The organism is Pseudomonas sp. GW822-FHT02E03 (assembly GCF_058802325.1).
The window spans coordinates 65842-111875 of record NZ_JBXAOA010000021.1 but is presented as its reverse complement, the minus strand read 5'-3'; the positions used below and the strand labels follow the sequence as shown (position 1 = coordinate 111875).

Genomic DNA, 46034 nt, shown 5'->3' with positions numbered 1-46034 from the left:
CCCCCCCCCCCCCCCCCCCCCCCCCCCCCCCCCCCCCCCCCCCCCCCCCCCCCCCCCCCCCCCCCCCCGCTCCTACAAAAAACATGACACATCTATACAATCCCCTCTTTGTTAGCTGCCTAAGCAAGGATTCTCATGCAAGCCGCCAACCCGCGTCGCGGGTACATCCTGGGCCTGAGTGCCTACATCATCTGGGGCCTGTTCCCGCTCTACTTCAAAGCCATTGCCAGCGTACCCGCCGTGGAGATCATCATCCACCGAGTGCTTTGGTCCGCGCTGTTTGGTGCTTTGCTGCTGCTCGTCTGGAAGCATCCCGGCTGGTGGCGCGAGCTGCGTGAGAACCCGCGACGGCTGGCAATCCTGGCCCTGAGCGGCACGTTGATCGCCGCCAACTGGCTGACCTACGTCTGGTCGGTGAACAACGGGCGCATGCTCGAAGCCAGCCTCGGTTACTACATCAACCCGCTGGTCAACGTGTTGTTGGGGATGCTGATCCTCGGCGAACGACTGCGACGCATGCAATGGCTGGCGGTTGGCCTGGCAGCGATCGGTGTCGCGCAGCAGGTATGGCAAGTCGGCAGTTTGCCCTGGGTGTCGCTGGTGCTGGCATTGACCTTCGGCTTCTACGGACTGATCCGCAAGCAGGCACCGGTCAAGGCGCTGCCGGGGCTGGTGGTGGAAACCTGGATGCTGGTGCCGATTGCTGTCGCCTGGCTACTGTTCAATCCGACGGCGAGCAGCGCGCAAGCCGAATTCTGGACCACCTCTGAAGCCTGGTGGTTGGTGGCTGCAGGTCCAGTGACGCTAGTGCCGTTGGTGTGTTTCAACGCCGCCGCCCGGCATTTGCCCTACACCACCCTCGGATTTCTCCAGTACCTGGCGCCGACGCTGGTGTTGTTGCAAGCCGTTCTGCTGTTTGGCGAGCACTTGTCGTCCAGCACGCTGGTGGCGTTCATCTTTATCTGGGCGGGTCTGGCGGTTTACAGCATCGACGCGTGGATAAGTCTGCGCCGTCGCAGCTGATCAGAAAACGTACAAACCTCTACAGGCCACGTCTCCCGTGGCCTGCATCCATCCTTCCCAAGGTTATCCACAGCGTGATCCCCGGCGTTTGTGCGCAAGTCACTGAAACTGATGGTTTTTTGATCAGATCCTGAAGAGTCACGGCCGACGTGGCCTGGCGAGGTGTCTCTACAGGTTATCCACAGGCAGGTGCACGTATAACTTGGATAACCTTTCAGGGTTCGCTACGCAGCACCAATTCGACCATCAGATCGTCCGCCAGGGTTTCCAGGCGCGATTGCAGCACCTCCAGCGACAAGGTCAGTGGCACCGCGAGAATCGCTTCAGCGTGGAACAAAGGCTCGCTGCTCATCGGCGCCGGGCGTACTTCGGTCACCAGACTTTCCAGGTTCACGCCCTGTTCGCTCAGCAGGCGCGTAATGTCTCGCACGATGCCCGGACGATCATTGCCCACCAGTTCCATGGCAATCGGCTTCCAAGTGCAGGATTGTTCGATGCCGCTTTCGGCGATCATCACGCGAATCCCCTGGGCCGACAGTCCCTTTAGGGCGTCTACCAGTTCATCGTAAGCCTCGGCCGGTACACCCACCCGAAGGATCCCGGCGAACTGCCCGGCCATCCGCGACATGCGGCTCTCCAGCCAGTTGCCACCATGCTCGGCAATGCATTGGGCAATGCGCTCGACCTGCCCGGGCTTGTCCAGAGCGAATACCGTGAGTACGAGGTGGTTCATGGCGCAGCCCTCTTGTCATGACTTTTGTTATAGAAAAACAAGTATAGGCAAGGGGCTGGATTCGGCGCAGTACTGCTTTGGCTCTTGTGGCGAGGGAGCTTGCTCCCGTTCGGCTGCGAAGCAGTCGCAAGAAACAGCGAATGCGGTCTGTCTGAATAAATGCAGGGGGCCGCTTCGCGCCCCAGCGGGAGCAAGCTCCCTCGCCACAAAAGCAACGCCCCATAGCAGGGCTATCGAAGATTATGTGTACAAGTTTTTATATTTAACTGGAACAATCCAATAGTTTTTTGAGAACATCCCGTTCCTCGCCATGACCGCAATGCGTCATGGGGTCGCAGAACGACGTATTTAGTCTAATTTTCACAACCGCAATTCATCATGTAGTATGCCGCAGCGCGCACTACATAACGCTGGATCGATGTCTGCCGCAGGTGCCGTCGCAACCCCTGAAAGCCCTGTCAGCAAGGCCGCAAAGCCGTTGATCGGATCGAACCCAGCCGCCAGCAATGGCATGTACTGGTAGATGGGTTTGTGGTTTAAATGGCCAGAGGCTTCATTGTTAAATTGAAGAGCTGAAAAGCGAAATAGCTGAGCAGAGTGAGGCAAGCAATGACTGAACACGTTCAAGTCGGTGGCCTGCAGGTCGCCAAAGTCCTGTTCGACTTCGTGAACAACGAAGCCATTCCCGGTACCGGCCTCACCGCCGACACGTTCTGGGCCGGTGCCGACAAGGTCATCCATGACCTGGCGCCGAAGAACAAAGCCCTACTCGCCAAACGCGATGATTTCCAGGCACGTATCGATGCCTGGCACCAGGCTCGTGCAGGTGTTGCGCACGATGCGGTGGCCTACAAAGCCTTCCTGCAAGACATCGGTTATCTGCTGCCAGAAGCGGCTGATTTCCAGGCAACGACACAAAACGTCGATGACGAAATCGCCCGCATGGCCGGTCCACAGTTGGTGGTGCCGGTGATGAACGCGCGCTTCGCGCTCAACGCCTCGAATGCCCGCTGGGGTTCGCTGTATGACGCGCTCTATGGCACCGACGCCATCAGCGAAGCGGACGGCGCGGAAAAAGGCAAAGGCTACAACAAGGTTCGCGGCGACAAGGTCATCGCCTTCGCCCGCGCCTTCCTCGACGAAGCCGCGCCATTGGCTGCCGGCTCCCACGTCGATTCCACAGGCTACAAGATCATTGACGGCAAACTGGTGGTCGCCCTCAAAGGCGGCAGCAACACCGGCCTGCGCGACGATGCGCAACTGATCGGTTTCCACGGCGATACTGCGGCTCCAACTGCGATCCTGCTGAAAAACAACGGCCTGCACTTCGAAATCCAGATCGACGCCAGCACCCCCGTCGGCCAGACCGACGCGGCCGGCGTCAAAGACATCCTGATGGAAGCCGCGCTGACCACCATCATGGACTGCGAAGACTCGGTCGCCGCGGTCGATGCCGATGACAAAGTGGTGATCTACCGCAACTGGCTCGGCTTGATGAAGGGCGATCTGTCGGAAGAAGTCTCCAAGGGCGGTCAGACCTTTACCCGCACCATGAACGCCGATCGCACCTATACCGCCCTCGATGGCAGCGAACTGAGCCTGCACGGTCGCTCGCTGTTGTTCGTGCGCAACGTCGGTCACCTGATGACCATCGACGCGATCCTCGATAAAGACGGCAACGAAGTACCGGAAGGTATTCTCGACGGTCTGGTGACTTGCCTCGCGGCGATTCATAGCCTCAACGGCAACAGCTCGCGCAAGAACAGCCGTACCGGTTCGGTTTATATCGTGAAGCCGAAGATGCACGGCCCGGAAGAAGCGGCGTTCACCAACGAGCTGTTCGGTCGCATCGAAGACGTGCTGGGCTTGCCACGCAATACCCTCAAAGTCGGGATCATGGACGAGGAACGCCGTACCACGGTCAACCTCAAGGCCTGCATCAAGGCTGCCGCCGAGCGCGTGGTGTTCATCAACACGGGCTTCCTCGACCGCACGGGTGATGAAATCCATACCTCCATGGAAGCCGGCCCGATGGTGCGCAAGGCCGACATGAAGGCTGAGAAGTGGATCAGCGCCTACGAGAACTGGAACGTCGACATCGGCCTGAGCACCGGCCTGCAAGGTCGCGCCCAGATCGGTAAAGGCATGTGGGCCATGCCGGACCTGATGGCAGCGATGCTCGAACAGAAAATCGCTCACCCTATGGCCGGTGCCAACACCGCCTGGGTTCCATCACCGACTGCCGCCGCGTTGCACGCGCTGCATTACCACAAGGTCGACGTGTTCGCCCGTCAGGCCGAACTGGCCAAACGCGCACGCGCTTCGGTGGACGACATCCTGACCATCCCGCTGGCCGTCAACCCAGACTGGACCGCGGAGCAGATCAAGAACGAACTGGACAACAACGCCCAGGGCATTCTTGGTTACGTGGTGCGCTGGATCGACCAGGGCGTGGGCTGCTCGAAAGTGCCGGATATCAATGACATCGGCTTGATGGAAGACCGTGCGACGCTGCGTATTTCCAGCCAGCACATCGCCAACTGGCTGCGTCACGGCATTGTCACTGAAGATCAGGTGATGGAAAGCCTCAAGCGCATGGCGCCGGTGGTTGACCGTCAGAACGCCAGCGACCCGCTGTACCGTCCGCTGGCACCGAACTTCGACAGCAACATCGCCTTCCAGGCGGCGGTCGAACTGGTGGTCGAAGGCACCAAACAGCCGAACGGCTACACCGAGCCGGTTCTGCACCGTCGTCGTCGCGAGTTCAAGGCTGCCAATGGCCTTTGAGTAAACGCTGATGTCGGACGTGAAAAAGCCCTGATCGAGAGATCAGGGCTTTTTTGTTTGAAGCAAAATTGATCGTTCCCACGCTCCGCGTGGGAATGCAGCCCGGGACGCTCCGCGTCCAAAACGGACGCAGAGCGTCCATGGAGGCATTCCCACGCGGAGCATGGGAACGATCACGGCACAGACTCAATCCCCAGCTCTTGCTTGACCAATTCAAGCAGTTCGCCGCTGTCGATGGGCTTGAGCAGAAAGTCCACTACGTGCAAGTGCATGGCTTCGATCGCATCCTTCACATCGGCATCGCCGGAAACGATGATGATCGGCAATGCCGCACGCGCCGACTCCCGCACCTGACGGATCAAATCGAGACCATCGACGTGCCCCATCCGCAGGTCGGTAATCACCAGCCCGATCGATGACTTCGTCTCCAGTAACTTGAGCGCCGCTTCGCCACTGGCCGCCGTCATGCAGTGAATGCCGTCCAGTCTCAGAATTTCCGACAGCAACTCCCTGGAGTCTTTATCGTCATCGACGATCAGCACCCGTTGCGGCGGCAAGTCTGGTTCCAACATGACGGCACTGAGCGCTTCGCGCTCGGCATCACTCAAAATATCGTGGTCGGACATGGCTTTCTCAACGTTTTCGATTCAATCCCTGACACAGTGTGTCTGACACCGCTCAGCAGAGCTTCAATGTGCACTTCGTCGGAAATTATTCCAATAGACAATGTAGGGGGTTTTTCCCACATTCGTGTCAGATCTTTCCCATATTCAGGCCGCTGCACTGCCTACCTAGACTTACGTCCAATGGGCACCCTGCCCGTAGGGGCCGACCATGCCTGTAACGATCTGACACAACGATCCGACACAACAATCAGAAAAAGACTGCGGTAATGGTTATGAGTAAAGCGGACGCCTTCACCCAGGCAGGGAAAACCGCGGTGTTGCAGAACATCCAGGGCACTTTGCAATTCCTACAGCGCTTCCCGCCGTTCAATCAGATGGAAAACGCCCACCTGGCCTATCTGGTCGAGCAATGTCAGCTGCGTTTTTATGCCCCCGGCGAAAGCATCATCAAACCTGCCGATGGCCCGGTTGAGCATTTCTACATCGTCAAACAGGGCCGGGTCGTGGGCGAACGTCCGCACACGGCCAAGGGGGGGACCGAAACCACCTTCGAAATCACCACCGGCGAGTGTTTTCCCCTCGCCGCGCTGCTGGGGGAACGGGCGACTCGCACCGAACATCTGGCGGCCGAAGATACCTTTTGCCTACAGCTGAATAAGCTGGCGTTCATCAAACTGTTCGCACTTTCCAGCCCGTTTCGCGACTTTGCCCTACGCGGGGTCAGCAGTTTGCTGGATCAGGTCAACCAGCAAGTCCAGCAAAAAGCCGTGGAAACCCTCGGCACCCAGTACTCGCTCAATACCCGACTGGGTGAACTGGCCATGCGTCACCCGGTGACCTGCAGTCCGAGCACTGCGCTACGTGAAGCCGTAACGCTGATGCACAATCAACAAGTCGGCAGCATTGTGGTGGTTGATGAGCAAAAGGCGCCGCTGGGCATTTTCACCCTGCGCGACTTACGACATGTGGTGGCCAGCGGCACCAATGATTTCAATGAAGCCATCGAAGGACACATGACCCGGGCGCCGTTTTACCTGACGCCGGACCACAGCGCCTTCGATGCCGCGATTGCAATGACCGAACGGCACATCGCCCACGTCTGCCTGGTCAAGGATCAGCGCCTGTGCGGCGTGGTCTCGGAACGCGACCTGTTTTCCCTGCAACGGGTCGATCTGGTGCATCTGGCGCGGACTATTCGCAGCGCCCAGAAGCTGGAAAACCTGGTGGCGATGCGCGGCGAGATCGGCCAATTGGTGGAGCGGATGCTCGCGCACGGAGCATCCTCGACCCAGATCACCCACATCATTACCCTGCTCAACGACCACACCGTGTGCCGGGTGATCGAACTGGTGCTCGCCGAGAAAGGTGACCCCGGCGTGCCGTTCAGTTGGCTGTGCTTCGGCAGCGAAGGCCGCCGCGAGCAGACGCTGCACACCGATCAGGACAACGGCATTCTGTTCGAAGCCAGCGACGCGGCCCACGCCGCCGAGATTCGCGGCAAGTTGCTGCCCATCGCCCAGCAGATCAATCAGAACCTGGCGCTGTGCGGCTTCACCCTGTGCAAAGGCAACATCATGGCCGGCAACCCCGAACTGTGTTTGTCTCGGGCCGAATGGGCGCGACGTTTTGCGGCGTTTATCCGCGAGGCGACTCCGGAAAACCTGCTGGGGTCGAGCATCTATTTCGACCTGCGCGTAGTCTGGGGCGACGAGCGAGGCTGCGAGCAACTGCGCCAGGGTATTCTCGATCAGGTCGGCGACAACCGCTTGTTCCAACGGATGATGGCCGAAAACGCCCTGCGTAACCGTCCACCCGTAGGACGTTTCCGCGAATTCGTGCTGGCTCGCAAAAATGGCGAGAAAGCCACCCTCGACCTGAAACTCCAGGGCTTGACCCCTTTCGTCGATGGCGCTCGAGTGCTGGCCCTGGCCCACGGCATCGACGCCAACAATACCCTGGAGCGCTTTCGCCAATTGGTGGACAAAGAAGTCATCGAACGGCTGGACGGCGCGGCGTATGAAGAGGCGTATCACTTCATCCAGCAAACCCGCATGCAGCAACATCAGCTACAGACCCGGGAGAATTTCCCCTACTCCAACCGCGTCGATCCTGACAGCCTCAATCATCTGGACCGCCGCATCCTGCGTGAATCCCTGCGCCAGGCCCAACGCCTGCAAAGCAGCCTGACCCTGCGGTATCAGTTATGAGCCTGTTTTCATGGCTGCGGCCGGTAAGCCCCATTTTGCCCGGCGAACTGCAACAACGTCTGGAGCGCTTGCCTGCCGTGGCCGAGCTGGGCGATTGCAGCCTGCGCGAACAACGCTGGGTGGTACTCGACCTGGAAACCACCGGGCTGAACCTGAATAAGGATCGGCTGTTGTCCATCGGCGCGGTGGTGATCGAGGACGGGGCGATCGATTTCAGCCAGCAATTTGAACGCACGCTGCAATGCACCGAACTCAAACTCGGCCCCAGCGTGTTGATTCACGGTCTGGGCCCGAGCGCCATTGCCGCCGGCAGCGACCCCGCGCAAGCCTTGCTCGAATTCATGGAGTTCGTCGGCGACAGTCCGGTGTTGGCGTTTCACGCGCCGTTCGACCAGCACATGCTGGGGCGCGCGCTGAAAGAACATCTGGGCTACAAGTTGCAGCATCCGTTTCTGGACGTGGCCGACATCGCGCCGCTGCTTTGTCCACAGGCACACATTCGCGAGGCCGGGCTGGACGAGTGGATCGACTGGTTCAAGCTGGAGGTTTTCGAGCGGCATAACGCCAGTGCCGATGCCTTGGCGACGGCGGAGCTGGTGCTGATTCTGTTCAGCCGGGCGCGACAGCAGCAGATTCATAGCCCGTTGAATTTGCAGCAGCGACTGAGTCAGTGGAAGCGGCGGCGCCAGGCTCCGTCTTTCTAGATCTTCGGTGACTGTTCGGGCCCCATCGCGGGCAAGCCACGCTCCCACAGGTTTTTCGTCGTCCGCCGATTTCGCAAACGGCACAAAACCTGTGGGAGCGTGGCTTGCCCGCGATGAACGATAACTCGGTCCGACTGGAATTCCTCCCCGCCAAAACCACCCGACCAGCGCCAATTGCTTACCTCCCCCGCCTCTGCCACAATCGCGAACAATTCTCGTTACTTAACACTTCCCCTTCGGTGATGTTGCGTGTCGTCAGTCCAAAGCCCCCAGAGTGAGCTCGTTGGTGCGTTGTATCGCGACCATCGCGGTTGGCTATTAGCCTGGCTACGGCGCAACGTGGCCTGCCCGCAACGGGCCGAAGACCTGAGCCAGGACACCTTCGTGCGCTTGCTGGGCCGTGACGAACTGAAGGCACCTCGCGAACCTCGGGCATTTCTGGTGGCGATCGCCAAGGGTCTGCTGTTCGACTATTTCCGCCGTGCCGCACTGGAACAGGCCTACCTCACCGAATTGATGCTGGTTCCCGAAGGCGAACAACCCTCGGTGGAAGAACAGCAACTGATCCTCGAAGACCTCAAAGCCATCGATCGCCTGCTGGGCAAGCTCTCGAGCAAGGCCCGGGCAGCGTTTCTCTATAACCGTCTCGATGGCCTCGGCCACGCCGAAATCGCTCAGCGTCTGGGGGTGTCGGTGCCGCGAGTTCGTCAGTACCTCGCCCAAGGCATTCGCCAGTGCTACATCGCGTTGTATGGTGAGCCGGTATGATTCCGGTCAATTCCAAGCCCGTGTCGGCGCAGGTGCTGGATGCCGCGATTGCCTGGCAACTGTCGCTGGATTCCGGCAACGCAGTCGAGCGCGAAGAGTTTGCCAAATGGCACGCCGCCCACGAAGAACATGCTCGGGCGTGGCGTCAGTTGGGCATGCTCGACCAGCGTTTCAGCGTTGCCAGCGGCCCGGCCCGCACTGCCCTGCTGCAATCGCGCGAAAGCATCCGGCGCCGGGTGCGCAAGCTCGGCAGTGGTCTGGCCAGCGTCGTCGCGGTGATCGGCCTGGCACTGTTCGCCGGTGATCGTTATCTGCCCATCGACTATTGGCTGGCCGACCAGCGCACTGCCACCGGCGAGCAACGCACCCTGCGCCTGACCGATGGCACGCTGATCAACCTCAACACCCACAGTGCCGTGGATGTGCGTTTCGATGAGAAGCAGCGGCTGATCGTCCTTCAGGAAGGAGAAATCCTCGTCGAAACCGGCCATGGCGATGCCCGGCCGTTTATCGTCGAAACTCGCGAAGGCAGCATGCGAGCACTGGGGACACGGTTCCTGGTCAAGCGTGAAGAAGAAGGCACGCGCCTGAGCGTGTTGCAATCAGCGGTAGCCGCCCATCCCGAATCGAGCCCCGAGGAACAGATCCTGCGCGAAGGCCAGCAAGTGCTGATGCGCAGCAATGGCCTGGGCCCGATCATCGCCCTCAACCTCGGCGCCGATGCCTGGACCCGCGGCATGCTGGTGGTGGACAACGCGCGGCTAGAGGATCTGGTCCAGGAACTCGCTCGCTATCGTCGCGGGCATCTTGGCGTCACACCGGAAGTCGCCGACCTGCGCATCACCGGCAGCTTCCCGCTGAACGATACCGACAAGGCGTTGAGTGCGCTTTTACCGACCCTGCCGGTGCAGATAGAGCAGCACACGCCGTGGTGGGTGACGGTGGCGGCGAAGACTGAGGCCAAGCCCTAAAAGACGCTGCGCCTGATCCGCCGTCTTCGCGGGCAAGCCCGCTCCCACAGGTCTTGTGTCGTTCACAGAATTCCCGCTCGACACAAAACCTGTGGGAGCGTGGCTTGCCCGCGAAGAGGCCGTCAGCGTCACTGCGATTGATGAATAGAAATTATTTTCATCCACCCCTATCACTTTTGAATTCTCGTCCGGCACCTAGGCAATTGAGAAATATTTCCATTCAGGAGCCGCTGTATGTCCCGTTCGCTAGACACCGTGTTGCGCCCCCATTTGCTGGCGGTCGCCATTGCCCTTTGCGCCCCTTTGGCCAGCGGTCCACTGATTGCCGCCGAACAGGCGTCCAGCGTTCGCGCCTACAACCTGCCGGCTGCGCCATTGGCCAGCACCCTGAACCAGATCGCCAGCCAGGCCGGCCTGGCGCTGTCGTTGAATCCATCGCTGGCGGCGGGCAAGACCTCGGCCCCGGTGAAGGGCCAGTTCGACGCCACCGGCGCCCTGCGTGAAGCCCTGCGCGGCACCGGCCTGCAACTGGAACAGAGCAGCGCCGGCACCTACAGCCTGGTGGCCGTGCCCGAGGGCGTGATGGCCTTGCCGGAAACCGCGATCATCGGCGCGGGAAACACTGAAAACGCCTGGGGCCCGACCGAAGGTTACCTGGCCACCCGCACCGCGGCAGGCACCAAGACCGACACCGCGATTGCCGAACTCCCTCGCTCAGTCTCGGTGGTCACCCGCGAGCAAATGGATGATCGCTCCGTGCTCAGCCTCAACGATGCCCTGCGCTATACCGCCGGCGTACAGAGCAGCGGTTATGGCTCGGATTCACGCAGTGACTGGCTGCTGGTGCGCGGTTTTATACCCACTCAGTTCCTCGATGGTTTGCCGCTGCCAAAAGGCACCTACGCCACGCCGAAAATCGAACCGTGGAACCTTGAGCGCATCGCCGTCCTGCGTGGCCCGGCGTCCTCGGTCTACGGCCAGACGCCGCCTGGCGGTCTGCTGGACATGGTCAGCCGTCGACCCGAGGCACAAAGCAGCCACGAAGTGGAACTGCAGGCCGGGAGCAACGAACACAAGCAGATCAACTTCGACAGCACCGGCAAGATCGACGACGAAGGCCAGTTTCTCTATCGCGTCAGCGGTGTGGTTCGGGACAGCAATGCGCCGGTCGATCATATTCCTGACAAACGCTACAACCTGGCACCCAGCCTGACCTGGAACATCAACGACGACACCCGACTGACCTTGCTGTCCCAATACACCCGCGACGACACCGGTATCACCGGACAGTTTCTGCCCCTGCAAGGCACAAAACTGAGTACCCCCGCCGGCAAGATTTCCCATCACAAGAACCTTGGCGATCCGGACTGGGAATTCTACGACCGCACCTATTACGCCCTGGGTTATGCCTTCGAACACCGCTTCAACGACACCTGGCAGTTCCGCCAGAACTTGCGCTACACCAAGAATGACCTGGAATTTCAGGGCATCACCGCCGGCGGGCAGATCTGGCCGGCCGGCCCGGATGAAGCGGTCAGCGACGACGGCACCATCCAGCGCACCGCCGGCAAGGTCGATGAGGACATCAGCCAGTTCGCCGTGGATAACAACTTCCAGGCCGACTTCCAGACCGGGGCCCTGAGCCACACTTTGCTGCTGGGCCTGGACCACCAGCGTTCCAACAGCAATTCCCGCTGGTTGTGGGGTTCGGCGGGCGTGCCGTCCAGCAACATCAACCGGCCGGTGTACGGACAGGACTTTTCCAACGTCACTTACTTCACGATGTACGACTACAACCAAAAGACCCAGCAGACGGGCCTCTACGCTCAGGACCAGATCGCTCTGGACAACTGGCGCCTGACCCTCGGCGGGCGTGAAGACTGGGTCCATACCGGCACGGTGTTCCACAATCAGAACGATGCGACCAACACTCAGCGCGACAAGAAATTCAGCGGCAACGCAGCGCTCAGCTACGTCTTCGACAATGGCGTAACGCCCTACCTGTCGTATGCGGAGTCTTTCCAGCCAGCATCCGGTGCCACGGTCAACAGCACCGATTCGTTCAAGCCGACTGAAGGCAAGCAATACGAAGCCGGGATCAAGTACCAGCCACCCGGTACCAAAACGCTGCTCACCGCTGCCGTGTTCGACCTGACTCAGGAAAACCTCTCGGTCACCGAAAACAACATCACCCGTCAGGTGGGTGAAGTCCGGGTACGCGGTCTGGAATTGGAGGCCAGCGGCGACGTTACCGACAATCTCAAACTGGTCGGTTCGTACACCTACAACGACAGCGAAATCACCAAAGGCGCCAGCGCCGAAAAAGGCAAGCGCATGGCGCAGGTTCCGCGCCAGCAGGCCACTGCATGGGCCGACTACACCTGGCACAACGGCCTGCTCGATGGCTTCGGCGTGGGCGCCGGTGTGCGTTATGTCGGCGACACCTACGGCAATACCACCAACACCGATTGGGGCCACGTCGGCTCCTACACCGTGTATGACGCCTCGGCGCATTACGATCTCGGTCGCCTGAACAGTTCGCTCAAGGGTGTATCGGTTGCAGTGGACGCCAAGAACCTGTTCAACAAGGACTACCTGTCCACCTGCGACGGTTTCTACTGCTACTACGGCGACGAACGCAACGTGGTCGCCAGCGTGAATTACAAGTGGTAACGGGTTGACCCCATCGCGATAAAACAAGGGTCACGGCACAGCCGTGGCCCTTTTGCATCTGGATGAATCATGAAAAGCAAAACCATCCGCCGCTGGTCATTCGTTCACACCTGGACCAGCCTGATCTGCACGGTATTCCTGCTGATGCTGGCCCTCACCGGCCTGCCGTTGATCTTCCACCACGAGATCGACCATCTGCTGGGCGATGCCGCCGAGTTGAAATCCATGCCGGCCGATACCCCGCAGCTGAATTTGCAGCAGTTGGTGCATGCAGCTGAAAAGCACCGTCCCGGCGAGGTCATGCAGTATTTCGGCTACGACGACGAAGACCCTAACGGCGTGATCGCCATCATGGCGCCCACCGCCGGCACCGAGCCGAACTCGTCCCACACCTTCATGCTCGACGCTCGCACCGGCGAAGCATTGGAAATGCCCTCGGCCAATGGCGGGCTGATGATGGTCATGCTGCGCCTGCACGTGGACATGTTCGCCGGTCTGCCGGGCAAGTTGCTGCTGGCGTTCATGGGAATTCTGTTTGTGCTGGCGATCGTCTCTGGAACGGTGCTGTACCTGCCGTTCATGCGGCGCTTGAAGTTCGCCACCGTGCGCCACGACAAATCCACCCGCTTGCGCTGGCTCGACCTGCATAACCTGATCGGCGTGGTGACGCTGACCTGGGCGTTGGTGGTCGGCGTGACTGGTGTGATCAGTGCCTGCGCCGACTTACTGATCGCCGCGTGGCGCAATGACAGCCTGAGCGCGATGATCGCGCCTTACCGCGATGCGCCGCCGCTGACTCAATTGGCGCCTGCGACTCGCTTACTCGACATCGCCAAAGACGTCGCGCCGGGCATGCAGCCCGATTTCATCGCCTTCCCCGGCACGCGGTTTTCCAGCGAACACCATTACGCCGTGTTCATGAAAGGCAGCACTCACCTGACCTCGCACCTGCTGACACCGGTGTTGATCGACGCCAGCACCCTGCAAGTCACCGCCGTGGCTGAACGCCCTTGGTACATGGACGCCATGGGCATGTCGCAGCCGCTGCACTTCGGGGATTACGGCGGCATTCCAATGAAAATCCTCTGGGCGACCCTCGATGTGCTGACCATCATTGTGCTCGGCAGTGGGGTTTATTTGTGGGTGGTGCGGCGCAAGGTGGCGAAGCCTGTACTTGAAAACGTGGAGAGCCCGGCATGAGACCGAGACAGTCGAACTTCTGGAAGGTCTTCGCCACGCCCACCGTCATTGCCCTGCTCAGCGCCGCCGGGCTGTTTGCCGCGTTGCTGGGCGATGGCGTGTGGGATGCATTGAGCTGGCTCGGCCTGGGCATCCCCGCCGTCCTCGCCTTGCGCGGGCTGTTGCAACACCATTGAACAGCACAAAACCTGTGGGAGCGGGCTTGCTCGCGAAAACGGAGTGTCAGGCGAAATAAATGCCAACTGATACACCGCCTTCGCGAGCAAGCCCGCTCCCACATTTCGTTCCGTGCTCAGCCGTGAGCTCGTGCTTGAGCTCAAGCACTAAAGCGCTATGCTGCCGACACTGCCCATGATCGAGATCGTTGCCATGTCCGCTCCCAGCATGACCTTATTCCACAACCCTGCCTCGCCTTTCGTTCGCAAAGTCATGGTGCTGCTGCACGAAACCGGTCAAATGAACCGTGTGGCGCTGCAAGCCAGCCAGCTCACGCCTGTCAGCCCGGATCTGGCCCTCAACGAAGACAACCCGTTGGGCAAGATTCCGGCGCTGCGCCTGGCCGACGGCAATGTGTTGTACGACAGCCGGGTGATCCTCGATTACCTCGACTATCAGCACGTCGGCAATCCGCTGATTCCTCGTGAAGGCTCGGCGCGCTGGCGGCGCATGACACTGGCTTCTCTGGCAGACGGGATCATGGATGCCGCGGTGATGATTCGCTATGAAGTAGCCCTGCGCGCGCCGGAAAAACACTGGGACGAATGGCTTGACGGTCAGCGCGACAAGATTCGTCGCGCCTTGGCCCTGCTGGAAGCCGACGCGATTGCCGAGCTGACCAGCCATTTCGATGTGGCGGCGATCAGTGTGGCCTGTGCCTTGGGTTACCTGGATCTGCGCCATCCAGATCTGGAATGGCGCAAAGAGAATCCGAAGCTGGCAGAGTGGTATTTTGAGGTGAGTCAGCGGCCTTCGATGATTGCGACGATGCCCAAGGTCTGAAACTTTCGGTGACTGGTCTGCCGTCTTCGCGGGCAAGCCTCGCTCCTACAGGGGATTTGTGTTGTTCATTCCATATTTGTAACAACACAGAGCCAATGTGGGAGCGGGCTTGCTCGCGAATGCACCACACCGGATCTAACGGAAACAACCCGGCAATCCGCGTCGCCAACACCTCGCCCACCCGCTGATCTTCGCGCAACCCCAACGACCGGCTCATTCCACGGCTCCAATATCAAACGCCAGCGGCTTGGCCGGTTTCTGCCCGATCCCGTACCAGTCCAGCTTGCGGGTCAGCACCATGAACACACCCAGCAGCCCGAACAACAGCAACGAGCCCATCAACAGCGCGTAATCCTCGGCACTCAGCAAGCCATAGAGCAAGCCATACAACGCCGCCAACCCCGCCGAAAAGCTCATGCCGTGACGCACGCTGCGCAGCACATGGCAGACATAGAAACCGATCAACGCCACACAGCCACTCGCCGACAGCAGATACGCCAGGGCAAAGCCGATGTGTTCGGACAGCGACAGCAGCAACAGGTAGAAGAACGCCAGCGCCACGCCCACCAGCGCGTATTGCACCGGGTGTACCGCCAGGCTTTTCAGCACTTCAAAAAGGAAGAAACCGGCGAAGGTCAGGACGATGAACAGCAGCGCGTATTTGATTGCCCGGTCGCTTTTCAGGTACTGGTCCACAGGGTCGATGAAACTCACGCCGAAGCTGCGACCGCTGAACGCCTCGCACTGGCCGCCAGACACACAACTGTTCAACGCCTCTTGCAGGTTGGTGGAGAAAAATGAGGTTTGCCAATTGGCGGTGAAACCCTGATCGGTGATTTCACGCTGGGCCGGCAGGTAGTTGCCGATGAAGCTGGGATGAGGCCAGTTGGCGGCCAGTGAAACCTTGCTGGTCTTGCCCACAGGAAGAACCTCCAACTGGCCGGTGCCTTGCAGGCGCAAGTCGAAACCGAACGCCAATTGCGTAGCCTGTTGGGTGTCCAGCGCTGGTAGCGTCACGTGCACGCCCTCGCCCAACCAACCCACCTGGCTACCCGGTACAAAGTCCAGGTTCTGGCCATTGAGTTCGAGCTTCAGCGCATTCTCGATGCCGCGAATGTCGCTGATGCCGACGGCCAGGAACGGTTGATCGAAGCGGTAATCGGCGAAGTCCTCTTTGATGCCCAATTGTGCCGGGACCGAGAAATGCCCGCTGATACGGTTGTCGGCATGAAACAGCCGAGCCTCGTAGATACCCCGGGCACGCAGTTCGGTCTGGACCTGGCCGTCCAGTTCGAAGCGCTCCGGCAGGAAATACAAACGGCCGCGTTCCTCGCGAACGTCCTGGTAACGCTGGTTGGTTTTTTCGTTGGTTTTCCAGGTGCGCACCGTTTTGCGATAGGGCACCACCATCAGCGGGCCGCTCAATTGCTGGCTGTAACTGGAACTGCGGGCGATGTCTTCGAGCACACCGTCGCGCAGTTGTTGCCGCTCCTGGATCACGCCGTTGATCATCAGCAACGGGATCAGCAGCAACAGAATCAAAAGGGCAATCGCCCCCAGTTTTAGGGTCAGGCTACGGTTCATGGGACTCTCCCTGTTTGGATGGGGAAAGTCTGGGTCAGTTGTGTGGGGGTTTCGTGGAGGATCTGTGGGGATTGTGTGTAAATACCTGTAAAAGCCTTTTGGGTCTTGGCACACTGCGCTACCTTCAGGCCCCCTGCGGGTATCTGCACCCATTCCGGATACATTTTACTGCCAGCTACAGTTCAGATTTTCGCCCCTTTGTTTGATATAGAAGAGGCCAGACAAGGAGCGCCTCTTTGCGAAACAACTCATTTGACCTGATCAGACACCTCGCTGCCCTCATGGTCCTGGTCAGCCATCACTTTGTGCTGTCGGGCATGAGCGAGCCGGGGATAACTGGTTACAACTCGTTGGGCGGTATAGCGGTCATTTGCTTCTTCGCTATTTCCGGGTTGTTGATCACCCTCAGTTATTTGAACGCCGCTAGCTTTCAAGACTACCTGGCAAAGCGTGTCGCTCGAATCTTTCCGGCGCTCATCGCTTGCTCATTCTTGATGACCTACGTGGCCGGAGCGTTCTTTGCCAGCGACTATGTCTTGGGAAAAGAGGCTTTGGTCGACTTTCTGCGCATTTCAGCCTTTGGACGTGCCTCCATTGATGAAGTAACCAGGGACTTCATCTTCAGCGAATCCTTTAACGGAAGCCTGTGGACGTTAAAGATCGAGTTCGTTTTTTACATTCTGCTGGCGGTGGTACTGACTTTGTATCGCAGCCCCTTGATGCCTCTGGCTTTGTTACTGCTGTTTGGCCTCGCAACCCTTGTCCTGAGCAACTACATCACGGGCGCACTGGCGCAGAAATTTCTGGCCTACTGCGCCGCGGGCATAGCGTTTTTCTCGGGATCATTGGTCGCCTTTCATCGACATCACTTCAACAGCCCTCGCACAAAAGCAATCGTACTGGCCGCCTCCATCCTACTGATAGTAGTTTCCTTGGGAACTTCGTCGGTGTGGGTCACCGCCACTCTAGGGGTTAGTCTGGCAACCATCAGCCTGGGCCTGTTGTACGTAGATAAAACCATCAGAGGCCGGTTTGATATCTCCTATGGCATCTATCTGTATGCCTTTCCCGTACAACAACTGGTCATCAATAAAACCCCACTGGCCTTTATACCGTCCATTGTTGTCACGACTCTTATTGTCATCGGCCTGGCAACACTTTCATGGCTGTTCATCGAGCAGCCGGCACTCAAGTTCGTGCATAGAAAAAAGGCCCGAAAATCAGTGCCTGGCTGGGTAGCTCCTTGAGTCAATGACGAGTCGCCTCAGGCAAATGCAACTTGGCCTCTACACCGCCAGCAACGTTGCCTACCCACAGTTGGCCGTTGTGCAGTTTGACCACTTCTGCAACGAAGTTAAGCCCCAACCCGGTACTCTTACGCCCACTGTCCGGACGCGGCAGCGAGTAAAAACGCTCGCTCAAGCGCGGCAATGCATAGTCAGGAATCGCCTCGGCCTGGTTGAACAGCCTGAACTCAATCTGCTCACCGACTCGCTCGGCGCGCAAGCGCAGCACGCCATGAGGCGGGGTGAAGTCCAAGGCATTCTCCAGCAGATTACCCAGCGCCTGGCGCAACAGAAACGGCTCGCCGAGCAGATTCAGATCCGCTGCAATCTGCTGTTCCACACACAACTGCTTGCCTTCGATTCGCGCAGCCTGCGCGCTCAATAGCTCATCCACCAAACCCGCCAACGGCACCGCCACCCGCTCTTCCAGCCCTTGGCGCTGTTCCACCTGCGCCAGGTTCAACAGTCGTTCGATCAACTGCTGCATGCGCGCACTTTCGCTGTCGATGTTGCTGACGAATCGCTGCTGCTGAGCCAGCGGCATCTGGCCTTGCAGTAACTCCGCCGCACCACGGATCGCCGCCAGCGGGCTTTTCAATTCATGGGTCAGGGTGTGTACATAACGCTCGACGTAGGCTTTGCCTTCGAGCTGCGTGCGCATCTGCTCCAGCGCCGTGGCCAGTTGTTCCAGCTCGCCGCCACGATAATGCGGCACCTCGACCCGACGACCTTCGCTGACGGCCTGGGCATACGCCGTCAACCGCCGCAGCGCCGCGCTCAGCCACCACGACAACAGCGCACCGAACAGCAAACCGAGGCCAATCAGCGCGGCGCCATAAATCAGCAATCGCCGCTCGGTGCGATCAACGTAAGGCTGCAGCGAGCTGTTGGGTTTGGCCACCGTCACCACGCCGATGATCTGGCCGTTGTCGCGAATCGGTGCCCCGACATGCATCACCGACGAATTCGAATCATCCGGGTTGCTGCGCGTCGAACGCGCGCCGTACTCCCCGCGCAGGGTCAGGTAGACGTCGTTCCAGCGCGAGTAGTCCTGGCCTACCGCGATGCCACTGGAATCCAGCACCACGATGCCCTTGGCATCGGTCACGTAAATACGGTGGTTGACCTGATTCTTCGGCATTCCCCAGATATTCGCCTTCGGCTGCCGTTCACCGTAAGCCTTGAGCAACTCAGGCCAGCGGTTCTGGCTGAGGGTGCCGACCTTGAAGTCATCGCGCAGGATCTCGGCCATCAGGTTCGCGGTGTCCACCAGGGTTTCTTCGGTGGACTGACGCACGCCGGGGCGGATTTCTTCCATCACGGTGTTGAGCACGAAGTAGCCGGTCAGGCCGATGAACAGCACGTAGACCAGAAAAATCCGGATCCCCAGTGGCATCAGCTGTGCCCCGGGCTGTAGCTGTAACCGAGGCCGCGATGAGTCTGGATCGGCTCGGCGTCGGCCTTCACCTGGCGCAATTTGGCGCGCACGCTCTTGATGTGGCTGTCGATGCTGCGCTCATAGCCGGCGTCGGCGGCCACGCCCAGTGCATCGAGCAATTGCTCGCGGCTAAAGACTCGCTCGGGTTGTTCCAGCAGGCATTGCAGCAAACGAAACTCATGGCGAGTCAGGCTCAGCGGCTGGTTGCGATAGCTGATCTGCACCCGTTCGCTGTCGATGCGAAACAGTGCTGAAGCCACCTCCGCCACCGGTCGTGGCGCCATGCGCTTGAGAATCGCCCGGACCCGCGCCGCCACTTCCCGGGGGCTGAACGGCTTGACCACGTAGTCGTCGGCGCCGATCTCCAGGCCCACCACGCGGTCGATCTCTGCATCACGGGCGCTGAGGAACATCACCGGCACTTCGCTGAAACGCCGCAATTGCTTGCAGGTCTCAAAACCGCTGATGTCTGGCAGGCCGATGTCGAGAATGATCAAGTCAGCCGGCGTGGCGCGCTGATGCTCGAGCGCCGCTGCGCCAAGGCTCAACCACGTGGTGGTAAAGCCCTCGCCCTGCAAGGCGAAAATCAGGGTGTCGGCAATCGCCGCTTCGTCTTCGACAATCAGGATATGAGGCATGGCGTCCGAGCCCGCTAGTTAAGTGGGCGAACGGTGCCCCAAGGCTGATTCGCCGTCAATCAGCAGTCGGGTTTGTCTGCCGTGAAACGCCGTGCCGGGTTCACCGCCGCACCGAATTCACGCAGTGCTTTGGCGCCGATCAACAGCGGGTAATTGAAGCTGCTGCGGTCGGTGAGGTTAACCTCGACAGTACGCTTGACGTTGCCCAGGCACAGTTCCAGATCAACCACTGGCCGTTTGGTGGGTTCGATCGCTTCTTTGTCATCGTCGTCTTCTTCGGAGCGAGTCTTGATCTTGCTGATCCGCGCGACCTTGTGTTCGTAGACCTTGTTGCTCGCGCCTTTGGTGGCGAGGCGAAAACGGACCCACTCGTCGCCGTCGCGGGTGAAGGTTTCGATGTCTTTGGCCGACAGCGACGCGGTCAGGGCGCCGGTGTCCATTTTGGCCTTGAGGACTTCGCCGCCGATTTCCGGCAGCGCGATGTATTCGTAACGCCCGTACAGGGTTGGCTCAGCGGCCAGGACCGGCAGGGCTACGAGGGAAAGCAGTGCAAGGAGAGATTTCACGTAGGGGGGTTCCTTGAAGAGTGGGCAGCGGGATTTTAGACCGCTGTGTGGATGATCGTTCCCATGCTCCGCGTGGGAATGCCTCATGTGACGCTCTGCGTCACGCTTTGGGGACGCGGAGCGTCCCGGGCTGCATTCCCACGCGGAGCGTGGGAACGATCGCTATGTCAGCCCAACATACCGCCGCAAACGTGAAACATTCGTCACCACCGATTTGGCCTGTCGCCTGAAGCTGCTTATCATGGCGCGCCCAAACGCTTTCAAGAGTGACTTATGCGCCGCCTGCTCACCGGCTGTTTCGTTACCCTGCTGCTATTGCTCAACACCTTGGTCCTGTTCGGGCCTTTGATGGTGTTCGCATTGCTCAAACTGATCCTGCCCGGGCGTTTTCGCGATTACGCTTCGGCGGCGGTGATGTGGATTGCCGAAACCTGGGCCGAGATCGACAAGCTGATCTTTCGTCTGTGCATCCCCACCCGATGGGACATCCGCGGTGGTGATGATTTGCGCCGCGACACCTCGTATCTGGTGATCGGTAACCATCAATCCTGGGTCGACATCCCGGCGCTGATCCAGACGCTTAACCGACGCACGCCGTTCTTCAAATTCTTCCTCAAGAAAGAACTGATCTGGGTGCCGTTCCTGGGCCTGGCCTGGTGGGCGTTGGACTATCCGTTCATGAAGCGCTACACCAAGGCGTTTCTGGCGAAGAACCCGGAGCTGGCCGGCAAGGACCTGGAGATAACCAAACAAGCCTGCGAGTTGTACAAGCGCCAACCGGTGACAGTGGTCAATTATCTGGAAGGCACTCGATACACCACAACGAAAAGCGCCCAGCAGCAGTCACCCTTCACCCACCTGCTCAAGCCCAAGGCTGGCGGCGTGGCTTTTGTGCTGGCGGCGATGGGCGAGCAGCTGGATGCTGTTCTCGATGTGACAGTGGTGTACCCGCAGCAGAAGATTCCGGGATTCTGGGATTTGATCAGCGGCAACGTGCCCAGGATCATCATCGACATCCAGACGCGCGAACTGGACCCGGCGCTGTGGCAAGGCGATTACGAAAATGATCCGGCGTTTCGCGAACACGTCCAGAACTGGGTCAACCAGCTCTGGATCGAGAAGGACCGGCGCATCAAGGCCCTGCGCGCCGAGGGCTGACTCAGCTACCTATGCCGGTGCCGATGCCGGTGCCCCAGATTCCGCCAAGGTTTTGCAGCAGCGAACCGGCGACGCCTTGCTGACCGAGGTATTGCAGAATCACCGGGGCAAACAGGCCGATCATGCCGGTGTCCATGCCCAGGGCACTGAACGCGTTGTTCAGGTCCTTGGTGTCCTTGACGTTACCCAGCAAACCATTGAGCAAAGGGTTCTTGTCGACACCACCGCCGAGCAGCCCGCCCAATCCGCTCAAGCTACTGAGGGCGCTGTTGCCGGCGATCTGATCGAGGCCCGGCACATTCTTGCTCAGTTCGGTGAAGTCCTGGCCGCTGAGTTGGTTCCTGGCCAGCCCCAGCATCGCACCGGCACCACCTACGGCCTGTTCCGGCGTGACATTGAGCTGAGACCCCAGGGAAGTGAGCAAACCGGCAGCCTTGGGGAGCGCTGCCACGGCGTCTTCGCTCTCGTCGCTCTCATCGTCCTCGTTACCCTGCATCGCCGTAACCGCATTGGCCGCATCGCTGAGGCTGAACTGTGCAAAGGCCGGGCTGGCGGCCAGCGTCGTCAACGAAGCAACAGCCATGAGCGATGCCAGCGCAAAACCGCTTGAAACGTTCATCCAGACATCCTCTTGTGCCATGAGAACCACCCGGTAGGGCAGCAAAACTGCCGATTTGACCGGGCATCTGCTGGCATGTTCCCCCCCAGTCGTGGAACCCCGAATCCATACGATGAATGGCACGCCTACTCCCGCCAAACAGGCCTGTGAACAACCCGGCAGAACCTGAAAGCGCAGGCTGCGGTGCTCCATAAAAAAGGGCGACATCACTGTCGCCCCTTTTTCCGTCTTGCTCCCAGCCTTACGCCGCGCTGAACATCTTGTGCGGATCGATCACAAACTTCTTCGGCACGCCCGCATCGAACTCGCCATAACCACGTGGCGCGTCATCCAGGCTGATGACTTCAACACCCACGATGTCAGCAATCTTGATGCGGTCCCACATGATCGCCTGCATCAGTTGGCGGTTGTACTTCATCACTGGCGTCTGGCCGGTGTGGAAGCTGTGGGATTTGGCCCAGCCCAGGCCGAAGCGAATGCTCAGGCTGCCCATTTTCGCGGCCGCATCCACAGCACCTGGATCTTCGGTCACGTACAGGCCAGGGATACCGATTTTGCCCGCCACGCGAACCACGCCCATCAGCGAGTTGAGCACGGTGGCCGGAGCCTCGTGCTTCACGCCGGCATGGCCGTGACCGCGAGCTTCGAAGCCTACGGCATCGACGGCGCAGTCCACTTCCGGTTCGCCCAACAGTGCAGCGATTTGTTCATGCAGTGGGGTGTCTGTCGACAGGTCGGCGATTTCGAAACCCTGAGCCTTGGCATGGGCCAGGCGGATCGGGTTGACGTCACCGATGATCACCACCGCAGCACCCAGCAGACGAGCGGAAGCGGCAGCTGCCAGGCCAACCGGGCCGGCGCCGGCGATGTACACGGTGCTGCCAGGGCCAACGCCGGCAGTCACTGCGCCGTGGTAACCGGTCGGCAGGATGTCGGAGAGACAGGTCAGGTCACGGATTTTTTCCATGGCCCGGTCGCGATCTGGAAGTTTCAGCAGGTTGAAGTCGGCATACGGCACAAACGCGTATTCGGCTTGGCCACCGGTCCAGTCACCCATGTCGACGTAACCATAGGCACCGCCCGGACGCGCCGGGTTAACGCTCAGGCAGACGCCAGTATGTTGCTCTTTGCACGAACGGCAACGGCCACAGGCAACGTTGAAAGGAACCGACACCAAGTCGCCGATCTGCAGGTTCTCGACACCGCTGCCCTTCTCGATCACTTCACCCGTGATCTCGTGGCCCAGCACCAGACCGGTCTGAGCGGTGGTACGCCCGCGCACCATGTGCTGATCGGAACCACAGATGTTGGTGGACACTACGCGCAGGATGACGCCGTGCTCGATCTTCCTGCCGCGCGGGTCCTGCATTTTGGGATAGTCGATTTTCTGTACTTCGACCTTGCCAGCGCCGAGATACACCACACCACGATTACCAGACATGCTTTCACCTCGCTGTTGTTTTTATGTAGCGGTCGCGTCGCCATGGATCGGCGGCGCGTTGATTGCTCGGGTTATTGCCTGTGTGTCTTGTGTTGTCTGTTATGCCGCCATCGCGGGCAAGCCCGCTCCCACAGTGGATCGGGTGTACACAAGGTCTGTGAACAACACAAAACCCTGTGGGAGCGGGCTTGCCCGCGAAGGCGATCTAAAGAACGACCGTGCGATTGGCGTTCAAAAACACCCGTCGTTCAATGTGATAACCAACAGCCCGCGCCAACGTCAGCCCTTCGATATCCCGCCCCTTGGCGATCAAATCTTCGGGGTAATGACTATGATCCACAGCCTCCACGCCCTGGGCGATGATCGGGCCTTCGTCCAGGTCGTTGTTGATGTAATGCGCCGTGGCGCCGACCAGTTTCACGCCTTTGTTGTAGGCCTGGTGATAGGGCTTGGCGCCCTTGAAACCCGGCAGCAGGGAGTGATGAATGTTGATCGCCTTGCCGTCGAGTTTGCGGCACAGCTCTGGCGACAGAACCTGCATGTAGCGCGCAAGAATCACCAACTCGGCGCCAGACTCTTCGACCACCTGCCAGACCTGACGCTCCTGGGACGGCTTGTCGTTCGGGTCCAGGGGAAAGTGGTAGTACGGAATCTGGTGCCAGTCGGCCAACGGCTTGAGGTCCGGGTGGTTGGAAACCACGGCGACCACGTCCATCGACAACTGGCCGATGCGCTGGCGATAGAGCAAGTCGTTGAGGCAGTGATCGGCCTTGGAGACCATGATCACTACTTTTGGCCGGTGGTGCGGCGGGGTCAGCTCGAAGACCATCCCGAAGGCATCACCACGTTCCGCCAGACCTGCGCGAAAGGCTTGTTCGTCGAAGCCATCGGGCTGACGGAATTCCACGCGAATGAAGAAACGGCCCGAGAGCCGGTCATCAAAAGAATGGTGCTCGGTGACGTAGCAGCCCTGCTCGAACAGAAAGCGGGTCACCGCATCCACGGTGCCGAGGACGCTGGGGCAGTCGGCGGTCAGAATCCATGTGTCTGGGGCGCGGCTCATAGTACGGTGACTCCTGTAGCGAAACTGATCGTTCCCACGCTCTGCGTGGGAACGCCGCCATGGACGCTCTGCGTCCGCTTTGGGACGCGGAGCGTCCCGGGATGCATTCCCACGCAGAGCGTGGGAACGATCTTTACGCCTGAACGCTAAGCCCGTATTCGGCGGCAGCATCCTGCAACCACAACCACCAGTAATCCGAGAAGCTGCGACGAATCAGCAGTTCCCAGGTGTCTTCGGCGGTGTGGCGGATCATCAATTGCGACTTGGCGAACACCGTGCCGACAGCCTTGCCCACCGGGAAGCTATTGGGATGCACGTCATAGCTGGTGGATTTCATCAGCACCTGGCGTACGTTCGGGCCGCTGAGTTCGAGGATCTGCTGGCCGCCGCTGACGTTGACGATCTGGATGTGCAGGTCGCCCAGTGCTTCACGCAGCTTTTTCTCGGCAGCGAATTCTTCACCGGTCGGCACGATCAGCAGCCATTCATCCGGCCCCATCCATTGCAGGCTGGTTTCGCCTTTGATCACCACGGTCAGCGCGGCGGGCAGTTCCAGGCCGAGGGCCTTGTGCACGCCGGCGGCGAACGCGGCATCGTGACCATCGCCACGGATGGTCAGGTGACCGAGGAGTTTTTTCTCACGCACGATCACGCCGGCGTTCTTGCGACCCTTGCCCACCAGGCTGGCGAGGTCGGCATGATGCAGCGACGACTCGGCCTTGGCCCCGGTGGTTGGGCGTTGTTGGTAAACATTGGCTGCGGTCATAAAGCACCTTTCTTTTGTTGATCGTTCCCACGCTCTGCGTGGGAATGCCGCCATGGACGCTCTGCGTCCGCTCTTGGGACGCGGAGCGTCCCGGGATGCATTCCCACGCAGAGCGTGGGAACGATCGACTTACACGTTCTGGCGATCGCCTTTCGGATCGAAGAACACCGAAGAAACGATTTCCGCCTCGATCACGCTGCCGTCGGCCAGCGGTGCGAACACCCGCTCACCCATGCGCTTCAAGCCGCCCTTGACCACACCCATGGCAAACGAATAGCCCAGGGAGTTGTGCAGGTAACTGGAAGTCACGTGACCGACCATGGTCATCGGGATGGTTTGCTTGGTGTTGAACACCAGTTGCGCCCCTTCCGGCAGCCATTTGGTCGGATCGATCGGCTTCAGACCGACCAGCTGTTTGCGCTGATCACGCACGCAGTCTTCGCGGTTCATGCCACGCCAGCCGATCCACGAGAACGGTTTGGTGCGACCGACACACCAGCCCATGTTCAGGTCGTCCGGGGTCATCGAGCTGTCAGTGTCCTGACCGACGATGATGAAGCCCTTCTCTGCCCGCAGAACGTGCATGGTTTCGGTGCCGTACGGGGTCAGGTTGTACTGCTTGCCGGCCTCGACGATTTTTTCCAGCACGCCCATGGCGTAGTCGGCCTGCACGTTGACTTCGTACGACAGCTCCCCGGTAAACGAAATCCGGAACACCCGCGCCGGCACACCACCGACCAGACCTTCTTTCCAGGTCATGAACGGGAAGGCTTCGTTGCTCAAGTCGATGTCGGTGACTTCGCTGAGCAGCTTGCGGCTGTTCGGCCCCGACAGGGTCATGGTCGCCCAGTGATCCGTCACGGAAGTGAAGTACACCTTCAGCTCTGGCCATTCGGTCTGGTGGTAGATTTCCAGCCATTGCAGCACGCGTGCAGCGCCGCCGGTGGTGGTGGTCATCACGAAATGGTTGTCGGCCAGGCATGCAGTCACGCCGTCGTCGAACACCATGCCGTCTTCTTTACACATCAGGCCGTAACGGGCCTTGCCCACGTCGAGCTTGGTCCAGGCGTTGGTGTAGATACGGTTGAGGAACTCGCGCGAATCCGGGCCCTGGATGTCGATCTTACCCAGGGTCGAAGCGTCCAGCAGGCCGACGCTGTCGCGCACGGCTTTGCATTCGCGTTTTACCGCGGCGTGCAGGTCTTCACCGTTTTTCGGGAAGTACCAAGGACGTTTCCACTGACCGACGTCTTCGAACTCGGCACCGTTCTTCACGTGCCAGTGATGCAGCGCGGTGAAGCGAACCGGCTCGAAGATGTGCCCACAGTGACGACCGGCCACGGCGCCGAAAGTCACCGGCGTGTAGTTCGGGCGGAACATGGTGGTGCCCATCTGCGGGATGGTCACGTTCAGCGAACGGGCGGCGATGGCCAGGCCGTTGACGTTGCCGAGCTTGCCCTGATCGGTGCCGAAGCCCAGTGCGGTGTAGCGCTTGACGTGCTCGACCGACTCGAAGCCTTCGCGGGTCGCCAGTTCGATGGCGGCAGCGGTGACGTCGTTCTGCAGGTCGACGAATTGCTTCGGCGCACGGGCAGTGGCTTTTTCGTGCGGCACCTGGAACAGCGCCAGGGTCGGCTCTTCCAGACGGCTCAGGGCTTTGGGCAGCGCGCCTTCGACCACACTGAAACCGGCTTCGCTGGCGGCGCGAGCACCACCTGCAAAACCATCGGCCAGCGAATCGCCGAGGCCGTAAACACCGTTGATGCCACCCACGCACACGCGTTTCTGCGGTGCTTCACCCGGTACGAAACCGAGGATGTCTTCACGCCAGATCGGCTTGCCGCCCAAGTGCGACGCCAGGTGAACCACCGGGCTATAACCGCCGGAACTGGCGACCAGGTCGCACTCAAGCCACTCGCCCGGGCTGGTCACGGTGTGTGCTTTTACATCGATCGCGGCAACGCGAGCGGCGGTGACGTGCTTGCTGCCACGAGCCTCGATCACGGCGCTGCCGGTCAGGATGCGAATGCCTTTGGCGCGTGCCTCTTCCACCAGCGCACCACGCGGGTTGCTGCGGGCATCGGCGATCGCGACCACTTGCAGGCTGGCGTCGAGCCAATCCAGGGCAACACGGTAGGCGTGGTCGTTGTTGGTCGACAGCACCAGTTTTTTGCCCGGAGCTACGCCGTAACGACGAACATAAGTCGACACAGCACCAGCGAGCATGTTGCCCGGCACGTCGTTGTTGCCGTAAACCAGTGGACGTTCGTGAGTACCGGTCGCCAGCACTACACGCTTGGCGCGAACCCGGTGGATGCGCTGACGCACCTGGCCAATCGGGGCGCGGTCACCGAGGTGATCGGTGAGGCGCTCGTGAATGGTCAGGAAGTTATGGTCGTGGTAACCGTTGACCGTGGCGCGCGGCAACAGCAGCACGTCCGGGGTGTTTTTCAGCTCGGCGATGACGCTGGCGACCCATTCGGTGGCAGGCTTGCCGTCGAGGCTTTCGCGAGAATCGAGCAGGCTGCCGCCGAACTCTTCCTGCTCATCGGCCAGGATCACACGCGCACCGCTGCGGGCAGCCGCCAGCGCAGCCGCCAGACCCGCAGGGCCAGCGCCGACGATCAGCACGTCGCAGTGCTGGTTCATGTAGTCGTAGGTGTCCGGATCGTTCTCGGTCGGCGAGCGGCCAAGGCCGGCAGCCTTACGAATGTACTTCTCGTAGGTCATCCAGAACGATTGCGGGTACATGAAGGTTTTGTAGTAGAAGCCCGGCGGCATCAGCTTGCCGCCGACCTTGCCGAGAATCCCCATCATGTCGTTGTTCACGCTTGGCCAGCCGTTGGTGCTGGTGGCGACCAGGCCTTGATACAGCGCTTGTTGCGTGGCGCGTACGTTCGGGATCTGCGTGGCTTCGGTCGCACCGATCTGCAGCACAGCGTTCGGCTCTTCGGCACCGGCGGCGAAGATGCCGCGCGGACGCGAGTACTTGAAGCTGCGGCCGATGATGTCGACACCGTTGGCCAGCAGGGCTGCAGCCAGGGAATCGCCTTCAAAGCCTTTGTAGACCTGGCCGTTGAAGGTGAAGCTCAGCACTTTGTTGCGGTCGATGCGTCCGCCGTTGGACAGGCGATTGATCTGGCTCATACCTTCTCTCCCAGAGCCGTGGCGGCCGCTTTCGGGCTGTCGGTCTTGTCGGTGAACTGCGGCTTGGTGCCGATCTTGTAGGTTTCGAGAATCTCGTAGGTCACGGTGTCACGGGTGACGTTGAAGTACTGACGGCAACCGGCGACGTGATCCCACAGTTCGTGGTGCAGACCGCGAGGGTTGTCGCGGAAGAACATGTAGTCGCCCCACTCCTCGTCGGTGCAGCTGTTCGGGTCCAGTGGACGCGGGATGTGCGCCTGGCCGGATGCATGGAATTCCTCTTCGGAGCGCAGTTCGCCACAGTGAGGACAGAAGATATGCAACATAGGGATTTCTCCTGTTAGTGGGCGACTGCTGCAGCGCCGTGTTCGTCGATCAACGCACCGCTATGGAAACGGTCGATGGAGAAAGGTGCAGCCAATGGGTGCATTTCACCCTTGGCCAGACTCGCGGCAAACACGTTGCCCGAGCCAGGTGTTGCCTTGAAGCCACCGGTGCCCCAACCGCAGTTGAAGAACATGTTCGGTACCGGGGTTTTCGAGATGATCGGGCATGCGTCCGGTGTGGTGTCGACGATGCCGCCCCACTGACGGTTCATGCGTACGCGCGACAGCACCGGGAACATCTCGACGATGGCCTGGATGGTGTGCTCGATCACCGGGTACGAACCACGCTGGCCGTAGCCGTTGTAGCCGTCGATACCGGCGCCGATCACCAGGTCGCCCTTGTCGGACTGGCTGATGTAACCGTGTACGGCGTTGGACATGATCACGCTGTCGATAATCGGCTTGATCGGCTCGGACACCAGCGCTTGCAGCGGGTGCGATTCGATCGGCAGACGGAAACCGGCGAGTTTGGCCATGTGCCCGGAGTTACCGGCAGTGACCACACCGACGCGCTTGGCGCCGATGAAGCCCTTGTTGGTTTCAACACCGATGCACACGCCGTTTTCCTTACGGAAACCGATCACTTCGGTTTGTTGAATCAGGTCCACGCCCAAGGCGTCGGCGGCACGGGCAAAGCCCCACGCCACGGCATCGTGACGGGCCACGCCGCCGCGACGCTGGACGGTTGCGCCCATCACCGGGTAGCGAGTGTTCTTGGAGCAGTCGAGGTACGGAATCTCGTCGGCTACCTGTTTGGCATCGAGCAGTTCGCCGTCCACGCCGTTGAGGCGGTTGGCGCTGACCCGACGCTCGGAATCACGAATGTCTTGAAGCGTGTGGCACAGGTTGTAAACGCCACGCTGGGAGAACATCACGTTGTAGTTCAGGTCCTGGGACAGGCCTTCCCACAATTTCATCGCGTGTTCGTACAGGTGCGCCGACTCGTCCCACAGGTAGTTGGAGCGAACGATGGTGGTGTTGCGCGCGGTGTTACCGCCGCCCAGCCAGCCTTTCTCGACCACGGCCACGTTGGTGATGCCGTGTTCCTTGGCCAGGTAGTAGGCGGTCGCCAGACCATGCCCGCCACCGCCGACGATGACCACGTCATAGACCTTTTTCGGGGTCGGCGTGCGCCACATCTTCTGCCAGTTTTCGTGATGGCTGAGGGAGTGTTTGAAGAGGCCGAAGCCCGAATAGCGTTGCATAGTCATTTACTCCAAAACCGCGCTCAGCGATAAACCGGGAAGTCCGCGCACAGGGCTGCCACTTGCTGCGCGACATTGGCCTCGACATCGGCGTCGCCGAGGTTGTCGAGGATGTCGCAGATCCAGCCGGCCAGCTCAACGCACTGGGTAACCTTGAAGCCGCGAGTGGTCACCGCCGGGGTGCCGATACGCAGGCCGGAGGTCACGAACGGCGACTGTGGATCGTTCGGGACAGCGTTCTTGTTCACGGTGATGTGGGCGCGACCGAGTGCTGCGTCCGCCTCTTTACCGGTAAGGCCCTGACGAATCAGGCTGACCAGGAACAGGTGGTTATCGGTACCGCCGGACACTACATCGTAGCCGCGTTTGATAAATACGCCGGCCATGGCCTGGGCGTTGTCGATCACTTGTTGCTGGTAAGCCTTGAAGCCAGGCTCCAGCGCTTCCTTGAAGCACACGGCTTTACCGGCGATGACGTGCATCAGCGGGCCACCCTGAGCGCCGGGGAACACGGCAGCGTTGAGCTTTTTCTCGATTTCTTCGTTGGCCTTGGCCAGGATCAGGCCACCACGCGGACCGCGCAGGGTCTTGTGGGTGGTGGTGGTGACCACGTCGGCGTAAGGCAGAGGGTTGGGGTACAGGCCGGCAGCGACCAGACCGGCAACGTGGGCCATGTCGACGAACAGCAGCGCACCGACCTTGTCGGCGATCTGACGAAAGCGTGGGAAGTCCAGGGTCTTGGAGTAGGCAGAGAAGCCGGCGACGATCATCTTCGGCTTGCACTCGACGGCCAGGCGCTCGACTTCGTCGTAATCGATCAGGCCGGTCTTGGTGTCGATACCGTACTGCACGGCGTTGTACAGCTTGCCCGAGGACGACACTTTGGCGCCGTGAGTCAGGTGGCCGCCGTGGGCCAGGCTCATGCCGAGGATGGTGTCGCCGGCTTGCAGCAGGGCCAGGTACACGGCGCTGTTGGCCGAAGAGCCGGAGTGCGGCTGAACGTTGGCATAGTCGGCACCAAACAATTGCTTGGCGCGCTCGATGGCCAAGGCTTCGACCTTGTCGACGTGCTCGCAGCCACCGTAGTAGCGCTTGCCCGGATAGCCTTCAGCGTATTTGTTGGTCAGGCCGCTGCCTTGCGCTTCCATCACGCGCTTGCTGGTGTAGTTCTCGGACGCGATCAGCTCGATGTGATCTTCCTGGCGTTGCTCCTCGGCATTCATCGCCGCCAGCAGTGCATCGTCGTAACCTTTGATCTGGTCTTGCTTGCTGAACATCGCGTCTCTCCCAGCGGCATCTATGCGCCATTCGTCTCGGTAAGGCACTGGCGTTACGGCAGTGCCCTTTGGAAGCGATGGTATGACCGGCGCAGACAGGTCAAATGCCTATGGACGCCACGCAAAGGTGCGTTTACGACATGGGCCGAAATGGCTGGCCGGACACAATCTTCAAATCAGAAAGGATCCCCTGTGGGAGCGGGCTTGCCCGCGATAGCGGTGGGTCAGCTGACATCAATGCTGGATGTGATGCCGCCATCGCGGGCAAGCCCGCTCCCACAAGGTTTAGCGCGCCCCTGTAGAAGCTCAGGGGTCAGGCGATGAGTTGGCGCAAAGCCAGAAGCATGAGGAAATGCGCGGGATAGAGCGCATACGCCCAACGGCGCATCGGTGGTGGTTGGACGCCTTGGGCATGTCGCATTAGCAGCAGGCCCAACAGTGGCGCAATCAGACAAGCGGCAATGCCGAGGATGGCTGCACTGCTGTGAAGTCGCGCGGCGTAATACAGCACTTGCCATTGATTGGCCGCCAGGCAGACCAGCCCCGGCAGCAGACTGAGATACCAGGGGCGGTTAATCACCAGCAACATCGCCAGCGGCAACAGCACGCCGAAGAATCCGAACATCAGTCGTTCCGGGAACAGCGCCGCCAGCAGCAAGGCACCCGCCGCCAATAGTCGCGGCTGAGGCATCCTGTGCTGCCAGCCACGGGCGACCAACAAACCCAGAACCAACGTGGGCAACACGTTTAAGGTGTTGTGATCAGGAATGTACATCCGGTAGGGGATTTCGCTCAGGGCGCTAAACAGCGATAACCAACCGAGGTAGCGCCATTGGCCGTCGGTCGTTACTGCCTGCGCCCGCGACAGATTTGCCGCCATCGCCAAACAAAACCACGGGAACGCCAATCTACCCGGGACATACAGAATATCGACGGAATAACCGACATATCGCAGGTGATCGAGCACCATGCTCAGCAGCGCCAGCCACTTGAGCAGATCCAGCGCCCCATCCCGTTGCGTCATGTGCATAATTGCCCGTCAACCGTGTATTTTTCTGACAGCAACATCCCGTGTGCTCCCCGGACGATCTTCGGTAAAGTGCGCACCATCATTGACCACGATGCTCTTCACCATAAGAGCCTCGACCACGGAAGCCGGCCATGACCGATAAGAGCCAACAATTCGCCAGCGACAACTATTCCGGTATCTGCCCTGAAGCCTGGGCTGCCATGGAACAGGCCAACCACGGCCACCAGCGCGCTTATGGCGACGATGAGTGGACCGCACGCGCGTCCGATCAATTCCGCAAACTGTTCGAAACCGACTGCGAAGTGTTCTTCGCCTTCAACGGCACCGCCGCCAACTCGCTGGCCCTGTCGTCGCTGTGCCAGAGTTACCACAGCGTGATCTGCTCGGAAACCGCCCACGTCGAAACCGACGAATGCGGCGCGCCGGAGTTTTTCTCCAACGGTTCCAAGCTGCTCATCGCCCGCACCGAAAACGGCAAGCTGACGCCGGAGTCGATCCGCGAAATCGCCCTCAAGCGCCAGGACATCCACTACCCCAAACCCCGCGTAGTGACCCTGACCCAGGCCACCGAAGTCGGCAGCGTGTACACCCCGCAAGAAATCCGCGCCATCAGCGTCACCTGCAAAGAACTGGGCCTGAACCTGCACATGGACGGCGCACGCTTCTCCAATGCTTGCGCCTTTCTTGGCTGCTCACCGGCAGACCTGACCTGGAAGGCTGGGGTCGATGTCTTGTGCTTCGGTGGCACGAAAAACGGCATGGCGGTGGGCGAAGCGATTCTGTTCTTCAACCACAAGCTGGCCGAAGATTTCGACTACCGCTGCAAACAGGCCGGGCAACTGGCGTCGAAGATGCGCTTCCTCTCCGCACCGTGGGTCGGGATCCTGGAAAACGACGCCTGGCTCAAATACGCCCGCCACGCCAACCACTGCGCGCAGCTGCTGGCCGAACTGGTGAGCGATATTCCTGGCGTGGAACTGATGTTCCCGGTGCAGGCCAACGGCGTATTCCTGCAACTGTCGGAACCGGCAATTGCCGCACTGACCGCCAAGGGCTGGCGCTTCTACACCTTCATCGGCAACGGCGGCGCACGCTTCATGTGCTCGTGGGACACCGAAGAAGAACGCGTGCGCGAATTGGCAGCGGATATTCGACACGTGATGTCGGCCTGATCGTACTGATCGTTCCCACGCTCTGCGTGGGAATGCCTCTTGGGACGCTCCGCGTTCCTGCCTCAACGCCGACGCAATGACCAACGCCGCAGTGACGCAGAGCGTCACGAGCTGCATTCCCACGCAGAGCGTGGGAACGATCACGGTGGCGCATCGCAATTTCTTACTCACTGCGCGGCGCTGTCCTCTAGCCCCCTCACGCAACCCCGCTCACCCTAGTCATTCCCCCGCAAAGGAATGCATCCATGGGCCGAAGCCGCTACACCATCACCGAACCCGACAAACCCCATTTCCTGACCTGCACAATCATGGAATGGCTCCCACTGTTTATCCGCCCCTACATTGTCGATCACCTGCTCAATTGCTGGCGCTATCAACAAACCTACCAAGGTCTAAAGCTGTATGGTTACGTCGTCCTGGAAAACCATTTGCATTTCGTTGCCGAAGCTCCAGACCTGAGCAAATGCCTCCGCCAGTTCAAATCCTTCACCGCCCGCCAAATCATCGACGATCTGCAAAACAAAGGCGCAGAGCGCGCGTTGCAGCGCCTGCGTTTCAGCAAACGTGCACACAAACAGGACAGGGTTTATCAGCTGTGGCAGGAAGGGTCACACGCGGAAATGGTGTACAGCGAAACCGTGATGTGCCAGAAACTGGATTACATCCACTACAACCCGGTGAAGCGTGGGTACGTGGATTTACCTGAGCACTGGCGCTATTCCAGTGCGAGGAATTATGCAGGGATGGAGGGGCTGATCGAGATTCAGCGTTGGTATTGAGGCTCATAGCACTCCCCAACCTGATCATTCCCACGCTCCGCGTGGGAATGCAGCCCGTGACGCTCTGCGTCACAACAGTGTTCGGCATTGCATCGGCGGCGAGGCAGGAACGCGGAGCGTCCCGAGAGCCCACGCGGAGCGTGGGAACGATCAGTTTCGGGGAGTTGGTCTACATTGACTGGCGAGCTGTTTCGATCCGCTCAGATAACAACAATCAGGAGCGTACGCATGTCATTACAAGGCAAAACCCTATTTATCACCGGCGCCAGCCGTGGCATCGGGCGTGAGATTGCGCTGCGGGCCGCAAAGGACGGGGCCAACATCGTGATTGCCGCCAAAAGCGCCACCCCTCACCCCAAACTGCCAGGCACCATCTTCAGCGTGGCGGCGGAAGTCGAAGCCGCGGGCGGCAAGGCGTTGGCCTTGCAGGTGGATGTGCGCGATGAAGTTGCCGTGCGCCAGGCCATGGCCGACGCCAGCGCACATTTCGGCGGCATCGATGCGCTGATCAACAATGCCGGGGCGATCAAGCTGACCGGGGTGCAACACATCGAACTCAAGCGCTTCGACCTGATGCACCAGATCAACACCCGCGCCGTGCTGTTGTGCAGTCAGGCTGCCCTGCCCTATCTGAAAAAAACCGCCGGCCACATCCTCAACCTGTCACCACCGCTGAACCTGGCCACCAAGTGGTTCGCCCAATACAGCCCGTACACCGTGACCAAGTACGGCATGAGTATGCTGACCCTAGGCATGAGTGAGGAATTCGCCAACTACGGCATCAGCGTCAATTCCCTGTGGCCGCAGACCATGATTGCCACGGCGGCCATTGAATTTCAGTTGGGGAGCAGAGAGTCGTTCAAGCATGCGCGCACGCCGGCGATTATGGCGGATGCTGCTTACGCGATTCTGAGCAGCAGTGGCCGCAGCATTACCGGGCGGTTGCTGATTGATGAGGAGATTCTGCGGGAAAACGGGATGACGGATTTCGAAGGGTATCGGTTTGAACCGGACTCCACCGACAAACTGATGACGGATCTGTTTGTGGACTGAAATACCAACCATTGTGGGAGCGGGCTTGCTCGCGAAAGCGGTGTGTCAGGCAACATCAATGTTGACTGTGCCGCCGCCTTCGCGAGCAAGCCCGCTCCCACAGGTTCAGAACTCGATCCGCACGTCGCCCTTCGGAACGCTGCAGCACGACAGGATGAACCCTTCGGCCTCGTCTTCCTCGGTAATCCCGCCGTTGTGGTCCATTTCGACCTCGCCGCCCAGCTTCATCACCTTGCAGGTCCCGCAAATCCCCATCCCGCAGGCTTTCGGGATCAGCAAGCCAAGCTTGGCCGCCGCCGCATGCACGGTTTCACCCGGTGCAACACGAATGCTCTTGCCGGAAGCGGTGAACTCCACCTGATGCAGATCCGCCGCGTCGATTTCTGGAGCATCGGCCGCTTGCTCGGCTTGCTCCACCGCGTCGGCACGGGCTTCCGGCGGCGTCGCGCCGAAGGATTCCTCGTGATAACGCTTCATGTCGAAACCCGCCGCCTCAAGCATGCGCTTGACCGCGTTCATGTACGGGGTCGGGCCGCAGCAGAAGACTTCACGGTCGAGGAAGTCCGGCGCCATCAGTTCGAGCATCTTGTGGTTCAGGTAACCGCGATAACCGGCCCACGGCTCGCCCAGACCATGTTTCTCGCAGATCAGGTGCAGGCTGAAGTTATCGATCCGCGACGCCATGTGTTCCAGCTCGCGGTGGTAAATGATGTCTTTCGGTGAACGGGCGCTGTGGATAAACACCATGTCGACATTGCCGTTGGTGTCGTAGAACCAACGGGCCATGGACATGCACGGCGTAATACCGACGCCGCCGCTGAGGTAGAGCACTTTCGGCGCGGGGAAGTCCATGGCGTTGAACAGCCCGACCGGCCCGTGCACCGCCAGCTCCTGGCCTTCATGCAGGGTGTCGTGCAGCCAGTTGGACACCTTGCCCCCTGGCACGCGCTTGATGGTCACCGAAAAGCTGTACGGCACCGACGGCGAGCTGGAAATGGTGTAGGAGCGCATGATCGGCACGCCGTCGATTTCCAGCTCCAGGGTGACGAACTGCCCCGGCTTGAAGAAGAACAGGATCGGCTGGTCGGCCATAAAGCAGAAGGTGCGCACATCCCAGGTTTCCTGGATGACTTTGACGCAACGGACGATGTGTCGACCATTGGCCCAGGTCTGGGTGGTTACCGGATTCAGGAAGCTGTTGGACATGCTGTTCTCCACGGCCGACTACCGGCCTTTATGTTGGCGATTCTGCGTATAGCGCAGCTCCTCCATTTACCTATCTGCGACATTCACATACTTATCGCGACCAGCCCCCAATTACCGGGGGTTGCGCGTCGGGAACAGATTTGGCCATGTCGCCCATGGATAAGGTTCTGGCGAGCGCCGGCCCCACACTCGCCCCATACCAAGACACAATCTTTACACCTTGCGTAGCAAACCTGATTAGCCACTTTCGCCGGCCACACAGAATGGCCTTGAGGATTAAATGATGGACGTCACCACTACCCTGAGCCTGGGCGATCCACTGGAACCCGCACGCAAGGCCACCGCACAGATGCTGCAAGAGCGCGAGCGCACTTTCTCGCTGCCGCAGCCGTTTTACTCTGACGAGCGGCTGTTTGATATCGACATGCAGGAAATCTTCCAGAAAGAGTGGTTGATTGCCGGCATGACCTGCGAAATCCCGACCAAGGGCAACTACCTGACCCTGCAAGTCGGCAAGAACCCGATCATCGTGATTCGTGGTGCCGACGGCGTGGTCCATGCGTTCCACAACGTCTGCCGTCACCGTGGTTCACGGCTGTGCACCAGCGAAAAAGGCAAAGTCGCCAAACTGGTCTGCCACTACCACCAGTGGACTTACGAGCTGGACGGTCGCCTGTTGTTCGCCGGCACCGAGATGGGCGCCGACTTCGACATGAAGCAGTACGGCCTCAAGCCGGTGAACGTGAAAACCGCTGGCGGCTACATCTTCATCAGCCTGTCGGAAAACCCGCCGGCCATTGATGACTTCCTGTCGACGCTGAACCATTACATGGAACCGTACGACATGGAGAACACCAAGGTGGCGATTACCACCACCTTGATGGAAAAAGCCAACTGGAAACTGGTGCTGGAGAACAACCGCGAGTGCTACCACTGCAACGCGTCGCACCCGGAACTGTTGAAAACCCTGCTGGAATGGGACGACGTCACCGACCCGCGTGCCGACCAGGCCTTCAAGGACCACGTCGCTGCTTCGGCCGCTGCCTGGGAAGCCGAGAAGATTCCTTACGCCCACGCCAGTTTCGGCCTGCGTAACCGCATCGTGCGCATGCCGCTGCTCAAGGGCACCGTGTCGATGACCATGGACGGCAAACAGGGCTGCGCCAAACTCATGGGCCGCATCAAGAACCCGGACCTGGGTTCGATGCGCATCCTGCACCTGCCGCACTCGTGGAACCACTGCATGGGCGACCACATCATCGTGTTCACCGTGTGGCCGATCAGCGCCCAGGAAACCATGGTCACCACCAAGTGGATCGTGCATAAGGACGCGGTCGAAGGCGTGGACTACGACGTGGAGCGCATGCGCCAGGTCTGGGATGCGACCAACGACCAGGACCGTCGCCTGGCCGAAGAAAACCAGCGCGGGATCAACTCCACCGCCTACCAGCCAGGGCCTTACTCCAAGACCTATGAGTTTGGCGTGGTGAACTTTGTCGACTGGTACAGCGAGCGGTTGCTGAACAACCTTGGGGCCGAGCCTGCGCCGTACCTCAAAGGGGTTCCGGTTCAAGGCTGATCTGTCACGCTGATCGTTCCCACGCTCCGCGTGGGAATGCCTCAACGGACGCTCTGCGTTCGGCTTCTGGGCCGCAGAGCGTCCCGGGCTGCATTCCCACGCAGAGCGTGGGAACGATCAATGGGTTGACGAAGACCACCGCACCGACCCATCCTCCCCAATAAACGTCTCTTCGATGTTCTCCCCCACCAGCCGCACCTTCACATAACCGTTCAACACCCGATCCGGGTACGCCTCATCCCGCGCATTTTGCGTTTCCGACCACAGCACCCGCGCATGCCCGTTCAGCTCGCTGGCATTGCCGTAGGGAATCGCCCCATGCCCGGCGCAGCGTGCATGCAACCCGCCTTGCGCGGCGTAGCAGATGCCGTTGTGCAAATGCCCCCAATACCAATAATCCGGCTCGCGGCCCAAGGCATCGCACACCGGTTGATACAGCGCCGTCTTGTTGTGCCCGGTAATGTCGAAACCCTGGTGATGACTGAGCACCATGATCTTCTTGCGCTGGGGCAAGTCTTTCATCCAGTCGATCTGCTGCTTGTTCAGTGCACCGTCCATGTACAGGTTGATCGGATCCGAGGCGTAAGCCGTGTCGAGCCCGATCACCAGCCAGTCATCGTTGTACAACGCAAAATAACTGGTGCCCTGCTGCGCCGGGAAACGCTTGGCCAGTTCCTTGAAGTAGCCATGGGCGCCGCTGTACATCTCGTGGTTGGAATTGAGGGTGAACGAGCCGTGCTTGCCCATGGGCCAGCCGACCATGTCGACGTCCTCCTGAGAGCGGGTGCCCGCGTAGTACACGTCCCCCAGGTGAATGGTGAAATCGGCCTGGGCCAGTTGCATTTGGTTGGCGACTGAGACCGCCGGGGCGTGGCTATCGAACGGCCCGGTGCCCCAGTCACCGGCGATGGCCAGGGTCACGTCACTGTCCATGCGCATCAACGCCGGGGTGGTGGCGAACGGCGCGTGATGCCGCAGGTTCTCGATCCACTTGAGCAATGCCTCGCTCCACAACAGATCCAGCAGCTCCCATTTGCGACAACCGAGCAGGCTGCCGTCCTTGAGCACTCGGGTTTGCAGTTCGTCTACCGATTGCGGCAAGGGGCTGGCGTTACCGATGTGCAGGATCAACAAGCCATGAGCCAATTCCCACGGCACACTCGGTTGATCGTCGGGCAAGTCGCCGTTTTTGAGGACGTAGTGCGCCTGATCGTGACCCCGTTGCAACAGCGCGACGATGGCCTCGTACTCCTTGGGTTCAAGCTCGCTGACGAGCTTTTTCCAGGCCATGTCCAAACGGGTGAACAAGCCATGTACGCGTAGCTTGACCTTGACGTACTCGTGTTCCCAATGACTGACCAATGACATGTCGCTTTCCTCCATCCGTAGTGGAATCACAGGGTTTTCATGAACTCGATGAGCGCCCGCTTATCGAGTTCCGACAGCTGCGTGCCGTACAGGTGGCCGCCGTTGTGGTTGCCCTCCAGGCGCGTGTCGTACTTGAAGTCCGCCGAGGCCTTCATCTGCTGGCCACTGGTGACGAAGCCGACCTTGTCCTGGTCGTACACATCAGAGCCGGTGAAGAACACCAGCGGTCTCTTTTCCGGTGGTTGCAGCAAGTCCCACAGAGTCGGCACCGAACCGTTGTGCAAGTACGGCGCGCGCAACCAGACGCCGTCGGTGGGCGTGTTGCTGTAGCTCTGGGTCTTGCGATAGGCGCCAAAGTCGAACGGCGATTTCTTGAAGCCATGGAAAGCCGTCACTAAACCATTGGTGAACGAGTTCAGCCGATGGGGATCGGTGCCCAGTTCATCAATGCTGGTGGTGACCTGACCGGTGTCGGTGCGGCCGAAATCATGGCAACCGGCGCAGTTGTTTTCCCAGACCGGTTTGCCCCGCGCGACTTTGGCCTGATCCAGCGCGAACGGCCATGCCGGCGCCTTGTGGCCCAGCAGCCAGTTGGTCACCCGGTTGAAACTGGCCGGCAGCACTGACTCCGGCGTCGCACCCACGGCCATGGCTGCCGCGTAGTTGCGCTCATGGATGTCGTTGTTGTTACCGTCCCAGTGCAGGTACAGCGACTCCCGAGGCTTCTGGTTCCACACTTGCGGCAAGTCGACGGTGCCGATGGTCGAGTCATCCGGGAAGCCGAACACCACCATTTTCGTCGGGTTGAAGGTGTCGGTGCGCCCCGGCCCTTGCGGTGCGCGCAGGCGTTGCCAGGCATAGGCCTGTTTCTGCTTCACCAGCGCGCTCGTGGCCATCGGAATGATCACGTAGCGGTTGTACAACCGCTCGAAGAACCCGAGCTGGAACTTGCTGTTGATCGCCGTCATCACCGCCTCGGGGGTGAATGTCGGGTCGCTGGCGCAATTGTAGGCGAACCACTGGAAAGCCTGCAGTTGCAGGGTATTGGCCGGCGCGGTGGCCACCGGGATGGCGACGTCGCTGGTATTGGCCCGGTAGGAACCGGTGTGGCACAGGGCGCAGTTGGGCTCCACGGTGGGGTAGCCGATCTGCCGCTTGGCCATGCCAATCGGCAGGTCCTTGCCGTTCTCGTAGAGGAAACCGAAAACTTCGTAGCCGCCGGGTTTCGGCAGCTTATCCGGGCACATTTGTGGCAGCACGGCGAACAGGTAATAGGGAATCCTCGCTTCGATGCCCAGGCCGATGGCGCCGTATTTGTAGTGGTCCTCATCGGAGGCGTATTGCTCTGCCGGCACCACCCGCAGCATCTGGTACCAGGTTTCGTAGCCGATAAACCCCAGCGCCAACACCACAACCAGCGTGGCGACTTTGAAACTGTGCCGTTGCCAGCGTCGCGCCCACGCTGCGCGCCACTCAAGCCAGCCATCGCGGAGCAATGCCCAGGGCCGATTGGCCGGCGCGCTGCCCAGGTACAGCAGAACCCCGAGGATCAGGAACATGCTCAGATCACCCAGCAGCATCGGCACGAACACTTGAGCCTGATTGCTGGTGTTGATCAGGTAGATCCAGAACGCCACGGCGACCAGTCGCGACAACACGCACAGCCATGAATGCACGACATATCGTGGTGCGTTGAAGCCAGACGGCATGTAGAACAGGCTGATCCCCACCAGCAGCATGCCGGCGTTTTCCAGCCATGGATCGGAGAGTTGCGGTGGCATCCCGAGCATCGAGGTCAGCAACGCCGGCGCGAACAGCGCCGGAATCGCGAAGACCATGTTCATCACGATGCCTATCCAGATGAAACGTTGAAACCAGCGGATGTAACTGTCCATATTTTTTCCCCAGATCGTTCCCACGCTCCGCGTGGGAATGCATCCCGTGACGCTCTGCGTCACACAAGCGGACGCAGAGCGTCCATGGCGGCATTCCCACGCAGAGCGTGGGAACGATCAGTTAGCCGAGGGCGGTTTTCTCCAGGTGCTGCAGGATGATCGGGTACACATCGACCACTGCATTCTTGCCGAACATGCAGTCGATATGCCCGTAACCCGGCACCACATGCCGGCTGTAGCGCTCCGGTCCATGGGCTTTGCACACGCGCTCATAGGTCTTGAGCGTGCTTTCCGGCAGGTAGCATTGGTTGTCTTCGCCGCTGATGAAACAAATCGGCATGGTCAGCCGGTCGAAGTGCGGCATGTAGACGTCCTGGCCCTTGAAGTCCACCAGATGACCTTTGCGCAGGATCAACGCCAAGTGCTCGAAGGTCTGCATGTTCGATTCGCCGAACAGTTCATGCAGATTGTCATGCAGGGTCTCGTTGAGCGTGTCGTGGCGGTACAGCGACGCGTACATGAAAGTGATGCGATGGCATACCGGGTTGGTGCAGTAGCCCTGGGCCTCGATGCGGGCGTAGACGTTGAGGGCCTTGTCGTAGAGTTTGTTGAACCAGCTCTCCTTGTTGTCGGCATACGCGGTGAGGGACTTGATGCCGATGGCATCGAGCATTCCCGGAAGGTGCAGGCCGGCCTTGAGCCCCGTTGCCGTGGCGACCACCGTATCCGCGGCGATCTGCGAACACACCACTGAACGCACGCCCTGTAACCCGGCCAGCAGCGACATGAAGAAAGTGGTCGCCCCGTAGCAATGCACCACGCATTGCACGTCCGCCGCCTTGGTCGCCTGCTGGATCTGCGCGATGGCAGCCTTGAAGTCGTACTGCGCAATCTGATCACCGTTCCATTCGTGCTTGCTGGCCGGTATCAGAATGCTGACCCGGAAATCCAGCAGCCAGACGTCGTACTCGTGCTTGCACAAGAACTCCAGCAGGTTGGTCTGGATGGTGTCGGTGGAGAAAATATTCGAGCCCACGCCCAAGCCATGCACCAGCATCACCGGCCCTTTGCTGCCGCCCTGATAGCGGGTCAGGCGTAGCTGTACGTTGTCTTCGGTCTGGAAGAACTGCACGCTCGGGATCGGCGCATCCAATGGGCGTTTCTGCCGCGGCGGTGCATCGGGGTTGAAGTAGATGTCACCAGCGAACACCCCGCCGTAGCTCTCCCACAAGATGCCGGCGAAGAACTTGCCGAACCGCGCCAACCCGTCGATGCGCTCGCGTTCGTTGCGCGCGTTGAGCACCTTCATGGTGGTCATCTGCTTGGCGAAATCGGCTGGATGGATGTGCATCACCCCCGAACCGAGCACTTCACCGGTTTTGTCCGGCCCGCGATACAGCGTCACGTAGAGGGTGCTGGTGTCGTGCCAGACGTTAAGCACGCCGTTGTCTTCGGGCACGGTCTTGAACGCGCTGAAGTAATAATCGCTGCCGTCCTCGGCGGTCAGTTTCATGTCGTAATTCATGTGCCGCACGCCGACCTGTTCCTGATATTCCTCGAACAGGTTGAACACGCCATTGCTGGCGGTCAGCGGTTCCGGCGACAGACCCGGCGCATTGAGCGTGCCGACCAGCGTCGCAGCGTGTTCCGGCTCCTTGATCATGCGGTTGAGGTCGTTGGCGGTGATGGTCAGGGTGAACTCGATCGGCGAGTTCTCCGACTCGCCGCGTTTGGCCGCCGCTTCGTAAAGCTTGAGATCGGTGCCTTGAGGCTGAGTGAAGTCTTTGGAGAAATAGCCCTTCATGGTTTCGGTGAACTGCACGCCGAGGGTCGGTGGCGCCACCTGTTTGCGCGGTGCCGAGGGCAGCGTGTAGTCGATGTGCCAGCCGCGATCGGCCGCCAGCAGGCCCATGTTGCGCTCGCTCACGGCGGAGATGGTCAGCAGCGGATTGACCGCTAGGGAAGTTGGAATCACCGCGCCGTCGGCCACGTACAACCCGGCATAGACATTGGTGCCACTGGCGCTGCTGAATACCTGCCCCTTGTGGTTGACCACGCCCTGCTCCGCGTCCTCGCCCATCACGCAACCGCCCAACGGGTGAACGGAAACGATGCTGTGTTTGAGCAGCTCGGTCCAGATCGGATTCTCCACCCAGATCCCGCCCAATGCCTTGGTGCTCTGGTGTAGCCGCTCGTTACCGAGTTTGACGTTTTCCTGCTCGCCGACGCCCGGCCAGTCGATGCGCAGTTGATCCTTGCTGTCGAGCACCATGCGCCCCTTGCCGTCGTCGTGGCTCATGATCAGGTAGGTCTGCATGTTGTGCAGGGCGCCGTGATACGGGCCACGCAGGAAGCTCTCGGCTTCACGCTCGGCATACTTGAGCTTGCCGGTGAAACTGTCGTCGGTGGGCTTGCCGATCAACCCGGCGAACGCGGCCATGCTCGGCACCATCGGCCGGCCTAGCGCGCCGGGGATCGAGCCTTCTTCGATGACCATGCGGCTGCGCCAGTCGCCTTCGGTGCGCATGTCGATGATCGAGGTGATGCACGGGCCGACCGGTTTCATTTCACTGGCCGGATGCGCGCCAAAACCGATGCCGTTGATCGCTTGGTCGCAGTTGTGGCCAAAGCCGAGAATGTCACCGTTGCCGCTCATGTTCTCGCCGAGCTGATTGGACGTCGACAAGCCTTTGTCCCGGGAGCGCAGGAGGATTTCGGTAGAGCCCAGGGTGCCGGCCGACACCACGACAATGTCAGCCTTGACGAACAGCGTCGGCGCGGAGAATTTCTCGCGGCCACTGTCCAAATATTGGAAGTGCACGATCCAACCGTCGCCGTCGGCGTCGCGCTCCAGATGCCGCACCTCGGCCTGGCAGAAAATCTCTGCGCCGTGGTTCCAGGCATCCGGCAGGTAATTCATCAGCGTGGTGTTCTTGGCCTTGTTGTTACAGCCCGACACGCAGTCGCCGCAATGGTTACACGGCAGCTGCTCGACGCCGACATGGTTGAGGTTGTTCGGCAGTTTGTCGAAGGTCACGTTGATCGGCGGCTTGTAGAAATGCGCACCTTGCTTGAGGTAGTCGGCGGACTTCTGGTTAGCCTCGAGTTTGGGCAAGGTCGGAGCAGTTTTCGGGTAGGGATTGGGCTTGAGCATCTCCCGAGCCCGGGCGTACCCATCCTTGAGCAGCGTGTCGCGGTGTTCACGCACCGCCAGCGGCCAGCGCGGATCGTCGAACACACCGGGCTCCGGCTCCAGCGCGACGTTGGCGTTGATCAAGGATGTGCCGCCCAGGCCACAACCGACCACCACGTTCTGCTGGGCGTTGACGTGCAGGTCGAACAACCCGGTGCGCGAACCGATGTGCCCGTCCGGGTCATGGACTTGCAGCTCTTCGGTGGCCGCCAGCATCGTATTGGGGTATTCGCCCGGCTGGATTTCCCGGCCTCGCTCCAGCAGGCACACCCGCTTGCCGGCCCGGGACAGGCGCGACGCCGCGATCCCGCCACCGTAGCCGGAGCCGATGACGATCACGTCGTAATGTTCCTTGATGTCGCTGATGGGCGTGGCAATCCGTGTCATGACTCATTTCCTCTCAGGCAGATGGGCAACTCTGTGGTTGCCTGCAATCGATAGATGAACGAACACCTGGTCACCGGGCACGGTCGGGCCTCAATGGCAGCTGCGTTTTGGCATGGATAAAAGGCTCAGGCGCTATAGGCGAGCGCGCTGATTGGCGGCGCGACGATGAATTCGTTTACGCAGCAAGGAGGCAGGTTTTGGAACACAGGTCATGCAGGGGCTTGGGTGCGAGCGATATCGCTGGCTATCCATCACGCGTTCTCCCTGAACCAGATGTGGATAAGAGACGGCTGTCCTTATGCCGTGAAAGTGAAGACAGGCGACAGATCGAAGTCAAGGCAGCGCCTTAGACCTGTATGAAATCTGATCTATCGCGTTCGGGCCTATACAGACCGTGGCTCGCAGGGTTCAGCGAACAAGTTATCCACATCTCCACCCACAGCTATTGGGGACAACTGTGGATGACGCGCCAAATATATTCACAAAAAACCAAGAAAAACCGTGACTTATCCAGAAGCAGAGTTTTATGCAAGCGTTGATCGTTTTTTGATCAGAAGTCTGCAGAGCACGGTTTATATGACGCGCAGAGGATGGCGAACACCTTATCCACAGAAGCACCAACAGACTTTGGGGGCAACTTTGCAGGCTCTGTGGAAAACTGCTGAAAGCCGTGAGAATTCGGGGTTTGCGGAAGGATTAACGAGGGAAAAGCGCGAATTGAACATTATTTGATCAACTCACTGAAAGCCTCGGTTTATATAGCCTGTAGCCGACAGCGAACATCTTATCCACAGAAGCGCCAACAGAGATTGGGGGCAAGTATCGACGTGTGAGCAACGTTACTCTGTGGAAAAAGCTCGAAAAAACCGTGGGTTAGGCTGGTTGTTTTTTGTACGGAGGGCTGGAGGGCTTGCTGGGCATGGGGTGTAGCGAGGCGCGAACATGTTATCCACAGAAGCGCTAACAGGGATTGTGGGTAACCACAGTGACTTGTTGGTGTGCACACAATCCATGATCGACATAGAACCCGTGTGGGAGCGGGCTTGCTCGCGAAAGCGGTGTGTCAGTCAACGATGATGTTGAAGCTGATGACCCCTTCGCGAGCAA

37 protein-coding genes are annotated in these 46034 nt (G+C 60.0%); 17 read left to right on the top strand and 20 right to left on the bottom strand.

The features are described 5' to 3' along the window. The first annotated feature begins 135 nt into the window (after positions 1–135). The gene (rarD, locus tag AC1RQB_RS17355; protein WP_063342330.1) at positions 136–1023 is read left to right on the top strand and encodes an EamA family transporter RarD; all 888 of its coding nucleotides are present in this window, start codon (positions 136–138) and stop codon (positions 1021–1023) included. 214 nt (positions 1024–1237) lie between these two features. Here the strand turns inward: rarD and AC1RQB_RS17350 are convergent, their stop codons facing one another. Both AC1RQB_RS17350 and AC1RQB_RS17345 read right to left on the bottom strand, forming a co-directional pair. Further along, positions 1238–1756 (bottom strand): glycine cleavage system transcriptional repressor, encoded by a 519-nt coding sequence (locus AC1RQB_RS17350; RefSeq protein ID WP_063342329.1) that lies wholly within the window; start codon positions 1754–1756, stop codon positions 1238–1240. 360 nt (positions 1757–2116) lie between these two features. After that, a complete protein-coding gene (locus AC1RQB_RS17345; RefSeq protein WP_131816009.1) occupies positions 2117–2383 on the bottom strand; it encodes a hypothetical protein in 267 nt (88 codons plus the stop codon). On the opposite strand from AC1RQB_RS17345, the gene AC1RQB_RS17340 reads away from it, so the two are divergent. Continuing rightward, the gene (locus tag AC1RQB_RS17340) at positions 2366–4543 is read left to right on the top strand and encodes a malate synthase G (RefSeq protein ID WP_063342328.1); all 2178 of its coding nucleotides are present in this window, start codon (positions 2366–2368) and stop codon (positions 4541–4543) included. The genes AC1RQB_RS17345 and AC1RQB_RS17340 overlap by 18 nt on opposite strands. 173 nt (positions 4544–4716) lie before the next feature. Here AC1RQB_RS17340 and AC1RQB_RS17335 read toward each other — a convergent pair whose 3' ends face one another. Further along, entirely contained in the window at positions 4717–5169 is a 453-nt protein-coding gene (locus AC1RQB_RS17335) for a response regulator (protein ID WP_063342327.1), read from the bottom strand. A 266-nt stretch (positions 5170–5435) separates the two neighbouring features. Here AC1RQB_RS17335 and AC1RQB_RS17330 point away from each other — a divergent pair, with 266 nt between their 5' ends. The 8 genes from AC1RQB_RS17330 to AC1RQB_RS17295 all read left to right on the top strand — a co-directional run bounded on the left by AC1RQB_RS17330 (position 5436) and on the right by AC1RQB_RS17295 (position 14691). Then, the gene (locus tag AC1RQB_RS17330) at positions 5436–7376 is read left to right on the top strand and encodes a putative nucleotidyltransferase substrate binding domain-containing protein (protein WP_063342326.1); all 1941 of its coding nucleotides are present in this window, start codon (positions 5436–5438) and stop codon (positions 7374–7376) included. Further along, positions 7373–8080, top strand: a complete 708-nt coding sequence (locus AC1RQB_RS17325; protein WP_063342325.1) for a 3'-5' exonuclease — start codon at positions 7373–7375, stop codon at positions 8078–8080. The genes AC1RQB_RS17330 and AC1RQB_RS17325 overlap by 4 nt, the downstream gene beginning before the upstream one ends. Positions 8081–8329: 249 nt before the next feature. Next, entirely contained in the window at positions 8330–8848 is a 519-nt protein-coding gene (locus AC1RQB_RS17320) for an RNA polymerase sigma factor (protein ID WP_032830771.1), read from the top strand. After that, positions 8845–9819 (top strand): FecR domain-containing protein, encoded by a 975-nt coding sequence (locus AC1RQB_RS17315; protein WP_063342324.1) that lies wholly within the window; start codon positions 8845–8847, stop codon positions 9817–9819. Before AC1RQB_RS17320 ends, AC1RQB_RS17315 begins: the two co-directional genes overlap by 4 nt. A gap of 234 nt (positions 9820–10053) precedes the next feature. Beyond that, positions 10054–12492 (top strand): TonB-dependent siderophore receptor, encoded by a 2439-nt coding sequence (locus tag AC1RQB_RS17310; protein WP_063342323.1) that lies wholly within the window; start codon positions 10054–10056, stop codon positions 12490–12492. Between the two features lie 69 nt (positions 12493–12561). Next, positions 12562–13692 carry a PepSY-associated TM helix domain-containing protein gene (locus tag AC1RQB_RS17305; RefSeq protein ID WP_063342322.1) on the top strand — a complete coding sequence of 377 codons (1131 nt, stop codon included), beginning with the start codon at positions 12562–12564 and terminating at the stop codon, positions 13690–13692. After that, complete coding sequence (locus AC1RQB_RS17300; RefSeq protein WP_063342321.1) at positions 13689–13868, top strand: hypothetical protein; 180 nt, start codon at positions 13689–13691, stop codon at positions 13866–13868. The genes AC1RQB_RS17305 and AC1RQB_RS17300 overlap by 4 nt, the downstream gene beginning before the upstream one ends. Positions 13869–14061: 193 nt before the next feature. Further along, positions 14062–14691, top strand: coding sequence for a glutathione S-transferase (locus AC1RQB_RS17295; protein ID WP_032830772.1), 630 nt, complete (start codon positions 14062–14064; stop codon positions 14689–14691). A 213-nt stretch (positions 14692–14904) separates the two neighbouring features. Here the strand turns inward: AC1RQB_RS17295 and creD are convergent, their stop codons facing one another. Beyond that, positions 14905–16275: a cell envelope integrity protein CreD gene (gene creD / locus AC1RQB_RS17290; RefSeq protein ID WP_063342320.1), complete on the bottom strand. Its 1371-nt coding sequence runs from the start codon at positions 16273–16275 to the stop codon at positions 14905–14907. A gap of 236 nt (positions 16276–16511) precedes the next feature. Between creD and AC1RQB_RS17285 the strand changes: the two genes are divergently transcribed. After that, entirely contained in the window at positions 16512–17522 is a 1011-nt protein-coding gene (locus tag AC1RQB_RS17285; protein WP_063342319.1) for an acyltransferase family protein, read from the top strand. A 1-nt stretch (position 17523) separates the two neighbouring features. Here the strand turns inward: AC1RQB_RS17285 and creC are convergent, their stop codons facing one another. Genes creC through rloA2 form a run of 3 tightly spaced genes read right to left on the bottom strand, consistent with a single transcriptional unit; the run spans position 17524 to position 20203 of the window. Further along, positions 17524–18957 (bottom strand): two-component system sensor histidine kinase CreC, encoded by a 1434-nt coding sequence (gene creC, locus AC1RQB_RS17280; RefSeq protein ID WP_063342318.1) that lies wholly within the window; start codon positions 18955–18957, stop codon positions 17524–17526. Further along, the gene (gene creB / locus AC1RQB_RS17275; RefSeq protein ID WP_008008153.1) at positions 18957–19637 is read right to left on the bottom strand and encodes a two-component system response regulator CreB; all 681 of its coding nucleotides are present in this window, start codon (positions 19635–19637) and stop codon (positions 18957–18959) included. The genes creC and creB overlap by 1 nt, the downstream gene beginning before the upstream one ends. A 59-nt stretch (positions 19638–19696) precedes the next feature. Continuing rightward, positions 19697–20203 carry a retropepsin-like aspartic peptidase RloA2 gene (gene rloA2 / locus AC1RQB_RS17270; RefSeq protein ID WP_007904116.1) on the bottom strand — a complete coding sequence of 169 codons (507 nt, stop codon included), beginning with the start codon at positions 20201–20203 and terminating at the stop codon, positions 19697–19699. Positions 20204–20476: 273 nt separating this feature from the next. On the opposite strand from rloA2, the gene yihG reads away from it, so the two are divergent. After that, positions 20477–21361 carry a 1-acylglycerol-3-phosphate O-acyltransferase, YihG family gene (gene yihG / locus AC1RQB_RS17265; protein ID WP_008076458.1) on the top strand — a complete coding sequence of 295 codons (885 nt, stop codon included), beginning with the start codon at positions 20477–20479 and terminating at the stop codon, positions 21359–21361. A 1-nt stretch (position 21362) separates the two neighbouring features. On the opposite strand, the gene AC1RQB_RS17260 is transcribed toward yihG, so the two are convergent. From AC1RQB_RS17260 to AC1RQB_RS17220, 9 genes are all read right to left on the bottom strand, one after another. Next, positions 21363–21980 (bottom strand): DUF2780 domain-containing protein, encoded by a 618-nt coding sequence (locus AC1RQB_RS17260; RefSeq protein WP_063342317.1) that lies wholly within the window; start codon positions 21978–21980, stop codon positions 21363–21365. 241 nt (positions 21981–22221) lie between these two features. After that, a complete protein-coding gene (gene fdhA / locus AC1RQB_RS17255) occupies positions 22222–23421 on the bottom strand; it encodes a formaldehyde dehydrogenase, glutathione-independent (RefSeq protein WP_007907573.1) in 1200 nt (399 codons plus the stop codon). Positions 23422–23626: 205 nt separating this feature from the next. Beyond that, positions 23627–24484, bottom strand: a complete 858-nt coding sequence (purU, locus tag AC1RQB_RS17250; RefSeq protein WP_007907570.1) for a formyltetrahydrofolate deformylase — start codon at positions 24482–24484, stop codon at positions 23627–23629. Positions 24485–24617: 133 nt separating this feature from the next. Beyond that, positions 24618–25250, bottom strand: coding sequence for a sarcosine oxidase subunit gamma (locus tag AC1RQB_RS17245; protein WP_007907568.1), 633 nt, complete (start codon positions 25248–25250; stop codon positions 24618–24620). 129 nt (positions 25251–25379) lie between these two features. After that, complete coding sequence (locus AC1RQB_RS17240; protein ID WP_063342316.1) at positions 25380–28397, bottom strand: sarcosine oxidase subunit alpha; 3018 nt, start codon at positions 28395–28397, stop codon at positions 25380–25382. Further along, positions 28394–28723 carry a sarcosine oxidase subunit delta gene (locus AC1RQB_RS17235; RefSeq protein ID WP_007907563.1) on the bottom strand — a complete coding sequence of 110 codons (330 nt, stop codon included), beginning with the start codon at positions 28721–28723 and terminating at the stop codon, positions 28394–28396. Before AC1RQB_RS17235 ends, AC1RQB_RS17240 begins: the two co-directional genes overlap by 4 nt. Before the next feature lie 14 nt (positions 28724–28737). Further along, a complete protein-coding gene (locus AC1RQB_RS17230; protein WP_007907561.1) occupies positions 28738–29988 on the bottom strand; it encodes a sarcosine oxidase subunit beta in 1251 nt (416 codons plus the stop codon). Positions 29989–30011: 23 nt separating this feature from the next. Then, complete coding sequence (gene glyA, locus AC1RQB_RS17225; RefSeq protein WP_008076466.1) at positions 30012–31265, bottom strand: serine hydroxymethyltransferase; 1254 nt, start codon at positions 31263–31265, stop codon at positions 30012–30014. Positions 31266–31578: 313 nt separating this feature from the next. Continuing rightward, positions 31579–32295: a TraX family protein gene (locus AC1RQB_RS17220; RefSeq protein WP_063342315.1), complete on the bottom strand. Its 717-nt coding sequence runs from the start codon at positions 32293–32295 to the stop codon at positions 31579–31581. A gap of 131 nt (positions 32296–32426) precedes the next feature. On the opposite strand from AC1RQB_RS17220, the gene AC1RQB_RS17215 reads away from it, so the two are divergent. The 3 genes from AC1RQB_RS17215 to AC1RQB_RS17205 all read left to right on the top strand — a co-directional run bounded on the left by AC1RQB_RS17215 (position 32427) and on the right by AC1RQB_RS17205 (position 35299). Further along, positions 32427–33467, top strand: a complete 1041-nt coding sequence (locus AC1RQB_RS17215) for a threonine aldolase family protein (RefSeq protein ID WP_007907557.1) — start codon at positions 32427–32429, stop codon at positions 33465–33467. A 245-nt stretch (positions 33468–33712) separates the two neighbouring features. After that, positions 33713–34246, top strand: coding sequence for an REP-associated tyrosine transposase (locus tag AC1RQB_RS17210; RefSeq protein WP_063342314.1), 534 nt, complete (start codon positions 33713–33715; stop codon positions 34244–34246). 228 nt (positions 34247–34474) lie between these two features. Next, the gene (locus AC1RQB_RS17205) at positions 34475–35299 is read left to right on the top strand and encodes an SDR family oxidoreductase (RefSeq protein WP_063342313.1); all 825 of its coding nucleotides are present in this window, start codon (positions 34475–34477) and stop codon (positions 35297–35299) included. A gap of 105 nt (positions 35300–35404) precedes the next feature. Here the strand turns inward: AC1RQB_RS17205 and gbcB are convergent, their stop codons facing one another. Next, positions 35405–36505 carry a glycine betaine monooxygenase reductase subunit gene (gene gbcB / locus AC1RQB_RS17200; protein ID WP_063342312.1) on the bottom strand — a complete coding sequence of 367 codons (1101 nt, stop codon included), beginning with the start codon at positions 36503–36505 and terminating at the stop codon, positions 35405–35407. A gap of 283 nt (positions 36506–36788) precedes the next feature. Between gbcB and gbca the strand changes: the two genes are divergently transcribed. Next, positions 36789–38084 carry a glycine betaine monooxygenase oxygenase subunit gene (gene gbca, locus AC1RQB_RS17195; RefSeq protein ID WP_032830499.1) on the top strand — a complete coding sequence of 432 codons (1296 nt, stop codon included), beginning with the start codon at positions 36789–36791 and terminating at the stop codon, positions 38082–38084. A 117-nt stretch (positions 38085–38201) separates the two neighbouring features. Here gbca and AC1RQB_RS17190 read toward each other — a convergent pair whose 3' ends face one another. From AC1RQB_RS17190 to AC1RQB_RS17180, 3 genes are all read right to left on the bottom strand, one after another. Further along, a complete protein-coding gene (locus AC1RQB_RS17190) occupies positions 38202–39452 on the bottom strand; it encodes a metallophosphoesterase family protein (RefSeq protein ID WP_063342311.1) in 1251 nt (416 codons plus the stop codon). A 26-nt stretch (positions 39453–39478) separates the two neighbouring features. Continuing rightward, positions 39479–41347, bottom strand: a complete 1869-nt coding sequence (locus AC1RQB_RS17185) for a c-type cytochrome (RefSeq protein ID WP_063342310.1) — start codon at positions 41345–41347, stop codon at positions 39479–39481. Between the two features lie 121 nt (positions 41348–41468). Then, the gene (locus AC1RQB_RS17180) at positions 41469–44927 is read right to left on the bottom strand and encodes a GMC oxidoreductase (protein ID WP_063342309.1); all 3459 of its coding nucleotides are present in this window, start codon (positions 44925–44927) and stop codon (positions 41469–41471) included. A gap of 501 nt (positions 44928–45428) precedes the next feature. Here AC1RQB_RS17180 and AC1RQB_RS17175 point away from each other — a divergent pair. Beyond that, on the top strand, positions 45429–45659 hold the full coding sequence (locus AC1RQB_RS17175) for a hypothetical protein (protein WP_131816005.1): 231 nt from the start codon (positions 45429–45431) through the stop codon (positions 45657–45659). Positions 45660–46034: the final 375 nt, after the last annotated feature.

What these genes read in the sequence shown, in the direction of transcription:
- gbca (WP_032830499.1), top strand. Translation starts at nt 36,789, where the DNA reads ATGGACGTCACCACTACCCTGAGCCTGGGCGATCCACTGGAACCCGCA.
- AC1RQB_RS17235 (WP_007907563.1), bottom strand. Translation starts at nt 28,723, where the DNA reads ATGTTGCATATCTTCTGTCCTCACTGTGGCGAACTGCGCTCCGAAGAG.
- AC1RQB_RS17180 (WP_063342309.1), bottom strand. Translation starts at nt 44,927, where the DNA reads ATGACACGGATTGCCACGCCCATCAGCGACATCAAGGAACATTACGAC.
- AC1RQB_RS17185 (WP_063342310.1), bottom strand. Translation starts at nt 41,347, where the DNA reads ATGGACAGTTACATCCGCTGGTTTCAACGTTTCATCTGGATAGGCATC.
- AC1RQB_RS17240 (WP_063342316.1), bottom strand. Translation starts at nt 28,397, where the DNA reads ATGAGCCAGATCAATCGCCTGTCCAACGGCGGACGCATCGACCGCAAC.
- AC1RQB_RS17335 (WP_063342327.1), bottom strand. Translation starts at nt 5,169, where the DNA reads ATGTCCGACCACGATATTTTGAGTGATGCCGAGCGCGAAGCGCTCAGT.
- AC1RQB_RS17245 (WP_007907568.1), bottom strand. Translation starts at nt 25,250, where the DNA reads ATGACCGCAGCCAATGTTTACCAACAACGCCCAACCACCGGGGCCAAG.
- AC1RQB_RS17190 (WP_063342311.1), bottom strand. Translation starts at nt 39,452, where the DNA reads ATGTCATTGGTCAGTCATTGGGAACACGAGTACGTCAAGGTCAAGCTA.
- creC (WP_063342318.1), bottom strand. Translation starts at nt 18,957, where the DNA reads ATGCCACTGGGGATCCGGATTTTTCTGGTCTACGTGCTGTTCATCGGC.
- AC1RQB_RS17220 (WP_063342315.1), bottom strand. Translation starts at nt 32,295, where the DNA reads ATGCACATGACGCAACGGGATGGGGCGCTGGATCTGCTCAAGTGGCTG.
- purU (WP_007907570.1), bottom strand. Translation starts at nt 24,484, where the DNA reads ATGAGCCGCGCCCCAGACACATGGATTCTGACCGCCGACTGCCCCAGC.
- creD (WP_063342320.1), bottom strand. Translation starts at nt 16,275, where the DNA reads ATGAACCGTAGCCTGACCCTAAAACTGGGGGCGATTGCCCTTTTGATT.
- AC1RQB_RS17330 (WP_063342326.1), top strand. Translation starts at nt 5,436, where the DNA reads ATGGTTATGAGTAAAGCGGACGCCTTCACCCAGGCAGGGAAAACCGCG.
- yihG (WP_008076458.1), top strand. Translation starts at nt 20,477, where the DNA reads ATGCGCCGCCTGCTCACCGGCTGTTTCGTTACCCTGCTGCTATTGCTC.
- AC1RQB_RS17205 (WP_063342313.1), top strand. Translation starts at nt 34,475, where the DNA reads ATGTCATTACAAGGCAAAACCCTATTTATCACCGGCGCCAGCCGTGGC.
- gbcB (WP_063342312.1), bottom strand. Translation starts at nt 36,505, where the DNA reads ATGTCCAACAGCTTCCTGAATCCGGTAACCACCCAGACCTGGGCCAAT.
- AC1RQB_RS17325 (WP_063342325.1), top strand. Translation starts at nt 7,373, where the DNA reads ATGAGCCTGTTTTCATGGCTGCGGCCGGTAAGCCCCATTTTGCCCGGC.
- AC1RQB_RS17260 (WP_063342317.1), bottom strand. Translation starts at nt 21,980, where the DNA reads ATGAACGTTTCAAGCGGTTTTGCGCTGGCATCGCTCATGGCTGTTGCT.
- AC1RQB_RS17215 (WP_007907557.1), top strand. Translation starts at nt 32,427, where the DNA reads ATGACCGATAAGAGCCAACAATTCGCCAGCGACAACTATTCCGGTATC.
- rarD (WP_063342330.1), top strand. Translation starts at nt 136, where the DNA reads ATGCAAGCCGCCAACCCGCGTCGCGGGTACATCCTGGGCCTGAGTGCC.
- AC1RQB_RS17295 (WP_032830772.1), top strand. Translation starts at nt 14,062, where the DNA reads ATGTCCGCTCCCAGCATGACCTTATTCCACAACCCTGCCTCGCCTTTC.
- AC1RQB_RS17230 (WP_007907561.1), bottom strand. Translation starts at nt 29,988, where the DNA reads ATGCAACGCTATTCGGGCTTCGGCCTCTTCAAACACTCCCTCAGCCAT.
- fdhA (WP_007907573.1), bottom strand. Translation starts at nt 23,421, where the DNA reads ATGTCTGGTAATCGTGGTGTGGTGTATCTCGGCGCTGGCAAGGTCGAA.
- AC1RQB_RS17305 (WP_063342322.1), top strand. Translation starts at nt 12,562, where the DNA reads ATGAAAAGCAAAACCATCCGCCGCTGGTCATTCGTTCACACCTGGACC.
- AC1RQB_RS17210 (WP_063342314.1), top strand. Translation starts at nt 33,713, where the DNA reads ATGGGCCGAAGCCGCTACACCATCACCGAACCCGACAAACCCCATTTC.
- AC1RQB_RS17340 (WP_063342328.1), top strand. Translation starts at nt 2,366, where the DNA reads ATGACTGAACACGTTCAAGTCGGTGGCCTGCAGGTCGCCAAAGTCCTG.
- AC1RQB_RS17300 (WP_063342321.1), top strand. Translation starts at nt 13,689, where the DNA reads ATGAGACCGAGACAGTCGAACTTCTGGAAGGTCTTCGCCACGCCCACC.
- AC1RQB_RS17315 (WP_063342324.1), top strand. Translation starts at nt 8,845, where the DNA reads ATGATTCCGGTCAATTCCAAGCCCGTGTCGGCGCAGGTGCTGGATGCC.
- AC1RQB_RS17310 (WP_063342323.1), top strand. Translation starts at nt 10,054, where the DNA reads ATGTCCCGTTCGCTAGACACCGTGTTGCGCCCCCATTTGCTGGCGGTC.
- AC1RQB_RS17350 (WP_063342329.1), bottom strand. Translation starts at nt 1,756, where the DNA reads ATGAACCACCTCGTACTCACGGTATTCGCTCTGGACAAGCCCGGGCAG.
- glyA (WP_008076466.1), bottom strand. Translation starts at nt 31,265, where the DNA reads ATGTTCAGCAAGCAAGACCAGATCAAAGGTTACGACGATGCACTGCTG.
- creB (WP_008008153.1), bottom strand. Translation starts at nt 19,637, where the DNA reads ATGCCTCATATCCTGATTGTCGAAGACGAAGCGGCGATTGCCGACACC.